Origin of the sequence: Roseitalea porphyridii (genome assembly GCF_004331955.1) — a bacterium.
GTDB classification, from domain to species: Bacteria; Pseudomonadota; Alphaproteobacteria; order Rhizobiales; family Rhizobiaceae; genus Roseitalea; species Roseitalea porphyridii.
In genome coordinates, this window is record NZ_CP036532.1 from 3,085,956 (window position 1) to 3,143,626 (window position 57,671).

General features: G+C 66.8%; 46 protein-coding genes and 1 tRNA gene (2 of these 47 cut by a window edge). 18 read left to right on the forward strand and 29 right to left on the reverse strand.

Annotated features, from left to right (window positions below; translation table 11 throughout):
• The 3 genes in view from E0E05_RS15090 to E0E05_RS15100 are tightly spaced (at most 9 nt apart) and all read left to right on the forward strand, a layout consistent with a single transcriptional unit that may run on beyond the window.
• Positions 1-1,372, forward strand: the 3' portion of a protein-coding gene (locus E0E05_RS15090; RefSeq protein WP_131617459.1) for an N-acetylglutaminylglutamine amidotransferase. Its footprint begins 404 nt before the window's first position; only the last 1,372 of its 1,776 coding nucleotides appear in the window; its start codon lies beyond the left edge, outside the window; it ends in the stop codon at positions 1,370-1,372.
• A 9-nt stretch (positions 1,373-1,381) separates the two neighbouring features.
• Entirely contained in the window at positions 1,382-3,211 is a 1,830-nt protein-coding gene (gene ngg, locus E0E05_RS15095; RefSeq protein WP_192900416.1) for an N-acetylglutaminylglutamine synthetase, read from the forward strand.
• Complete coding sequence (locus E0E05_RS15100; RefSeq protein ID WP_131617460.1) at positions 3,211-4,386, forward strand: osmoprotectant NAGGN system M42 family peptidase; 1,176 nt, start codon at positions 3,211-3,213, stop codon at positions 4,384-4,386. Before ngg ends, E0E05_RS15100 begins: the two co-directional genes overlap by 1 nt.
• 15 nt (positions 4,387-4,401) lie before the next feature.
• On the opposite strand, the gene E0E05_RS15105 is transcribed toward E0E05_RS15100, so the two are convergent.
• Positions 4,402-5,643: a Zn-dependent hydrolase gene (locus E0E05_RS15105; RefSeq protein WP_131617461.1), complete on the reverse strand. Its 1,242-nt coding sequence runs from the start codon at positions 5,641-5,643 to the stop codon at positions 4,402-4,404.
• 133 nt (positions 5,644-5,776) lie between these two features.
• On the opposite strand from E0E05_RS15105, the gene E0E05_RS15110 reads away from it, so the two are divergent.
• The 8 genes from E0E05_RS15110 (at position 5,777) to E0E05_RS15145 (ending at position 14,603) form a co-directional block, all read left to right on the forward strand.
• Entirely contained in the window at positions 5,777-7,336 is a 1,560-nt protein-coding gene (locus E0E05_RS15110; RefSeq protein ID WP_131617462.1) for an ABC transporter substrate-binding protein, read from the forward strand.
• Between the two features lie 138 nt (positions 7,337-7,474).
• Positions 7,475-8,419 (forward strand): ABC transporter permease, encoded by a 945-nt coding sequence (locus tag E0E05_RS15115; RefSeq protein WP_131617463.1) that lies wholly within the window; start codon positions 7,475-7,477, stop codon positions 8,417-8,419.
• Entirely contained in the window at positions 8,419-10,359 is a 1,941-nt protein-coding gene (locus E0E05_RS15120; RefSeq protein ID WP_131617464.1) for a dipeptide/oligopeptide/nickel ABC transporter permease/ATP-binding protein, read from the forward strand. The genes E0E05_RS15115 and E0E05_RS15120 overlap by 1 nt, the downstream gene beginning before the upstream one ends.
• Positions 10,352-11,341 (forward strand): ABC transporter ATP-binding protein, encoded by a 990-nt coding sequence (locus tag E0E05_RS15125; protein WP_131617465.1) that lies wholly within the window; start codon positions 10,352-10,354, stop codon positions 11,339-11,341. The genes E0E05_RS15120 and E0E05_RS15125 overlap by 8 nt, the downstream gene beginning before the upstream one ends.
• Positions 11,338-12,132, forward strand: a complete 795-nt coding sequence (locus E0E05_RS15130) for a FadR/GntR family transcriptional regulator (RefSeq protein ID WP_131617466.1) — start codon at positions 11,338-11,340, stop codon at positions 12,130-12,132. Before E0E05_RS15125 ends, E0E05_RS15130 begins: the two co-directional genes overlap by 4 nt.
• Positions 12,125-13,075 carry an acetamidase/formamidase family protein gene (locus E0E05_RS15135; RefSeq protein ID WP_131617467.1) on the forward strand — a complete coding sequence of 317 codons (951 nt, stop codon included), beginning with the start codon at positions 12,125-12,127 and terminating at the stop codon, positions 13,073-13,075. The genes E0E05_RS15130 and E0E05_RS15135 overlap by 8 nt, the downstream gene beginning before the upstream one ends.
• A gap of 161 nt (positions 13,076-13,236) precedes the next feature.
• Positions 13,237-13,902 carry a ribonuclease D gene (locus E0E05_RS15140; protein WP_131617468.1) on the forward strand — a complete coding sequence of 222 codons (666 nt, stop codon included), beginning with the start codon at positions 13,237-13,239 and terminating at the stop codon, positions 13,900-13,902.
• Positions 13,903-13,913: 11 nt separating this feature from the next.
• The gene (locus tag E0E05_RS15145; RefSeq protein ID WP_131617469.1) at positions 13,914-14,603 is read left to right on the forward strand and encodes an HAD family hydrolase; all 690 of its coding nucleotides are present in this window, start codon (positions 13,914-13,916) and stop codon (positions 14,601-14,603) included.
• Here E0E05_RS15145 and E0E05_RS15150 read toward each other — a convergent pair.
• The 4 genes from E0E05_RS15150 to E0E05_RS15165 form a co-directional block, all read right to left on the reverse strand.
• Positions 14,600-14,929: a DUF6665 family protein gene (locus tag E0E05_RS15150; RefSeq protein WP_131617470.1), complete on the reverse strand. Its 330-nt coding sequence runs from the start codon at positions 14,927-14,929 to the stop codon at positions 14,600-14,602. The two genes, E0E05_RS15145 and E0E05_RS15150, sit on opposite strands and share 4 nt — an antisense overlap.
• 122 nt (positions 14,930-15,051) lie before the next feature.
• The gene (rpsA, locus tag E0E05_RS15155) at positions 15,052-16,758 is read right to left on the reverse strand and encodes a 30S ribosomal protein S1 (RefSeq protein ID WP_131617471.1); all 1,707 of its coding nucleotides are present in this window, start codon (positions 16,756-16,758) and stop codon (positions 15,052-15,054) included.
• Between the two features lie 130 nt (positions 16,759-16,888).
• On the reverse strand, positions 16,889-17,524 hold the full coding sequence (cmk, locus tag E0E05_RS15160) for a (d)CMP kinase (RefSeq protein WP_131617472.1): 636 nt from the start codon (positions 17,522-17,524) through the stop codon (positions 16,889-16,891).
• On the reverse strand, positions 17,521-18,174 hold the full coding sequence (locus E0E05_RS15165) for a 3-phosphoshikimate 1-carboxyvinyltransferase (RefSeq protein WP_131617473.1): 654 nt from the start codon (positions 18,172-18,174) through the stop codon (positions 17,521-17,523). Before E0E05_RS15165 ends, cmk begins: the two co-directional genes overlap by 4 nt.
• Before the next feature lie 238 nt (positions 18,175-18,412).
• On the opposite strand from E0E05_RS15165, the gene E0E05_RS15170 reads away from it, so the two are divergent.
• Together E0E05_RS15170 and E0E05_RS15175 are read left to right on the forward strand one after the other, a co-directional pair.
• Positions 18,413-18,832, forward strand: a complete 420-nt coding sequence (locus E0E05_RS15170; RefSeq protein ID WP_131617474.1) for a TIGR02300 family protein — start codon at positions 18,413-18,415, stop codon at positions 18,830-18,832.
• A gap of 117 nt (positions 18,833-18,949) precedes the next feature.
• A tRNA-Ala gene (locus E0E05_RS15175) sits at positions 18,950-19,025 on the forward strand.
• Positions 19,026-19,161: 136 nt separating this feature from the next.
• Here the strand turns inward: E0E05_RS15175 and E0E05_RS15180 are convergent.
• The 6 genes from E0E05_RS15180 to argB form a co-directional block, all read right to left on the reverse strand.
• Entirely contained in the window at positions 19,162-20,799 is a 1,638-nt protein-coding gene (locus E0E05_RS15180) for a thiamine pyrophosphate-binding protein (protein WP_131617475.1), read from the reverse strand.
• A gap of 43 nt (positions 20,800-20,842) precedes the next feature.
• Positions 20,843-21,439, reverse strand: a complete 597-nt coding sequence (gene phnN, locus E0E05_RS15185; RefSeq protein ID WP_131617476.1) for a phosphonate metabolism protein/1,5-bisphosphokinase (PRPP-forming) PhnN — start codon at positions 21,437-21,439, stop codon at positions 20,843-20,845.
• Positions 21,439-22,578 (reverse strand): alpha-D-ribose 1-methylphosphonate 5-triphosphate diphosphatase, encoded by a 1,140-nt coding sequence (locus E0E05_RS15190; RefSeq protein ID WP_131617477.1) that lies wholly within the window; start codon positions 22,576-22,578, stop codon positions 21,439-21,441. The genes phnN and E0E05_RS15190 overlap by 1 nt, the downstream gene beginning before the upstream one ends.
• Positions 22,579-22,704: 126 nt before the next feature.
• Positions 22,705-24,123, reverse strand: a complete 1,419-nt coding sequence (locus E0E05_RS15195) for a coniferyl aldehyde dehydrogenase (RefSeq protein ID WP_131617478.1) — start codon at positions 24,121-24,123, stop codon at positions 22,705-22,707.
• 45 nt (positions 24,124-24,168) lie between these two features.
• Positions 24,169-25,827, reverse strand: a complete 1,659-nt coding sequence (locus E0E05_RS15200; RefSeq protein WP_131617479.1) for a mechanosensitive ion channel family protein — start codon at positions 25,825-25,827, stop codon at positions 24,169-24,171.
• A gap of 73 nt (positions 25,828-25,900) precedes the next feature.
• Positions 25,901-26,809: an acetylglutamate kinase gene (gene argB / locus E0E05_RS15205; RefSeq protein WP_131617480.1), complete on the reverse strand. Its 909-nt coding sequence runs from the start codon at positions 26,807-26,809 to the stop codon at positions 25,901-25,903.
• 176 nt (positions 26,810-26,985) lie between these two features.
• Here argB and msrB point away from each other — a divergent pair, with 176 nt between their 5' ends.
• On the forward strand, positions 26,986-27,504 hold the full coding sequence (gene msrB, locus E0E05_RS15210; protein ID WP_131617481.1) for a peptide-methionine (R)-S-oxide reductase MsrB: 519 nt from the start codon (positions 26,986-26,988) through the stop codon (positions 27,502-27,504).
• 469 nt (positions 27,505-27,973) lie between these two features.
• Here the strand turns inward: msrB and dnaK are convergent, their stop codons facing one another.
• The 4 genes from dnaK to E0E05_RS15230 form a co-directional block, all read right to left on the reverse strand.
• Positions 27,974-29,905, reverse strand: coding sequence for a molecular chaperone DnaK (gene dnaK / locus E0E05_RS15215; RefSeq protein WP_131617482.1), 1,932 nt, complete (start codon positions 29,903-29,905; stop codon positions 27,974-27,976).
• 186 nt (positions 29,906-30,091) lie between these two features.
• Positions 30,092-30,976, reverse strand: coding sequence for a DMT family transporter (locus tag E0E05_RS15220; protein WP_131617483.1), 885 nt, complete (start codon positions 30,974-30,976; stop codon positions 30,092-30,094).
• Between the two features lie 101 nt (positions 30,977-31,077).
• Positions 31,078-33,297, reverse strand: a complete 2,220-nt coding sequence (locus tag E0E05_RS15225; protein WP_131617484.1) for a transglycosylase domain-containing protein — start codon at positions 33,295-33,297, stop codon at positions 31,078-31,080.
• Positions 33,298-33,425: 128 nt separating this feature from the next.
• The gene (locus E0E05_RS15230; RefSeq protein ID WP_131617485.1) at positions 33,426-34,829 is read right to left on the reverse strand and encodes a M20/M25/M40 family metallo-hydrolase; all 1,404 of its coding nucleotides are present in this window, start codon (positions 34,827-34,829) and stop codon (positions 33,426-33,428) included.
• A gap of 488 nt (positions 34,830-35,317) precedes the next feature.
• Here E0E05_RS15230 and E0E05_RS15235 point away from each other — a divergent pair, with 488 nt between their 5' ends.
• A complete protein-coding gene (locus E0E05_RS15235; RefSeq protein WP_131617486.1) occupies positions 35,318-38,692 on the forward strand; it encodes an SIS domain-containing protein in 3,375 nt (1,124 codons plus the stop codon).
• Here E0E05_RS15235 and E0E05_RS15240 read toward each other — a convergent pair.
• From E0E05_RS15240 to E0E05_RS15285, 10 genes are all read right to left on the reverse strand, one after another.
• The gene (locus E0E05_RS15240) at positions 38,680-40,905 is read right to left on the reverse strand and encodes an AGE family epimerase/isomerase (RefSeq protein ID WP_131617487.1); all 2,226 of its coding nucleotides are present in this window, start codon (positions 40,903-40,905) and stop codon (positions 38,680-38,682) included. The two genes, E0E05_RS15235 and E0E05_RS15240, sit on opposite strands and share 13 nt — an antisense overlap.
• Positions 40,906-41,057: 152 nt before the next feature.
• On the reverse strand, positions 41,058-41,216 hold the full coding sequence (locus E0E05_RS15245; RefSeq protein WP_131615421.1) for a Flp family type IVb pilin: 159 nt from the start codon (positions 41,214-41,216) through the stop codon (positions 41,058-41,060).
• A gap of 561 nt (positions 41,217-41,777) precedes the next feature.
• Complete coding sequence (gene lra1, locus E0E05_RS15250; RefSeq protein ID WP_131617488.1) at positions 41,778-42,560, reverse strand: L-rhamnose 1-dehydrogenase Lra1; 783 nt, start codon at positions 42,558-42,560, stop codon at positions 41,778-41,780.
• Positions 42,550-43,581: an ABC transporter ATP-binding protein gene (locus tag E0E05_RS15255; protein ID WP_131617489.1), complete on the reverse strand. Its 1,032-nt coding sequence runs from the start codon at positions 43,579-43,581 to the stop codon at positions 42,550-42,552. Before E0E05_RS15255 ends, lra1 begins: the two co-directional genes overlap by 11 nt.
• Complete coding sequence (locus E0E05_RS15260) at positions 43,578-44,585, reverse strand: ABC transporter ATP-binding protein (protein ID WP_131617490.1); 1,008 nt, start codon at positions 44,583-44,585, stop codon at positions 43,578-43,580. The genes E0E05_RS15255 and E0E05_RS15260 overlap by 4 nt, the downstream gene beginning before the upstream one ends.
• Before the next feature lie 2 nt (positions 44,586-44,587).
• Positions 44,588-45,589 (reverse strand): ABC transporter permease, encoded by a 1,002-nt coding sequence (locus E0E05_RS15265; RefSeq protein ID WP_131617491.1) that lies wholly within the window; start codon positions 45,587-45,589, stop codon positions 44,588-44,590.
• Between the two features lie 2 nt (positions 45,590-45,591).
• The gene (locus E0E05_RS15270) at positions 45,592-46,434 is read right to left on the reverse strand and encodes an ABC transporter permease (protein ID WP_131617492.1); all 843 of its coding nucleotides are present in this window, start codon (positions 46,432-46,434) and stop codon (positions 45,592-45,594) included.
• 51 nt (positions 46,435-46,485) lie between these two features.
• Positions 46,486-48,207, reverse strand: coding sequence for a hydantoinase B/oxoprolinase family protein (locus tag E0E05_RS15275; RefSeq protein WP_131617493.1), 1,722 nt, complete (start codon positions 48,205-48,207; stop codon positions 46,486-46,488).
• Between the two features lie 4 nt (positions 48,208-48,211).
• Positions 48,212-50,230 carry a hydantoinase/oxoprolinase family protein gene (locus E0E05_RS15280; protein WP_131617494.1) on the reverse strand — a complete coding sequence of 673 codons (2,019 nt, stop codon included), beginning with the start codon at positions 50,228-50,230 and terminating at the stop codon, positions 48,212-48,214.
• Positions 50,231-50,339: 109 nt separating this feature from the next.
• Positions 50,340-51,935 (reverse strand): ABC transporter substrate-binding protein, encoded by a 1,596-nt coding sequence (locus E0E05_RS15285; RefSeq protein WP_244597767.1) that lies wholly within the window; start codon positions 51,933-51,935, stop codon positions 50,340-50,342.
• A 351-nt stretch (positions 51,936-52,286) separates the two neighbouring features.
• Here E0E05_RS15285 and E0E05_RS15290 point away from each other — a divergent pair, with 351 nt between their 5' ends.
• The 3 genes from E0E05_RS15290 to E0E05_RS15300 all read left to right on the forward strand — a co-directional run bounded on the left by E0E05_RS15290 (position 52,287) and on the right by E0E05_RS15300 (position 54,425).
• The gene (locus E0E05_RS15290; protein ID WP_244597768.1) at positions 52,287-53,339 is read left to right on the forward strand and encodes an Ldh family oxidoreductase; all 1,053 of its coding nucleotides are present in this window, start codon (positions 52,287-52,289) and stop codon (positions 53,337-53,339) included.
• A 144-nt stretch (positions 53,340-53,483) separates the two neighbouring features.
• A complete protein-coding gene (locus E0E05_RS15295) occupies positions 53,484-54,071 on the forward strand; it encodes a helix-turn-helix domain-containing protein (protein ID WP_244597770.1) in 588 nt (195 codons plus the stop codon).
• A gap of 48 nt (positions 54,072-54,119) precedes the next feature.
• Complete coding sequence (locus E0E05_RS15300) at positions 54,120-54,425, forward strand: REDY-like protein HapK (protein ID WP_158629388.1); 306 nt, start codon at positions 54,120-54,122, stop codon at positions 54,423-54,425.
• A gap of 40 nt (positions 54,426-54,465) precedes the next feature.
• Here the strand turns inward: E0E05_RS15300 and E0E05_RS15305 are convergent, their stop codons facing one another.
• The 4 genes in view from E0E05_RS15305 to E0E05_RS15320 are tightly spaced (at most 1 nt apart) and all read right to left on the reverse strand, a layout consistent with a single transcriptional unit that may run on beyond the window.
• Positions 54,466-55,716: an NAD(P)/FAD-dependent oxidoreductase gene (locus E0E05_RS15305; protein ID WP_244597772.1), complete on the reverse strand. Its 1,251-nt coding sequence runs from the start codon at positions 55,714-55,716 to the stop codon at positions 54,466-54,468.
• Positions 55,717-56,424 (reverse strand): SDR family NAD(P)-dependent oxidoreductase, encoded by a 708-nt coding sequence (locus tag E0E05_RS15310; RefSeq protein WP_158629389.1) that lies wholly within the window; start codon positions 56,422-56,424, stop codon positions 55,717-55,719.
• A gap of 1 nt (position 56,425) precedes the next feature.
• The gene (locus E0E05_RS15315) at positions 56,426-57,154 is read right to left on the reverse strand and encodes an SDR family NAD(P)-dependent oxidoreductase (RefSeq protein ID WP_131617498.1); all 729 of its coding nucleotides are present in this window, start codon (positions 57,152-57,154) and stop codon (positions 56,426-56,428) included.
• A 1-nt stretch (position 57,155) separates the two neighbouring features.
• A protein-coding gene (locus tag E0E05_RS15320) for an ABC transporter permease (protein ID WP_131617499.1) crosses the window boundary here: on the reverse strand, positions 57,156-57,671 show its end. Its footprint extends 540 nt past the window's final position; 516 of the gene's 1,056 nt are visible here — the last part of the coding sequence; its start codon lies off the right edge, out of view; the stop codon is at positions 57,156-57,158.

Consider the following 57,671-nt stretch of genomic DNA (forward strand, 5'->3'; position numbering starts at 1 on the left):
GATGCTGGCGCGCGACCGGTTCGGCATCAAGCCGCTCTACTATGCCGAGACCGGCAAGGCGCTGCGGTTCGCCTCGACCCTGCCCGCCCTGCTGAAGGCCGGCGACATCGACACCGAGATCGACCGCGAGGCGCTGCACACCTACATGACCTTTCACGCGGTCGTGCCGCCGCCGCGCACGATCATCAAGGGCATCCGCAAGCTGCCGCCGGCGACCACCCGGACCATCGAGGCCGACGGCTCCGTGCGCGACCGGCTCTACTGGTCCCCGCCCTATGAGCGCCGCGCCGAGGACAGCGGCCTGACGGCCGAGGACTGGCGGGACCGGGTGCTCGACGCGCTGCGCCTTGCCGTGCGCCGCCGCATGGTCGCCGACGTGCCGGTCGGCGTGCTGCTGTCGGGCGGCGTCGATTCCTCGATGATCGTCGGACTTCTGGCCGAACAGGGCCAGAAGGACCTGATGACCTTCTCGATCGGCTTCGAGGAGGCGCACGGCGAAAAGGGCGACGAGTTCGTCTATTCGGACCTGATCGCCGAGCGGTTCGGTACCGACCACCACAAGATCTTCGTGCCCGGCGCCGACATGATGACGCATCTGCCCGAGGCGATCGCGGCGATGTCCGAGCCGATGGTGTCCTACGACAATATCGGCTTCTTCCTGCTCAGCCGCGAAGTGTCCAGACACATCAAGGTCGTCCAGTCCGGCCAGGGCGCCGACGAGGTGTTCGGCGGCTACCACTGGTATCCGCCGCTCGCCAACTCCAACGACGTTGCAACTGACTATGCGAAGGTCTTCTTCGACCGCAGCCATGCCCGCCTTGCCGAGCACCTTGCGCCCGAATGGCTTGCCGACCGCGATGTCAGCTTCGAACTGGTCCGCGATCATCTGATGGCGCAGGGGGCGGCGACGCCGGTCGACCGCGCGCTCAGGCTCGACAGCCACGTGATGCTGGTCGACGATCCGGTCAAGCGCGTCGACAACATGACGATGGCCTGGGGTCTCGAGGCACGGGTGCCGTTCCTCGACCACGAGCTGGTCGAACTTGCCGCGGCGATCCCGCCCGAGCACAAGCTCGCCCATGGCGGCAAGGGCGTTCTGAAGGAAGCGGCGCGCAAGGTCGTGCCCGCCGACGTCATCGACCGGCCGAAAGGCTATTTCCCGGTGCCGCAGCTCAAATACATCCAGGGGCCGTTCCTCGACATGGTGCGCGACGCGCTCACCTCGCAGGCGGCCAGGGAACGCGGCCTGTTCCGCGACGATTATCTCGACGCGCTGTTCGAAAGCCCCGCCGACCACATCACGCCGCTGCGCGGGTCGGAACTGTGGCAGATCGCGCTTCTGGAAATGTGGCTGCAGACGCAGCGGATATGAGGTCCGGCCATGGGCAAGGACAAGGATACATCCCGCACCCATCCCAATCCCAGGGAGCGGCAGACCAGTGACGCCTACGCGCACCGGCTCAAGCGGATGCGCGAACGCGGGCTGAAGCCGCCGATCGCCCCGCACGGCGACGAGACCGACCAGATGAAGTCCGAGTACGCGCTCGACTGCGGCTGGGGCCGGCTCGTCTTCGCCCAGACCTTCGAGACCGCCCAGCCGCTGATCGCCGCCCTGCGCGGCGAACAGCCCGACCAGCGCGACATCGCCATCTATGTGCGCAACCCGCACGTGCTCCTGGCCAACGCCCCGCAGGAATTGTTCCTCGATCCCTCGCACACCTACCGGCTCGACCTGTCGCGTTACCGTCCGTCGCGTCGCGGGCCGACGGGCTATTTCATCCGGCGACTGACCTCGCAGGCGGACGCCGAGGCGATCAACCGCATCTATGCGGCCCGATCGATGGTGCCCGTACCGCCCGAATTCTTCTGGTCGCAGCGGGACGCGCGCGCGATCACCTATTTCGTCGCCGAGGACAATGAGACCGGCGAGGTGATCGGCACGGTCACCGGCGTCGACCACGGCCACGCGTTCGGCGATCCCGAAAACGGCTCGTCGCTGTGGTGCCTCGCCGTCGATCCGGCCGCGCGCCACCCGGGCATCGGCGAGACGCTGGTGCGCCGGCTGGCCGAATATTTCGCAACGCGCGGCGCCGCCTTTCTCGACCTTTCGGTGCTGCACGACAACGACCAGGCCATCGCGCTCTACGAGAAGCTCGGCTTCGAGCGCGTCGCCTTCTTTTCGGTCAAGCGCAAGAACCCGATCAACGAGACGCTGTTCACCGGTCCCGAGCCCGACGAGGCGCTCAACCCCTACGCGCGGATCATCACCCACGAGGCACGCCGCCGCGGCATCCATGTCGAGGTGGTCGACGCCGAGGGGGGCTTCTTCCGGCTGACCCATGGCGGCCGGTCGATCCTGTGCCGCGAAAGCCTGTCCGAACTGACGACGGCCGTGGCCATGTCGATCTGCGACGACAAGACGGTGACACGCCGGATCGTCAGCGCGGCGGGCGTGCGCGTGCCCGAACAGCTTTCCGCCGACGCCAGTCCCGACGAGATCGCCGAATTCGTCGCCCGCGCCGGGCGCGTCGTCGTCAAGCCGGCGCGCGGCGAACAGGGGCGCGGCATCTCGGTCGGGCTTTCGGCGAACGACGATGTCGATGCGGCGATAAAGGCGGCGCGAACCGTCTCCGACGTGGTGCTCTTGGAGGAGTATATCGAGGGCGAGGATTTGCGCCTGATCGTCATCAATTTCCGCGTCGTCGCCGCCGCCGTGCGCCGTCCGCCGGTGATCGTCGGCGACGGAACGCGCACGGTGCGCGAACTGATCGAGCGCCAGAGCCGGCGCCGGTCCGCCGCCACGGGCGGCGAGTCGCGCATTCCGCTCGACGCGGAGACCGAACGGACCCTCGCCGAGGCGGGCTACGGGCTCGACGACACGCCGCCCGCCGAGACCTCGATCGCCGTGCGCAAGACGGCCAACCTGCACACGGGTGGCACGATCCACGACGTCACCGACATCGTGAACCCGACCCTCGTCAACGCCGCCATCAAGGCCGCGCGCGCCATCGACATTCCGGTCACCGGGATCGACCTGATGGTGAAATCGCCGCAATCGGCCGACTATGCCTTCATCGAGGCCAACGAACGGCCGGGGCTCGCCAACCACGAACCCCAGCCAACGGCAGAACGCTTTGTTGACTTGCTCTTCCCCCTGTCGGTACCTCAGGCCGTACGCCAATCGGTAAGACAATCGGGGGAGAGAGGCTGATGACACGCCTGCATATCGATCACGACTACCTGCTCGAGATCCTCAGGGCGTTGCTCGCCATACCCAGTCCGACCGGCTACACCGACATGATCGTCCGCTACGTGTCGGGCGAACTTGGCAAGTTCGGCCTTGCGGTCGAACTGACGCGACGCGGCGCGATCCGCGCCATCCGGCCCGGTGTCGAGGAACGCGGCGCCCGTGCCATCGTCTCCCACCTCGATACGCTCGGCGCCCAGGTCAAGATGATCAAGGATGACGGCCGGCTCGAACTGGTCCCGATCGGCCACTGGTCGGCGCGCTTCGCCGAGGGCGCGCGGGCGACCGTCTTCGCCGGCGACGGCGCCTATCGCGGCACCATCCTGCCGCTCAAGGCCTCCGGCCACACGTTCAACGACGAGGTCGACAGCCTGCCGGTGGGCTGGCCCTATGTCGAGTTCCGTATCGACGCGCTCGCCCGCAATCGCGAGGACATCGAGCGGCTCGGCGTCGGCATCGGCGACATTGTCGCCATCGACCCGCAGCCCGAATTCCTCGACAACGGCTTCATCATCTCGCGTCACCTCGACAACAAGGCCGGCGTCGCCGTCATGCTCGCCGCGCTCAAGGCGATGCAGGACGAAGGCGTCGAGACGCCGGTGGACATCCACTGGCTGTTCACGATCGCAGAGGAGGTGGGCGTGGGCGCCTCGTCGATCCTGACGCACAATGTCGCCTCCATGGTCACCGTCGACAACGGCACCACGGCGCCGGGCCAGAACTCGGACGAGTTCGGCGTGACCGTCGGCATGGCCGACCAGACCGGTCCGTTCGACTTCCACCTGACCAAGAAGCTGGTCGACCTGTGCGGGGAAAACGACATCCGGTACCAGAAGGATGTCTTCCGCTACTACCGCTCGGACTCCGCCAGCGCGATAGAAGCCGGGCACGATGTGCGCACCGCGCTGATCACATTCGGCGTCGATGCCAGCCACGGCTATGAGCGCATCCACACCCATGCGTTGCGATCGCTGGCCGAACTGATCACCGCCTATGCGACCAGCCCGGTCAACATCAAACGCGACTTCGCCGAGAGCGGCGATGTCAAGGGCTTCACCCGCCAGCCGCTGGCCGAAGCCGCGCAGGACCTTTCGCCGGACATCGAGGATGACGAACTCGAGGAGCAGGAGCACCACTGAGCGGCGGCGAGGCCGTTAGCCGGCCAACCGCACCAGCGCCGCAAGCATCAGCGCCGCGCCCTTTTCGACGTCGGCCCACTCGGTCCATTCGTCCGGCGCGTGGCTGACCCCGCCCCGGCTCGGCACGAACACCAGCGCCGAAGGACACAGCGCCTGCATGGTCTGCGCGTCGTGACCCGCCCCTGAAGGCATTTCGAGCGCCGGCAGGCCGAGCGCTGCGGCCTGTTCGGCGAGAAGATCGCGCAGAGCCCCGTCAAGTTCGACCGGCGCCAGCCAGCTCTTCTCGTCACGAGCGAACGAAAGGCCGTGCCGGCCGGCCGCCTCGGCGACGATCGAAAGGAACCGGTCGCGCAGGGTGACCATCACCGTTTCGTCCGTGTCGCGGATGATCACCGAGAACACCGCCCGGCCGGCGACCGTGTGCGCATGGTTGGGCGAGAGTTCGACCTTGCCGATCGTCACGCGGCTCTGGTCGGTGCCGTGAGCGGCGATCAGGTCCGGCACGGCCGCGCCGACCTCGGCGAGCCCGGCGAACGCGTCAGCGCGCATGTCCATAGGCGTGGTGCCCGAATGGTTGGCCTGGCCCTCGAACGTGATCTCCAGATTGCACACGCCCGACACCGCCGAGGCGATGCCGACCGGCATGCCGGCGCCTTCCAGCACCGGACCCTGCTCGATGTGCAGTTCGACGAATGCCGCGACGGCGCCCGGTGGCCATGCCGCCTCGGCCACGCGCGCCGGATCGAGACCCTGCGCCGCCATCGCATCGACGAGCCGGATGCCGTCATTGTCGGTGGCAGTTTCCAGCCAGTCCGGATCGACGACGCCGGCGATCGCCTGCGAGCCGAGCATGCCGCCGAAGCGCCCCTCCTCCTCGGCCGTGGCGACCACTTCGATCGCCGTTCGCGGCGCCAATCCGGCATCCTTCATCGCCAGCACGCATTCCAGCGCCACCGCAACACCCAGCGCCCCGTCGAACGCGCCGCCGTCCGGCACGGTGTCGAGATGCGATCCGGCCATGACGCACGGCCCCTTTGACGGCCCGAATCGGCCGAACACGTTCCCGACCGCATCGGTGCGCACGTCGAGCCCGTGCCCGGTCATCGCCTCGGCGAACCAGCGCCGCACGGCCATGTCCGCGTCCGAATAGCCGATCCGGTTGAACCCGCCCGTCGCCGGATCGCGGCCGAAACCCTTTATCGCGTCGAGCAGGCGCGCAAGGCGCCCTTTGTCGATGGCCGGATGGCCGCCCGTCATCGGTGTGCCGTCGTCATTGCATGCATTGTCCCGTCTCCACCCCCATCAATGCACAAATATTTGTCATGATAAATCCTTGCCAACGGGCAAATTTTGCGGATTAATTGCGGGCAGTTCAGAAAGGGAGACCGTCATGAAGCATTTCCTGGCTGCGGCGCTCACCGCGGCGGCGCTGGCGATATCGGCGCCCGCCTTCGCCCAGACCCCGCCCAACGTCCTGGTGGTGGGCCAGATCGCCGAACCCAAGTCGCTGGACCCGCACGCGGTCACGGCGGTCAACGACTTCCGCATCCTGGTGAACCTCTATGACGGGCTGACGCGCTACAGGGACGGCACGCTGGAGCCCGAACCCTCGCTCGCCGAAAGCTGGGAAGTGTCCGACGACGGCACCGTCTACACCTTCTCCCTGCGCCAGGACGTGACCTTCCATGACGGCACGCCCTTCAACGCCGAGGCGGTCAAGTTCAACTTCGACCGCATGCTCGACGAGGACCATCCCTACCACGACACCGGACCGTTCCCGCTGGCCTTCTACTTCTCGGCCGTCGACGAGGTCACGGTGATCGACGAGTTCACCGTCGAGTTCCGGCTCGGCGAGCCCTATGCGCCGTTCCTGTCCAACCTCGCCTATCCGACCGGCCTGATCGTCTCGCCGGCGGCGGTGATGGAGCATGGCGCCGATTTCGGCCGCAACCCCTCCGGCACCGGCGCCTATTCCTTCGTCGAGTGGGAGCCCAACACCCAGGTCACGATCCAGCGCAACGCCGACTGGTGGGACGGTGCTCCCGATCTCGAAGGCATCGTCTACCGGCCGATCACCGACGCCAACACGCGCATCGCCGAGATGCTCTCGGGCGGCATCGACGTGATGGTCGAGGTGCCGCCGGACAGCCTCGCCCAGTTCCGCGACGGCGGCGACTTCAACGTCTACGAACAGGCCGGCCCGCACGTGTGGTTCCTGATCCTGAACATGAAGGAAGGCCCGTTCGCCGAAAAGGCCGTGCGCCAGGCCGCCAACTACGCCATCGACAAGACGGCGATCGTCGAGAACATCCTTCAGGGCACCGCCGAAGTGGCCGCCGGCCCGACCCCGCCGGCCTTCGCCTGGGCCTACAACGAGGAACTCGAACCCTACCCGCACGACCCCGACCGCGCCCGCGAACTGCTCGAAGAGGCCGGCTATGACGGCGAGACGGTGACCTTCTACGTCACCGAGGGCGGCTCGGGCATGCTCGATCCGGTCGCCATGGGCACCGCGATCCAGGCGGACCTCGAAGCGGTCGGCATGGATGTCGAGATCGAGACCTATGAGTGGAACACCTTCCTCGGTCGCGTGAACCCGGGACTCGAGGGCAAGGCCGACATGGCCGAGATGGCGTGGATGACCAACGATCCGGACACACTGCCCTTCCTGGCGCTGCGCACCGCAGCCTGGCCCGAGGAGGGCGGCTTCAACTCGGGCTACTATTCCAACCCCGAGGTGGACGACCTGCTCGAACAGGCGCGCCGCGCCACCAACCAGGACGAACGCGCCGAACTCTACAAGCAGATGCAGCAGATCGTGCAGGAGGACGCGCCCTGGGTGTTCGTCGCCAACTGGAAGCAGAACGCGGTGACCACGGCGGCGGTCGAAAACTTCAAGCTGCAGCCGTCCTTCTTCCTGATGCTGCAGGACGTCGCCAAGCCGCAATAGGCGCCGGGGACGCCTCATGCGGCGATATCCGCCCGACCGCGGACCTCGTTCCGGGGCTTGTCCCCGGAACTCAGTCAGGCCGCAACCAGCATGGATCCCGGGGACGAACCCCGGGATGACGGCGCGGGGTAAGCCAGCATGATCGCCTACATCGCCAAGCGTCTGCTCGCCGCCATTCCGGTCCTGTTCGGGCTGACCATCATCGTCTTCGCCATCATGGCGCTGATCCCCGGCGATCCGGCCCAGGCGATCCTGGGCAATTTCGCCACCCCCGAGAACGTCGAAAAGCTCAATCGCGACCTCGGCCTCGACAAGCCGCTGGTCCAGCAATACTTCATCTGGCTGGGCAACCTGTTCCAGGGCGATCTCGGCCGCTCCTACATGCAGAACCGGCCCGTGCTCGACATCGTGCTCGAGCGTTTCAACGCCACGCTGATCCTCGCCGGCACCGCGCTCGTCCTGTGCTCGGTACTCGGCCTGATAGCCGGCGTGATCTCCGCCGTGCGCCAGTATGGCTGGGCCGACAAGGCGATCACCTTCATCGTCCTGATCGGCATCTCGATCCCCTCCTTCTGGCTCGGCCTGCTACTGATCCTGGTCTTCGCCGTCAACCTGCGCTGGTTCCCCGCCTCGGGCATGTATTCGATCTTCGGCGGGGGCGATCTGCCCGACCTTCTGCATCATCTGTTCCTGCCAGCGCTGACGCTCGCCGTCGTCGCCACCGGCGTCATCGCGCGCCTGACGCGCACCGCCATGCTCGAAGTGCTGCGCCAGGATTTCATCCGCACCGCGCGCGCCAAGGGGCTGAGCGAGCGCACCGTCATCTACAAGCACGCCTTCAAGGCCGCGCTCGTCACGGTCATTCCGGTGATCGGCATCCAGGCCGGCTTCGTGCTCGGTGGGGCGGTCTATATCGAGACCGTCTTCCAGTGGCCCGGCATCGGTTCGATGCTGGTCACCGCCATCTCGACGCGCGATCTCCTGCTCGTGCAGGGCGGCGTGCTCGTCGTCGCCGCCGCCTACGTGCTGTTCAACCTGGCCGCCGATGTGGTCCAGACCATTCTCGATCCGAGGCTGCGCTGATGACCGCCGTCGAAAGCGCCCCGATCCAGCCCGCCAGAAAGCCCTCAGGCCGGCCAAGCGCAACCCGGCTGCTGCTCAACAACACGCTCGCCACCGCCGGGCTTGTGGTCCTTGCCGCGATCGTGCTGATCGCGCTCGCCGCGCCGATCCTGCCGCTCGCCGACCCCGATGCGACCGCGCCCGCCAACCGCCTGCTGCGGCCGCTTGCCGAAGGCCATCTGCTCGGCACCGATGCGCTCGGCCGCGACATCCTCTCCCGGCTGATCTGGGGCACCCGCGTCAGCCTCGCCGTCGGCATCTCGGCAACGCTGATCGCCGCCTTCTTCGGCTCGCTGATCGGCCTGGTCGCCGGCTATGCGGGCGGCCGCATCGACACGGTGCTGATGCGCGGCATCGACATGGTCATGGCCTTTCCCTACATCCTGCTTGCATTGGCGATCGTCGCCGTGCTCGGGCCGGGGCTTCTCAACGCGCTCTACGCCATCGCCGTCGTCAACATCCCCTTCTTCGCGCGCAACATTCGCGGCATCACGCTCGGCCTTGCCCGGCGCGAATTCGTCGACGCGGCGCGGCTTTCGGGCAAGAGCCACGCGCAGATCCTGTTCATCGAGGTGCTGCCGAACGTGCTGCCGGTGATCGTCATCACCATGTCGACCACGGTCGGCTGGATGATCCTGGAGACGGCCGGCCTGTCCTTCCTCGGCCTTGGCGCACAGCCGCCGCAAGCCGATCTCGGCTCGATGCTGGGCGACGGCCGCAAGATCCTTTTCACCGCCCCACACGTCTCGATCATTCCCGGCCTGATGATCTTCGTGCTCGTCATGAGCATCAACCTGCTCGGCGACGGCGTGCGCGACGTGCTCGACCCGCGCCTGAAATCCGGCGCGCTATCGCGGCCGGTCGCGCGCACGGCGGTGATGCGCGAGGGCCTCGTGCCCGATGTCGCGCCCGATCCCGACGCGGTGCTCGACGTGCGCGACCTGAATACCCAGTTCCGGCTCGGCGGCGATGTCTACAGGGCGGTCGGCGGCGTCGACATGCGCGTCGGCAAGGGCGAATGCCTGGGGATCGTCGGCGAGAGCGGCTCGGGCAAGTCGGTCTCGGCCATGTCGATCATGGGGCTGGTGCCGAGCCCGCCCGGCCGCATCACCGGTGGCGTGGCGCTGCTCGAGGGCGAGGACCTGTTTTCGGCGTCCGACGCGCGCATCCGGCAATTGCGCGGCTCGGCGGTCAGCCACGTCTTCCAGGACCCGCTGTCGACGCTGCATCCTTTGTTCACCGTGGGCGATCAGCTCGTCGAGGCGATCCGGGCGCACGATCCCCTTCCGAAGGCCGAGGCCGGCCGCAAGGCCGCCGAACTGCTCCGCATCGTGCGCATTCCGAACCCTTCCGAGCGCATGAAGGCCTATCCGCACGAATTGTCCGGCGGCATGCGCCAGCGCGTGTGCATCGCCATGGCGCTCGCCCATGACGCGCGCGTGATCATCGCCGACGAGCCGACCACCGCGCTCGACGTCACGGTGCAGGCGCAGGTGCTGTCGCTGCTCGACACGCTGCGCGCCGAACGCGACACGGGGATCCTGTTCATCACCCATGATTTCGGCGTGGTCTCGGCGATCTGCGACCGCGTCGCGGTCATGTATGCGGGCAGGTTCGTCGAGACCGGCACGACCGAGGAGATCCTTTCGGCCCCCGCCCATCCCTATACGGCCAAGCTGATCGACTGCGTGCCGGTGCTGGGCGAGCCCGACCGCCGGCTCGACGCGATCGAGGGCCGCCCGCCCATGGTCAACGATCTGCCCGAGGGCTGCGCCTTCGCGCCGCGCTGCCCGCGCGCGCAGGCCGACTGCCGCGCCGCGCCGATCGGCCTGACCGAACTGGGCGAAGGCCGCACCGTGCGCTGCATCCACCCGCTGACCGGGGACGACCGCGATGCCTGACGCCGCGCTTCTGACCATCGAGGGCGTCGACAAGACCTTCGGCGGCGGCCGCACGCTGCTCGGCGCAGACCGACCTGCCGTCCACGCCGTACAGGACGTCTCGCTCGACGTCCGCCCCGGCGAGACGCTCGGCGTCGTCGGCGAATCGGGCTGCGGCAAGTCCACCCTCGCCCGCATGATCGTCGGGCTCGACCGGCCGACCGGCGGCCGCATCACGTTCGATGGCCGCGATCTGGCCGCCGAGGCCGGCCGCGATCTCAGGCGCCTGTCGCGCGACGTGCAATATGTGTTTCAGGACCCGGTCGCCTCGCTCAATCCGCGCAAGACCATCCGCACCATCCTCGAAGCGCCGCTGAAACATCTGACCGATCTGGATGCGGCCGGCCGGCGCAAGCGGCTCGAGGAACTGATGAACGCGGTCAATCTGGCGCCGGGTTTCCTCGATCGCTATCCGCACGAATTCTCCGGCGGTCAGGCCCAGCGCATCGGCATCGCCCGGGCGCTCGCCGCCGATCCCAAGCTGATCGTGCTCGACGAACCGGTCTCGGCGCTCGACGTGTCGGTGCAGGCGCAGGTGCTCAACATTCTGGATGATCTGAAGGACCGGTTCGGGCTGACCTACGTCTTCATCAGCCATGACCTGTCGGTCGTCGAAAGCGTCTCCGACCGGGTCGCGGTGATGTATTTCGGCCGGATCGTCGAGGTCGGGCCGGCGCGCGCCGTGTTCGGCCGGCCGCGCCATCCCTATACGCACCTGCTGCTCAATTCGGCCCCCGCGCCCGGCCGCAAGTCGCTGATCCCCGAGGATGCCGAGACCGAACTGCCCGACCCCTACAACCCGCCACCGGGCTGTCCCTTCTTCGCGCGCTGTCCGCGCGGCACCGACATCTGCACCTCGGCCATGCCGCCGCTCGAGGCCGCACCCGACGACGCCCGCCACCGCGCCGCCTGCTATCACCCGCACGGCGAGGCGGCCCCATGACCGGCAACGCCACCGGGCCGGTCGACCTGCCGCCGCCGCCCGCGCCGGCGCGCCGGCGCAAGCGGCCCGACATGATCGCCGACGCCATCCGCGACAAGATCATGCAGTCGGACCTTCAGCCCGGCGAGCGCGTGCCGACCGAATGGCTCGCCGACGAGGCCCTGCGCGCCTCGCGCGGCACGCTGCGCGAGGCCATGAAGATCCTCGAATTCCAGGGGCTGATCGCCACCCGCACCGGCCCCGGCGGCGGCGCCTTCGTCAGCGCCGTCGAGGAGAACCATGCGCTCGGCATGCTCAACAATCTGTTCGTCTTCGATCCGCCCTCGATCGCCGACATCTATGCGGTGCGCAAGATGATCGAACCGGCGATCGCCGCCGAAGCCGCCCGGACCGGCATTGCCGAGACGGCCTTCGAGGCGCTGCAGGCCACCGTGCGGCTCTACGAGCGCGAACCGGCCTCGGCCGAGGAGGAATACGGCCAGCGGCTGGCCGAACTCGACTTCCACGCCGAGCTGGCGCGCACCTCGTCCAACCGGCTGTTCGGCCTGATCGCCTTTCTGATGCTCGGCCTTCTGCGCGACATGACCGTGTGCCGGCAGATCTACCAGCAGCCCAATCCCGGCCTGCGCGAGACCGGTCTGCACTATCAGGTGCGCCTTCTGCGCGCGATCCGGGCGCGCGACGTCGACGCCGCCCGCGCGATCATGCACGAGCACATGGTCGAGGCCGAACAGTACATGCTCGAACGGGCCGCGATGCGCGCGCGGCCGGGGCGCGGCGAGGATGGCTGAACGCGGCGGACCATGGCGCACCATCCACAGCGCCCACCACCATTGCGGCTGGGACAATGCGATCGAACCGGTCGCCCATGTCGCGCCGGGCGAAACGATCACGCTCGAATGCCTCGACGCGGCCAGCGGCCACTATACGCGGCACAGCACCAGCGCCGACATCGCGACGATGGACCCCGATGCCGTCAACCCGGTCACCGGCCCCATCCATGTCGACGGCGCCGAGCCGGGCGATGCGCTCAAGGTGACGATCGTCGATCTCGCCCCGTCGGGCTTTGGCTGGAGCGCGCTGATCCCCGGCTTCGGCCTACTCGCCGACCAGTTCCCCGACCCGCACCTGCAGCTCTGGGACTATGACCGCGCCGCCCGCGCGCCCGCCTTGCTGGGCGCCCATGCGCGCGTGCCGCTCAAGCCCTTTGTCGGCACGATCGGCGTCGCCCCCGGTGCCCCGGGCCGGCACGCCATCATCCCGCCGCGCCGCGTCGGCGGCAACATGGACGTGCGCGATCTGGCCGCCGGCACCGAGCTCATCCTTCCGGTCGAGGTGGCGGGCGCGCTGTTTTCGGCCGGCGACACCCACGCCGCGCAGGGCGATGGCGAGGTGTGCGGCACGGCGATTGAGAGCGCCATGGATCTGACGGTCAGGGTCGACCTGATCAAGGACGCCGCGCCGCGCTTTCCGCACTTTTCGACGCCGGGCCCGGTGACCCGCCATCTGGACGGTGCCGGCTACGAGGTGACCACCGGCATCGGCCCGGACCTGATGGCCGCCGCGCGCGATGCGGTATCCGGCATGATCGATCATCTCGGCGCCTGGCGGCAAATGCCGCCCGAGGACGCCTATGTCTTGTGCTCGGTGTGCGGTGACCTGCGCATCTCCGAGATCGTCGACGCGCCCAACTGGGTGGTCTCGTTCTACCTGCCCCGGATCGTCTTCGCGTAACCGGCGACTTCCATTCGCGCCGGATCGCTGATGCTTCGCCCCGCCCGCGCAGGAGGCCCTGAGGACTTGCGGCCGTCGGACACCCCTTTCCCGCGGCGATCGCGCCTTGAGCTTTGCGGCGGCGGCCCATACAAGCGGCGCACGCGAACAAGGGGACGGACATGGCAAGTGGTGGGGCAAGTGGTGGGGCTAGCGGCGGTGCAAGCGGCGCAATCAGGCTGCACAGGGGCGATCTGAGCGAGGACGCGGCCGCGCGCTACGGCGACCGCATCGCCATCGACACCGAAACGCTCGGGCTCAATCCGCACCGCGACCGTCTGTGCGTGGTCCAGCTTTCGCCCGGCGACGGCACCGCCGACGTGATCCAGATCGCCAGCGGCCAGAAGCGCGCTCCCAACCTCGTCCGGCTCCTGCGCGACCGCAAGAGGACCAAGATCTTCCATTTCGGCCGGTTCGACATCGCCGTGCTCGAAAAGGCCTTCGGCGTGTCGACCCAGCCGGTCTTCTGCACCAAGATCGCCTCCAAGCTGACCCGCACCTATACCGACCGGCACGGGCTCAAGGATCTGGTCCGCGAACTGCTCGATGTCGAGATATCCAAGCAGCAGCAATCGTCCGACTGGGCGGCCGAGACGCTCACCGACGCGCAACTCGCCTATGCGGCCAGCGATGTGCTGCACCTGCACGCGCTGATGGACGCGCTGGTGTTGCGGCTCGAACGCGAAGGACGCACCCGCGAGGCCGAGGCCTGCTTCCGCTTCCTGCCCACCCGCGCCCGGCTCGATCTGATGGGCTGGCCCGACGAGGACATCTTCGCGCACAGCTGAGGCGTTCTTCGATGGACAATCCGCTTATGATCTTCGACTGCGATGGCGTGCTCATCGACAGCGAGGCGGTCTACCTGCAGGTCGAACTGGGCTTTCTCGCCGCCAAGGGGGTCAGCGTCGACCGCGACTGGTATGTCGGCGCCTTCATGGCGCTGGCGGCCGACAAGTGGCGCCGGCAACTGTCGGACCTCTTGCTCGAAAGGACCGGCGCGCCGCTGACCGACGACGACTATGTTGCGCTCAAGAGCGAGTCGCGCCGCCGCGTGATCGAGGACGTGCGGCCGATCGCGGGGATCGACGCACTCCTTCGGCGCCTGACCGCGCCGCGCTGCGTCGCCTCGTCGACGCAGTTGCCGTTCCTGCCGCTCAAGCTCGAGCGCGCCGGGCTGGACCGCTTCTTCGGCGAAAACGTCTTCTCGGGCGACATGGTCGAAAACGGCAAGCCTTCGCCGGACCTTTTCGAACTGGCCGCCCGCAGGATGGGGTTTTCGCCGGGCGACTGCATCACGGTCGAGGACAGCGCCAACGGCGTGCGCGGGGCCAGGGCGGCCGGACAGTTCGTCATCGGCTTCACGGGCGGGGGCCACTGGTCCGACAAGTCGGGCGCGCAACTGCGCGATGCCGGCGCGGACATGGTCGTCGCCAGCCATGCCGAACTCGCCGACTGGCTTTCGGAAAACACGGGCGCGCTTGTCGCCTAATCCCGCCTTTTGACGATGCCGACGCGGCGCATCACCTCGTCGGGGATACGATAGGTCCGCGTCAGGTGATGGTCCGTCTTCAGGCCCAGAAAGTCGCGCTGGATGAACAGCGCCCAGGCGCAATCGGCCGCCTCCTGCACCAGCTCGGTCCGGTCGCGGTTGGCGCCGGGCGTGGCGTCGTGCCGCTCGAGCGCGGCGAGCGCGGCCTCCAGCTTCTTGCCGGCGCGGCCGAGCGCTGCGGCCGTCTCCTGGGCCGCCTCGTAGGCGAACGCGTCGATCGTCGCCTCGCCGTTGGCCAGCTTGCGCAGTTGCGGCGCCTTGAGCATGGCGCTCCCCGTTCGTTCCGACCCGTCGAGAAATAGCAGCCCGGCCGGCTCTGTCGAGGCCGAAAAAAGCCCGCCGGTCGGGCGACCGGCGGGCTCTGAGGATAGTGGTTGGACGGGGCGGCTTACTTGTCGCCTTCGTCCTGCTTCTTGAGCGCGGCGCCCAGAATGTCGCCGAGCGAGGCGCCGGAGTCGGTCGAGCCGAACTGCGCCACCGCTTCCTTCTCCTCGGCGATTTCCAGCGCCTTGATGGAGACCGAAACCCGGCGGTCCTTCTTGTTGAACTGGGTGACGCGGGCGTCCAGACGCTGGCCCACCGAGAAGCGCTCGGGGCGCTGCTCGTCGCGGTCGCGCGACAGGTCCGACCGGCGGATGAAGCTGTCCAGATCGTGATCGACCAGCTTGACCTCGATACCGCCATCGGTGATGCCGGTCACCTCGCAGGTGACGACGGCGCCCTTGCGCAGCGTGCCCGAAGCGGCCGCATCGGCGATCGCATCCTTGGTCAGCTGCTTGATGCCCAGCGAGATGCGCTCCTTGTCGACATCGACGTCGAGCACCACGGCCTTGACCGTGTCGCCCTTGTGATAGTCCTCGATGGCGTCCTCGCCGGAACGGTTCCAGTCGAGATCGGAAAGGTGGACCATGCCGTCGACATCGCCATCAAGGCCGATGAACAGGCCGAACTCTGTCTTGTTCTTGACCTCGCCCTCGACGACGTCGCCGACCGGATGGTTCTGCGCGAACTCTTCCCAGGGGTTGTTGAGCGTCTGCTTGAGGCCGAGCGAGATGCGGCGCTTGTCCGGATCGACCTCGAGCACGACCACCTCGACTTCCTGGCTCGTCGACAGGATCTTGCCCGGATGGACGTTCTTCTTGGTCCACGACATCTCGGAGACGTGGATCAGACCCTCGATGCCCGGCTCGACCTCGACGAACGCGCCATAGTCGGTGATGTTGGTGACCCGGCCGGTGATCTTGACGCCCATCGGGTACTTCGTGCCGATGCCTTCCCAGGGGTCGGCCTCGAGCTGCTTCATGCCGAGCGAGATGCGGTGCGTCTCCTGGTTGATGCGGATGATCTGCACCTTCACGGTCTGGCCGATCTGCAGGATCTCGGTCGGGTGGTTCACCCGGCGCCATGCCATGTCGGTAACGTGCAGCAGCCCGTCGATGCCGCCAAGGTCCACGAACGCGCCATAGTCGGTGATGTTCTTGACCACGCCCTCGACGACCTGGCCCTCTTCGAGGTTCTGGACGATCTCCGAGCGCTGTTCGGCGCGGCTTTCCTCGAGCACGGTGCGACGCGACACGACGATGTTGCCGCGGCGCTTGTCCATCTTCAGGATCTCGAACGGCTGCGGCGTGTGCATCAGCGGCGTGACGTCGCGGATCGGGCGGATGTCGACCTGCGAACGCGGCAGGAACGCCACGGCGCCGTCCAGATCGACGGTGAAGCCGCCCTTGACCTGGTTGAAGATGTGGCCTTCGACCCGTTCGCCATTGTTGAACTTGGCTTCGAGCTTGACCCAGGCTTCCTCGCGCCGGGCCTTGTCGCGCGACAGGACGGCTTCGCCCAGCGCGTTCTCGACGCGCTCGACATAGACCTCGACCGTGTCGCCGACATTGAGCGTGCCGTCCTTGGCTTTCGCTCCGAATTCCTTGAGTGCGATGCGCCCTTCGACCTTAAGGCCGACATCGACGATGGCCATGTCCTTCTCGATGGCCGTGATCGTGCCTTCGACGACACGTCCCTCGGCCGCATCCTGGCTGGCAAACGAGGATTCGAGGAGGCTGGCGAAGTCCTCCCGCGTGGGGTTCAGTTCTGACATTGATGCTCCTGGTGCGCGGGCGATGCTGCTTGGATCGCGTCACGCGCGGGCGCCGGGGTTCGGGTTTTCTCTGCCAACGGTCGATCCGGGCCCAAGCGGGCCGTCCGGCGCGGGATCGTCGCTGACGGGTTCAAATACGGTCCAGCGCCCGGTCTATGATCGCGCGGGCGGCCTGGAACGCCGCTTCTATAGTCATATCGGAGGTGTCAAGCAAGTGCGCGTCGTTCGCCGGCCGCAGCGGCGAGTCCGAGCGTCCCATGTCGCGCGCGTCGCGCCGCTCGATGTCGGCGAGGATCGCCGTCTCGTCCGCCTCACCGCCGCCTGCCAGGATCTCGTGATAGCGGCGTCTGGCCCGTTCGGGCGCCCCGGCGGTGACGTAGAGCTTCACCGGCGCGTCCGGGCAGACGACGGTGCCGATGTCGCGGCCGTCCAGCACCGCGCCCGGCGGTGTCGCGGCAAAGGCGCGCTGGCGGGCGACCAGCGCCCGCCGCACGCCGGGCATGACCGCGATGCGGGAAGCCGCCTCGCCGACGCCGTGATCGGCGAGGATCGTGCGATTCATCGCGGCAAGGTCGAGCGTTTCGGCGGCCTCGATCGCACGCGCCTCGTCGTCGAGCGGCGCATCGGCCGCCAGCAGCGCATGCGCGACCGCGCGATAGGTCAGCCCCGTATCGAGATGCCGCAACCCGTAATGGGCGGCGATCCGCCGGGCGAGCGTGCCCTTGCCCGAGGCGGCGGGACCGTCGATCGCGATCACCGGCATCATGAGGCGCTCTCCGCTTCGGCGGCACGCAGCACGCACTGGCCGGTGACGGCGAGCGACCAGCCGCCGTCGCGGTCGTCGATCCGGCATTGCGCGCCGAAGACACGGAGGCGTCGGGCGAGCCCGGTCGGCGCTGCGCCCTCGCCTTCGAGCCGCGTGATCCCCGGGGTGTTCAGCGCCGCAAGCGCGATTGCCCGCAGCACCGTCTCGCTCCAGCCCGCACAGGCATGGCGCGCCGGCACCGCCGAGGCCTGGCCGGCGAGCACGATGGTGTCGGCGTCCGGTGCGCTGGCCTGAATGCCCATCGCGGCGGTCGCGGCAAGAAACGCGTCCCTCTCACCGTCCGGCAGGGCCGACCGGCAGGCGATGCGCGCGGCCATGTCATAGGGCGCGACAAGGCCCGCCACCAGAAGCGCGGCATCGGCATCTTCAAGAGCAAGCGTCGCCGCCGGTTCGAGCAGGCAGCCATTGCCGGCGCCGGTCGCCGCAATACCCGCGTCCGTCCGTTCGATCCGGGCGCCGAGCGCCGCCATCGCGTCAAGGATCGGACGATCGCCGGACCGGGTCGACGGCAGCAGGGTGCGGCCGGCGGCGAGGCCGGCAAGGACGATATCGAGATGGTCGTCGGATGCGGTCATCTTGGGCTGGCGCATGGCGGTCGGCCGCGCATAGGCCAGCCGGGGCGGCGCGTCAAACCACGGGCCGCAAAAGCCCGGTGCGCGGGGGTTGAAGCCATGGCGAAATGGCCCCAACTGGCGTCACGAATTGGCTTTGACAGTGTGGTCGCTTGCCGTTATGCACCGGTCCACCCTGAAAGGCCTGACCATACAGGCGCGCATCGACTTCCTGCGCAATCCACGATTCTTGACGACGACTCGAAGGGGCCCGGCCGTGGCGAAACCAGAACTTGGAACCAAGCGCGTTTGCCCGGAAACGGGACGCAAATTCTACGATCTGAACAAGGACCCGATCGTCTCGCCCTATACGGGCAAGAGCTATCCGCTGTCCTTCTTCGAGGACCCCGGCTCGGACCCGATCGAGGAGAAGGCCGAAGAGACCGAAGCGGCGACGACCGAAAAGGAAACCGAGGACGACGCCGAAACCGAGGGCCCCGAAGTGCTGTCGCTCGAGGAAGCCGACGAGGAGACCGCGCCGGCCTCCGAGAAGCTGCCCGATCTCGACGAGAGCGAGGATGACGAGGTGCTCGACGAGGACGAGTCCGACGACGACACCTTCCTTCCCGACGATGACGACGATGATGACGACGACGTCAGCGGCATCGTCGACATCAACGACGATGACGACGATTGACGCTCGGGCCTGACCGCGGCCGGCCCCACCGCCGACCGCGATAAAGGCCTTGATTAGGGCGCCTCGAGATTGTATCGAGCGCCGGTCCGCGCCGCCCGGAAGCGGACCATCCCTCTAGGGGCCATAGCTCAGCTGGGAGAGCGCTTGCATGGCATGCAAGAGGTCAGGGGTTCGATTCCCCTTGGCTCCACCATTTCCGGACGCGCCGCCGCCAGCCAACCCGGCGCGCAGGCTACGGTTCGAGCTTTCTCCTCTCACCTCCACGGCCTTGATCTTCGCCGATCCGCGCGCTTCGCGCCGTGGCGCGTTCCTCCATCGGCGCTCGCGCTTCAGTCCATCACCCGTGTCGGGCTGAGCGCGCGCGGATCGGTGACGATCTCGATCAGCGTGGCCTTGTCGGCTGCAAGCGCGCGCTGCATGGCCGCGCCGAACTCGTCGGTCGCCTGCACGCGTTCGCCATCGAGCCCGTAGGCCCTTGCCAGCGCGATGAAATCCGGATTGACCAGCGACGTGCCGGAGACGCGCCCCGGATAGTGCATCTCCTGATGCATGCGGATGGTGCCGTACATGGAATTGTTGACCACCAGCACGATGATGGCGAGGCCCGCCTCGGCCAGCGTGCCCAGTTCCTGAACCGTCATCTGCAGGCAGCCATCGCCGGCAAGCGCGATGACCGTCCGGTCGGGCGCGGCCAGCTTGGCGGCGATCGCGGCCGGCAGGCCGTATCCCATCGAGCCAGAGGTGGGCGCGAGCTGCGTCCGGTAGGCCCGGTGCCGATAGAAGCGGTGCAGCCAGGCGGCATAGTTGCCCGCCCCGTTCGTCACGATCGCGTCGGCAGGCAGGTTCTCGCGCAGCCAGATCACCGCTTCGCCCCAGTTGACCGCGCCGGGCATCGGCGTTGCCGCGTCGCTCCAGGCGCGATAGGCGGCATTCGCTTGCTTCGTCCATTCCGACCAGACCGGATCGGCCGGCGCGTCGAGCGCCCCGGCCGCTTCGATGAACGCGGCGACGCTCGCGGCGATCGGCAGCGTCGGCCGATAGACATGGCCGAGTTCGTCCGGTTCGGGGTGGATGTGGACGAGCGGCTGCTTCGGCACGGGGCTGTCGAACAACGTGTAGCCCGAGGTCGTGCAATCGCCGAGCCGCGCGCCGAGCGCGATCACCAGATCGGATTGGCCGATCCGGTCGGCCAGGGCCGGATTGATGCCGAGGCCGGCGTCGCCTGCATAGTTCGGATGGGTGTTCGGAAACCGGTCCTGGGCGCGAAACGCGCAACAGACCGGCAGCGCCCAGCGCTCGGCGAAGGCGACGAATCGGTCGACGAGACCGGCATCCCAGCCCGGCCCGCCGGCGATGACCAGCGGCCGCTCGGCCGCCCGCAGCATGGCGCCGAACCGGTCCATCTCGGCGGGTGACGGATGCGCCTGGACGGGCGCGGAGGCCGGCGCGGCGACCGTCTCCGCCGTGCCGCTCAGCACATCTTCGGGCAGCGCCAGAACGACCGGGCCGGGGCGGCCGGACTGCGCCACCGAAAAGGCGCGCGCCAGATATTCGGGCAGGCGCCCGGTCTCGTTGACCTGCGCGGCCCATTTGACCTGGTCGCCGAACATCGCCTTGACGTCGATCTCCTGGAACGCCTCGCGATCCATGTCGCCGGTCGCGATCTGGCCGACCAGCACGATCATCGGCGTCGAATCCTGGGCGGCCACATGCACGCCGGCATAGGCGTTGGCCGCGCCCGGCCCGCGCGTTACAAGGCAGATGCCGGGTCGACCGGTCAGCTTGGCATGAGCGTCGGCCATCATCGCCGCGCCGCCTTCCTGACGGGCGACCGTCAGCCGGATCGAGGGCGTATCGTGCAGCGCATCGAGGATCGGAAGAAAGCTCTCGCCGGGCACGCAGAACGCCTGCGTGACCCCGTTGGCGACCAGCGCGTCGACCACCAATTGCCCGCCCGTCCGCGCCATCCCGCCTCTCCCTGTCGCTCGGCCCTGTCGGCGGTGTGTGCGCTCAGCCCGATTTCGTCAAGGCCGAAGGATGGCAGGCGAGCCGTTCGCGGATCAGCCGGACGAACGCATCGCCGGCCGCATCGAGCGCGCCGCTGTTGTCGATCGTCACGGCCCGTTCCGAACCGCGATAGGCCGCAACGGATCGCTTCAGCCGGGCGACGATCTCGTCGCCGCTCTCGCGGCCGCGCGCGGCCAGCCGGCCGGCGATGATCTCCGGGGCCGCGACCACCTCGACCACCTGAACGTCGGCATAGGTTTCGAAAATCGCATCGAGCGCCTGCCGCGAGCCGTTGGCGACGGCGATCCCGCCCGCCGCGACATGGCGCAGCGACGTTGCGGGCAGGCCGTAATGAAGCCCGTGCGCCTGCCACGTCACCGCGAGCGCGCCGGTCGCCGCACGGCGCTCGAACTCGGCAACCGACACCGGTTCATGATCCTCGCTCGCATCGTGGGCGGGCCGGCTGATCACGCGCCGGACGAACATCACCCGGGGATCGTCCGCCAGAAGGTGCCGGGCGAACCCGATCACGCTGTCCTTGCCGGCGCCGCTGGGGCCGACCACCGCGAAAAGAACGCCGGGCGCCCTGGCCGCCGGCATCAGGCGACCCGCTGGCCCTCGCGCCAGACCTGCCGGACGACCGGAATGCCGTCCTGCCGGCCGACGCGGACCATATCCGCCCGCAGGCCCGGCTTGAGCGCGCCGCGATCGGTCAGGCCCACCTGCCGGGCCGGGTTGGCGGTGACCATGGCGATCGCCTGCGGCAGGGAGATGTGGTCGATCTCGTCGGCGAGCACGAACGGCGCGTAGATCAGCGAGAACGGCACATAGTCCGACGAGAGCACGTCGAGCACGCCCTCCTGGGCCAGCGTGCGCGCGGCAATGTTGCCCGAATGCGATTTGCCGCGAACCACGTTGGGCGCGCCCATCAGAACGCCCATGCCGGCCTCGTGGCTGGCGCGCGCGGCCTCCATTGTGGTCGGAAACTCGGCGACCGAGACGTTGAACTGCTGCGCCTCGGCGACATGGTCGAGCGTGGCGTCGTCATGGCTGGCGATGGCGATGCCGCGAGCCGCGCAGATCGCCGCCAGCGCCTCGCGGTGCTTTTGCGCATAGATCGACGACTGCATCTGCCGACGCTCGACGAAGGCGCGGAACTCCTCGTCGGAGAGGCCGCGCTTGGTCTTGTAGTAGAGTTCGTACTGATCGAGCGTCTGGAACTGGCGCTGGCCCGGCGCGTGATCCATCAGCGAGATCAGGCCGACGCCGGGATCGTCCTCGAACGCGGAGAAATGGTCCATCACATCGGACGCGGACACCTCGCAGCGCAGGTGAATGCGATGCTCGGCGCGCAGCCGTCCCTCGGCCTGCGCCTCCTGGATGGCTTCGGACATGGCGCGCATCTCGCCCTTTTCGAAGCCGCCATCCTCGTCCGATCCGAGCCGGAGACAGTCGAACACCGTGGTGATGCCCGATGCCGCGATCTGCGAATCGTGCGCCTGGATCGCGGCGGTCAGCGGCCAGCGCACGCCCGGACGCGGCGCATAGTGCTGTTCGAGATGGTCGGTGTGCAGTTCGATCAGGCCGGGCACGATATAGTCGCCGCCCACATCCTCGCCCGCCGTGCTGATGCCCTCGCCGATCTCGGCGATGACGTCGTCCTCGATGACCAGCGTGCCGTGGACGATGTCGTCCTCCAGCACGATGTTGGCATTGGTCAGGACGGTCTGCGACGACATCGGTGGCGCTCTCGGAAACGGGAATGAGGAATCAGCGCCACGGCGCTGGCCGGTACATGCCTGCCATATGTGACGTTTGGATGGCTGTGTCCACCGATGCCGGTACGGCGCCCGCGCGAACCGGTTCTACCGGCCAATCATCCAGTCGGTGAGCCAGCGCATGCGCCGGCCATAGGGCGGCGTGATTACCTTGCGCAGCATCGGCCACTGGGGAAGCACCAGCACGGAGCGCTGGTGGGAGAACTCCTCAAAGCCCCGCCTGCCATGGTAGGCGCCATGGCCAGACGGGCCCACGCCGCCGAACGGGAGGTCATCGATGGCGAGGTGAACGATGGTGCCGTTGACCATCGCGCCGCCGGACGTCGTGCGCGCGACCATGCGCTCGGCGGCGCCGGCATCGCGCCCGAAGGCGTAGAGCGCCAGCGGATGATCGCGCGTCGTGATGAAGGACACCGCCTCGTCGACACCGTCATATTCGATCACGGGCAGGACCGGCCCGAAGATCTCCTCGCGCATCAATGCCCCGTCGAGGGGCGGATCGAGCACGATGGTGGGCGGCATCTTGCGGCTGTCCTCGGCGGGCGATTCCGTCTCCAGCACCGTCGCGCCGGCGTCGCGCGCCTCCTCGACCAATGCCGTCAGCCGCTCGAAATGGCCGTCCGAGGCGATCGACGTATAGGCCGGATTGGCCGCGTGGCTCGGATAGGACCGGCGCGCCTCGGCAAGGATCGCATCCGCGAATTCACGCGCCCGGCCTTTCGGGACGAGCAGATAGTCGGGCGCGATGCAGGTCTGTCCGGCGCTGTAGAACTTGCCGAACGCGACGAGCGGGGCATGCGCGGCCGGATCGGCGTCCGGCATCATCACGCAGGGGCTCTTGCCGCCAAGTTCCAGCGTCACCGGCGTCAGGTTCTTCGCCGCCTCGATCGCCACGAGCCGGCCCACGCGGGTCGACCCGGTGAAGAACAGATGATCGAACGGCAGTTGCGAGAACGCCTTGCCGATCTCCGCATCGCCGGTGACCACCGCGACCTCGTCCTCGCCATAGACGTCGGCGAACAGCTTGCTCAGCGACGCCGAGGTGTGCGGGCTCAGTTCGGACGGCTTGATCATCACGCGGTTGCCGGCGGCCAGCGCCTGGGCGGCCGGAAGCACGGCGAGATGGAACGGGTAGTTCCACGGCGCGACGATGCCGACGACGCCCTTGGGCTCATGACGGATATAGGTCCGGCCCGGAACCGGAAGGCCGGGATTGAAGATGCGCGTCGGCGACGCCCAGCGATCCAGATGCCGGCAGGTATGCTCGATGCTGCGGATGGCGACGGCGATCTCGGCCTGCAGCGTCTCGTCGGCCGAGCGGTTGCCGAAATCGGCGCTGACGGCCTTGACGATCTCGCCCCGGCGCGAGCGGATCGCGCGCACCAGATCGCGCAGTTTCATCCGGCGGGCGCTCACCCCCGGCGCGCTGTCGAACGAGAACGCGCCGCGCTGCATCCTGAACAGCGCCTTCATGCGGTCTTCGTCGGACTTGAACGGTGCATTCATGGCAGGATCCTACAATGGGCCGGACGGGCCCGCAAACCGCGCACGTCAGGCCGCTTCAGCCGGCTTGGCCTCGGGGAACAATTCCTCGCCGCGCGCCTCGATCTCCGCGGCTGCCGCCAGCAGCTTCTCGCGGACCTCGCATTCCAGAAGCCATGCCGCGTTCGGATCGTCGCAGGGAACAAGGAACATCACCGACTGGCCGAAAACGTCGTGGCCCGTCACGTATACCCCGCGATTGTCGAGATCACCCAGCCGGTCCGACATCGCGTCGAGAATGTCTTCATAGGCCTTCCGCAACGGATCGATCGGCGCATCGTGCGCCAGACGCAGATCGACGCGGCGGATGATCTCGGAATCGACCATGGTCCAGTTCTCGAAACTTTCCTCGACGAAGTCGGAGACCGGCACGACGATGCGCCGACCGCTCCAGTCGCGAAGCTGGACGAAGGTGAAATGGATGCGTTCGACGGTGCAGATATAGTCGCCCCACAGCAGCTTGTCGCCGATCTTGGCCGACTGGTTCAGCGCGATCTGCATCGACGACAGGATGTTGGCGAGAATGCTGCGCGCGGCGAAGGCGAGGATCAGCGTGAGCACCCCCGCCGATGCGAGCAGCGATATGCCGAGATTGTGCGCGAGGTTGGCTTCGCGCAGCAGAAGCCCCCCGCCCGCCACGACCAAAATGACGATCAGCAGGCGACGCGCGGCGGCGACCTTTGTGGCGAGCCCGCGCTTTCGCTCCTGCCCCTCGCCGACCGGGCTGAGCTGGCCCTGGTCGAAGTCGATCAGCCGGTTGAGGATCGTGTCGGCGACGTTGATGACGAGCCAGATCGCGACGATGAAATAGCCCACCGTGATCAGCGGCGAGACCAGCGCGTCGATGCGGCCCGAAAAGACGAACAGGCCGTGCGTGAACAGGTTCACCGTCGCCGTCATCGCCAGAAGGATGAGCGGGCCGCGCACGGCGAGCATGAAGGATTCGCCGCCCTCGTCGCGGCGCTTGCGGAACAGGCCCCTGGACATCAGCGCATAGGTGCCGAAGCCGAGCCCGAGGGCCAGCAGCACCGCCAGTGGCAAGGCGAACAGCTCCCACAGGCGCAGGTCGAACACGACCTCCCGGTGCAGTGGTTCGGGCAGCATCGCCTCGAACTGCGAACGGCCATAGCGGGCGGCGAGCGCGGGCAGGTTCTCGACCGAGGCTTCCGCGAACAGCCAGACCGGATCACCGCCGGCAGGGCGGACGCGGTTGAGACGGATCGACACGGGACGGTCGTCCAGTTCGACCATCCACAGAAGGATCGACCGCCTCGGCTCGCCCGCCATCGCCGCTTCCGACGGAGCCCGGGCGTTCAAACCGTCGGGCCTGTCGGGCAGATCGGTCCAGTCGATGACGACCTTGCGTTCGATGATGACGGCCAGTTGACGGGCGAGTTGGGGGCCGGCGCTGGGCTGTTCGGCGACGGGATAGCCGCTCAGGTCGAGCAGGTGGGCGGCGCCCTGCCAGTCCCCATCGGCGGCGCGGTCCAGAAAGGATTCGACCGTCGCCTGCGGCGTCTGCCGGTCGATCCCCGCCGGGACCGGGCCAAGCCCTTCGTTCAGTGCATCGGCTTCGAAGAAGCGCTGCGAACCGTCCTGCGCGGTCGCCGCGACCGCCAGGATCAGGATCAGAAGTGCGGCGCAAAGCGGTCGCGCCGCATGATGCATCCGTTTCGCAAGCACCCCCGATAACGCGTGAACGGCGCGTCCGTTCCACGCGCCGGCCTGAGCGGCGGCGGCCTCAGACCGGATCGTGGACGATCAACGTGCCGGCGCCATGCTCGGTGAAGATCTCCAGAAGGACCGCGTGCGGCACCTTGCCGTTGAGGATGACGACGCCTTTGACGCCGCGCGTCAACGCGGCGATGCAGGTCTCGACCTTGGGGATCATGCCGCCCGATATCGTGCCGTCGCCGATAAGCCCGCGCGCTTCCGAGACGGTAAGCTGCTTGATCAGCTCGCCGTTCGCGCCGAGCACGCCGGGCACGTCGGTGAGGAACAGGAGCCGTTGGGCGGAGACCGCACCGGCGATCGCGCCGGCGAACGTGTCGGCATTGATGTTGTAGGTGTGGCCGTCGCGGCCGGGCGCCACCGGCGCGATCACCGGGATCATCTCGGAGGTTGCGAGTTGGTCGAGCAGCGTGCGGTCGACCCGCGCCGGTTCGCCGACGAAACCGAGATCGACGATCCGCTCGATGTTGCTGTCCTCGTCGCGGATCGTGCGGCGGGCCTTTTCGGCGAAGACGAGGTTGCCGTCCTTGCCGCACAGTCCGATCGCCCAGGCGCCCTGAGCGTTGATCAGCGCGACGATCTGCTTGTTGATCGAGCCGGCGAGCACCATCTCGACGATCTCGACGGTCTTCTCGTCGGTCACGCGCAGGCCGCCCTCGAACGTGCTCTCGATGCCCATGCGGTCGAGCATGGCGCCGATCTGCGGGCCGCCGCCGTGAACGACCACAGGATTGACGCCGGACTGCTTCAGAAGGGCGATGTCCTGGGCGAAGGCGGTGCCGAGCTCGGTATCGCCCATGGCGTGACCGCCATATTTGACGACGACGGTCTTGCCCGCATAGCGCTGCATGTAGGGCAGCGCGGCGGCGAGGATGGCGGCTTCGGTCGCCGGTTGCGCGGTGGTGTCTGGGTGGGCCATTGGACTGGTTCCGGGCGGCAATCGGGCGCTGTCATAGGCAACCGGAGACCGAATGAAAAGGCGGATCGCGCCCCCGAAGGTGCGCGCGCCGCGCCGCGCTCACGCAATCGTTGACCAAGGTGAGATGAAAGCCCGGCCGTTTCGGCCTATGTTCGTGGCAACAAAGGAGAACGTCCATGCTGACCAAACGCACGGTTCTGGGCCTCGGCATTGGCGGCGCCGCCGCCGTGACCGTGGCCAAATGGTGGGGCACCGCCCCGGCAACGGCCTCGTCCGACGGCGCCTTCGAGATCGTCAAGACCGAGGAGGAATGGCGCGCGCAACTGACGCCGCAGCAATTCGCCGTCCTGCGCGAGGAAGCCACCGAACGTCCGTTCACGAGCCCGCTCAACGACGAAAAGCGCGCCGGCGTCTATCATTGCGCCGGCTGCGAGCAGGAGTTGTTCCTGTCGGAGACCAAGTACGACAGCGGCACGGGCTGGCCGAGCTTCTGGCAGGAAATCGAGGGCAAGGTCGGCTACAAGACCGACTACAAGCTGTTCGTTCCGCGCACCGAGGAGCATTGCTCGCGATGCGGCGGCCATCTGGGCCATGTGTTCGACGACGGTCCCGCGCCGACCGGCAAGCGCCATTGCATCAATGGCGTCGCCCTGAAGTTCGTCCCCGCCGACGGCGCCGAGCCGATTTATGGTTAGTCACATATATCTGCGGATGCTCTCAAACAGCTATCAACGCAAATATTCCGAAAGCAGTGCCAAAGAAAAGCCATGTATTTGATACAACAATCCCGATCGGCAGGCCAAATACACCGTTGAACGGCGCGTACTTCACTCCAAAACCGTGACTCTTCAAAGCGGAGTTAAAGACCGTTCTGAAAACGTCTTCAGATCGACGCAATCTAAGATATTCCGCCCTTGAGACCCAATATGACGCCCAACAAAGCACAATAGACGAGAGCGGGAAAATATACTTATAGATCGGCTCTACAAGCTCATTGGCTGAAAATAGTGGCACAGAAATGAGGGCAGCATATGCCGCAATAGACCAGTATATGGACTTCCAGTAAGCGGCATGTTTGTAATGGTAATCTTCCCAGGCGGCTGCAATTAGAGTCGCCTGGGAATTTCGCTCGGGTTCTGGGGCTTTTGCGTCCACTTGAACCAATTACGACGCCTTCTTCTGGTCCTGATCGTCGTCGTCGATCTCTTCGAAGTCGGCATCGACGACGTCGTCGCGGGCGGCGTCCGCTTCGGCATCGCCTTCGGCATTGGCCTGCTCCTCGGCTTGGCTGGCCTCGTAGATCGCCTGCCCGAGCTTCATCGAGGCTTCGGCCAGCGCCTGCGACTTGGCGTTGATCGCTTCGGCGTCGGGCGTTTCGGCCTCGATCTCCGACTTGAGCGCGGCGACCGCGTCCTCGATCGCCTTCTTGTCTTCCTCGGAGATCTTGTCGCCGTGCTCGCCGAGCGACTTCTCGGTCGAATCGATCAGCGACTCGGCCTGGTTGCGCGCTTCGACGGCTTCACGACGCTTCTTGTCGGCCTCGGCGTTGGCCTCGGCATCCTTGACCATCTTCTCGATCTCGTCGTCCGACAGACCGCCAGAAGCCTGGATGCGGATCTCGTGCTCCTTGCCGGTGCCCTTGTCCTGGGCGCGCACGTTGACGATGCCGTTGGCGTCGATGTCGAAGGTGACCTCGATCTGCGGCACGCCACGCGGCGCCGGCGGAATGCCGACCAGGTCGAACTGGCCGAGCAGCTTGTTGTCGGCGGCCATCTCGCGTTCACCCTGGAAGACCCGGATCGTCACCGCCGACTGGTTGTCCTCGGCGGTCGAAAAGACCTGGCCCTTCTTGGTCGGGATGGTCGTGTTGCGGTCGATCAGGCGGGTGAACACGCCACCGAGCGTCTCGATGCCGAGCGACAGCGGCGTAACGTCGAGCAGCAGCACGTCCTTGACGTCGCCCTGCAGAACGCCGGCCTGGATCGCAGCACCCATGGCGACGACCTCGTCCGGGTTGACGCCCTTGTGCGGTTCCTTGCCAAAGAAGTTCTTCACCGTCTCCTGGACCTTGGGCATGCGGGTCATGCCGCCGACCAAAACCACCTCGTCGATCTCGCCGGCCCTGATGCCGGCATCCTTGAGCGCGGCTTCCATCGGCTTGACGGTGCGCTTGACCAGGTCGTCGACCAAGCTCTCGAACTTCGAGCGGGTCAGCTTCATGGTCAGGTGCTTGGGACCGGACGCATCGGCCGTGATAAACGGCAGGTTGATCTCGGTCTGGGCCGAGGACGACAGCTCGATCTTGGCCTTCTCGGCGGCTTCCTTGAGCCGCTGCAGGGCGAGCTTATCGTTCTTCAGATCGATGCCCTGATCCTTCTTGAACTCGTCGGCGAGATAATCGACCAGACGCAGGTCGAAGTCCTCACCGCCCAGGAACGTGTCGCCGTTGGTCGACTTCACCTCGAACACGCCATCGCCGATTTCCAGGATGGAGACGTCGAAGGTGCCGCCGCCAAGGTCGTAGACGGCAATCGTGCGGCCGTCCTTCTTCTCGAGCCCGTAGGCGAGAGCGGCGGCCGTCGGCTCGTTGATGATACGCAGAACGTCGAGACCGGCGATCTTGCCGGCGTCCTTGGTCGCCTGGCGCTGGGCGTCGTTGAAGTAGGCCGGCACGGTGATGACCGCCTTTTCGACCTTCTCGCCCAGATAGCCTTCGGCAGTCTCCTTCATCTTCTGAAGGACCATGGCGGAAATCTCGGCCGGCGAACGCTTGTCGCCGCCCGCCTCGACCCATGCGTCGCCATTGTTGCCCTCGACGATCTTGTAGGGAACCATCGACTTGTCCTTGTCGACGGTCGGATCGGAGTAGCGGCGGCCGATCAGGCGCTTGACGGCGAACAGCGTGTTTTCGGGATTGGTGACGGCCTGGCGCTTTGCCGGCTGGCCGACGAGGCGCTCGCCATCGTCGGTGAAGGCGACCATGGACGGGGTCGTCCGCGCGCCTTCGGCGTTTTCGATGACCTTGGCATCCTTGCCGTCCATGACAGCGACGCACGAATTGGTCGTGCCCAGGTCGATACCGATTACTTTTGCCATGTCTTACCTCTTTTGTGCAGCAGACCGCGCGGACCCGTTATGGCGTTCGTGAGCGCGGCCCCTTTTCATTGGCAGAATTGGTTCATTTCCGGAGGCGCCTTGCCGCGCCGTCCGCGCTGGCGGGTATATAAGGAGGGCCCTTTTTGCCTGCAAGGCGCGGTATCGGGGAATGTATGCACACCGGGATCAGCGGCGCTCGCCGGCCCGCAGCAAAAGCAGACCCGCCGCGACGATTGCGGCGGCGCCCAGCCACACATTGAGCCCGGGCAGATCGCCGAAGACGAGATAGCCGATGATCACCGCGCCGATCAGTTCGACATAGACGATCGGCGACAGGGTGGAGGCTTCGGCAAAGCGGAAGGCGTTGATCGACAGCATGTGACTGACCGCCGAAAGGCCGCCGAGCAGCGCAAACAGGCCAAGGTCGGCCACATCCACCCATTTCCATGCATGGATCGCCTGCGGCGTCAGGATCAGCGCACCGACAACACACTGGAATATGAGCGTCTTCACCGGATCGCTGCGGCGCGCGGCCTGGCGTGTGGCGAGAAGGTAAAGGCCGAACAACACCCCGCTCGCGACCGCCAGCAAGAGGCCCGGCTCGATACCGCCGCCGGTGGGATCGACGATCACCAATGCGCCGGCGAAGCCGAGCACGACGCTGACCGCCTTTCGCGGCGAGAACCGCTCGCCGAGCAGCAGCACCGCAAGCGCGCTCGCGACGATCGGACCAACGAAGAACGCGCTGATCGCTGTCGCCAGCGGTACGGTGGCGATCGCGACGAAATAGAGCGTCATCGCGCCGACCAGGAACAGGGTTCTCAGCGTGTGCGCGCCGAGGTCACGACGCGGGAAGATGGCCGGGCCGAAGCGGGCAAGGCCCAGCGGAATGATCAGCGCACTGGCGACTGCGTATCGGGCCCAGCTTATGAAGAGCGGCGAATAGTCCGCGGCCAGATACTTCGCGGTGGCATCGACCACCGGAATGGCGAGCATGGCCGCCACCATGAGCCCGACCCCGAGGGCCGGCCGTTCCGTGCCGTCGATGTCGGCCGCGGCCCTGTCGCGCATGGCCCACCCCTTCTGTTCGCCATGCCCAAAAACGCTATCGGTGCGGCGTGACGCAGGCAAGGCGCGCAGAGGCCAAGAACGGCCTCGATCGTGACAAGACCCTACCGACCCAGGATCACGTCCAGAACCGAGCGGCCGCCGGCATCGTTCGATCCGCCGACGCTTGCCGGAGGGCGCGGGCCGCCGGTCGACGAGGTCATCGTGCGGTCCGGCGGCGGCGGCACGTAGCCGCCCGACCCGTTGCCCGACGCCATCGGCACGCCGGCTTGCGGCACCGGCGGGGCCGGGCCGCGCTCGGGGCGCGGGCCGGGGATGATGTTGAAGGGCATGTAGCCAGGCAGATCGGCGATCGGCAGGTTCTCGTGGGCCGGCTGCATCACCGCACGCCACGTCATCACGGGAAGCGTGCCGCCGGTGACGTCCTTCATCGGTGCGCCGTCGTCATTGCCGAACCAGACGCCGGTGACCAGATGCGCCGTGTAGCCGACGAACCAGGCATCGCGCGCGTTCTGCGTGGTGCCGGTCTTGCCGGCAGCGGGGTGGTTGAAGGCGGCCGCCCGGGCGGTGCCCGACCGGACCGTCTGGCTCATCATCCGGTTCATCATGCCGGCAAGGTCCGGCGCCAGAACGCGCGGGCGATCGGCCCTGCGCTCGTAGAGGACCTCGCCGTCGAGCGTCGTCACGCGGGCGATGACGTGCGGCTTGGCGCCATAGCCGCCCGTCGCAAACGGCAGATAGGCCGCGGTCAGTTCGAACAGCGTCACCTCGGACGTGCCCAGCGACAGCGACGCATTGGCGGTCAGTTCCGATTGGATCCCCATCCGGCGGGCGGTCCGCGCCGCATTGGCCGGTCCCGTCTCCATGATGAGTTGCGCGGCGACCGAGTTGAGCGACTTCGACAGCGCCGTCTCCAGCGTGACCGGCCCGTGATACCGGCCGCGATAGTTCTCCGGCGACCATTTGCCGATCCGGATCGGCGCGTCGTTGCGCACCGAGGTGGGGGTCAGCCCCTGCTCGAGCGCGGCCAGATAGACGAACGGCTTGAAGGCAGAACCGGGCTGGCGTCTGGCCTCGGTCGCGCGGTCGAACTGCGAGCGCTCATAGTCGGCGCCCCCGACCATCGCCCGCACGGCACCGGACATGTCGATGGAGACGAGCGCGCCCTGGCTGACGTTGCGCTCGGCGCCGTGTTCGGCGATCGTCGCCCGGACCGCCGCCTCGGCGGCCTTCTGCAGGTCGAGATCGATCGTCGTGTCGACGATCACGTCGCGCCGGACCTTGCCGATCAGCTCCGGCAGTTCCTCCATCACCGCATCGGCGACGTAATGGTGGGCGCCGGACCAGTAGCGGCTGGCACGCGTCTTGGGCTGCGCCAGCGCGGCCGTCATCTCGCTGTCGGAGACGAGCCCTTGGTCGCGCATGACCGAAAGGACCAGTTGCGCGCGGCCCTCGGCCGCTTCCGGGTCACGGTTCGGTGACAGCCGGGACGGGGCCTTCAGAAGACCGGCCAGCAGTGCCGCCTCGGGCAGCGAGACATCGCGCGCCGACTTGCCGAAATAGCGCCGTGCCGCCGATTCCACGCCATAGGCGCCGGCGCCGAAATAGACCCGGTTGAGGTACATTTCGAGGATCTGCTGCTTGGAATATTCGTGCTCCAGCCAGACGGCGAGCAGCACTTCCTGGACCTTGCGGCCGATCGTGCGCTCGGGCGTGAGGAACAGGTTCTTGGCAAGCTGCTGGGTCAGCGTCGATCCGCCCTGGACGAGGCCGCCGGCCATCACGTTGCGGGCCATCGCCCGCGCCAGTCCGATCGGATCGACCCCGAAATGCGAGAAGAAGCGCCGGTCCTCGATCGCCACGACGGCCTTGGGGATGTAGGGGCTGATCTCGTGCAGGCCGAGCGCCTGCCCGCCGGTCGCGCCCCGGTTGGTGATCAGGTCGCCACCGGCCGAAACGATCTTGACGTTCGGCGGGCGGTCCGGAACGGTCCAGGTGCTCGCCGAGGGCAGTTGCGCGCCATACCAGGCGATCACGCCGGCAAGGGCGATGCCGCCCCAGATGCATCCGATGAAGCCCCAGTAGACCAGCCCGCCGAACAGGCCGCGCGCGCGCGCCGCCACCTTGCGCGAAGTACGCTTGCCGCCGGCCCTCTTCTTCTGGGTGGCCTTGCGCCGCTTCGGCCCGGACTTCGCCGACCGGCGCGGCGGCGGGGCGGCGCGATCGTCGGCGGTCACGGCGAAGTCGGCCGCGCCCCTTCGCCCCTTGCCGTCTTCGAAACGGGGCTCGACGCGCCGCTTGCGCTTTTTTTTCGATGAGAACATGCGGGCCCGCACAACCGTGACTGCAAACAAACAAACGGTCGTCCAAGACCTAAAGCAGCCGGTTTAAGGGGCGGTTAATCGTCCGTGTCCGCCACGACCTCGATCATCGCGCCCGCGTTCATCAACCGTTAACCATCGTGCCGCGCCAGCGCATCGAGAATGCGGGCCCACGAGCGCTGACCCTTGGCAAACGACGTCAGCTCGTACTTCTCGTTCGGCGAGTGGATGCGGTCGTCCGACAGCGCGAAGCCGACCAGCAGAGAGTCCATGCCGAGCATCGTCTTGAAATCGCCGACGATCGGGATCGACCCGCCCATGCCGATCACCGCGGCCGGTTTGGGCCACTCGTCGGAAAGGGTCGTCTTGGCGGCGATAACGGCGGGCGAATCGGCGGCAAGGATGTTGGCCGGCGATGCGCCGTGATCGGCGAAATCGATACGACAGTCGGCCGGCACGCGTTCGCGCACGAAGGCGCGGAAATTGTCGCGGATCGCCTGCGGTTCCTGCCCGGCGACGAGCCGGAACGAGACCTTCGCGGACGCCTTGGCGGCAATGACGGTCTTGAAGCCGTCCCCGGTATAGCCGCCCGTGATGCCGTTCACCTCGGCGGTCGGCCGCGCCCAGGTCAGTTCGAGCACGCTGCGGCCCTTTTCCCCGGCCGGATGCTTGAGATCGATCTCGCCGAGAAATTGCTCGTCCGTCATGCCGAGCGCCTTCCAGCTTTCGAGCTGCTGGGCCGGCACCTCCTCGACGCCGTCATAGAAATGCGGGATCGTCACCCGTCCCGTCTCGTCGTGCATGTCGGCGAGAATGCGCGTCAGGATGTGGATCGGATTGGCCGCTGCGCCACCATAGTGGCCCGAGTGCAGGTCGCGGTCGGCGGCGCTGACGGTGATTTCCTCGCCGACAAGCCCGCGCAGACTGCCCGAGATGGCGGGCGTCTGCCGGTCCCACATCGAGGTGTCGCAGACCAGCGCGACCTCGGCCTTCAACTCCTCGGCGTTTGCCTCGAGGAACGGCTTGAGCGAGGGCGAGCCGCTTTCCTCCTCTCCCTCGAACAGGATCGTGACCCGGCATGGCAGGGCACCGTGAACGGCCTTGTAGGCGCGGCAGGCTTCCACGAAGGTCATCAGCTGACCTTTGTCGTCGGATGCGCCCCGGCCGGTGATCACGGTTGTGCCGTCGCGCTGCTTGAGAGCCGGCGCGAAGGGATCGTCTTCCCACAATTCGATCGGATCGACGGGCTGCACGTCGTAATGGCCGTAAAACAGCACGTGCGGCGCGCCCTCGGGCCCCTCGTGATGGGCGACCACCATCGGATGCCCTTGCGTGTCGCGCACCGAGGCGTCGAACCCGATCGACGTCAGATCGTCGACGAGCCATTGCGCGGCGGAACGACACTCCTCCCTGTAGGCCGGGTCTGTCGAGATCGACCGGATCCGCAGCAGCGCGAACAGGCGCTCGACGCTGTCGTCGACGGACGTATCGAGGCGCTCGAGAACCGGTTGCAGATCAAGGTCGGTCGCGGTCATCGTCATGCTCCATCGTCAGGGGTCAGCGGGCGCCGATTGATGGGCATGGCCGACGCGCTTGTCAAAACGAAAGGATGCGCGGCACAAAAAAAGCCATCATGCGGAGGTCACGCATGATGGCTTCAAGAGCGAAGTGGCAGCCCGGAGAGGGGGATTAGGCTGCCACTGGTCCGGATCGGCGGGGGACGGGCCTAAGCCGGACAACGGCGTTTTGCCGTTAATCGTAAATTAAGATGTCGTTTGCGGCGAAATATTGGCAGCCTGTTGCAAAAATCACGCAATCACACAAATGTCATAGTCCGTGTGCGGGCCCTGCCGACCGGCCTACGCGTGCTTTGCCATGCAGGTCATGGCCCTGCGCGGACATTACATGCTGACGCGCGAATTGACCTTTGCATGACGATTCGCTGTTGCGTCCGGGGCGGTCCGGGTCTCAAAGCGTTTCGGACGATTGTGCCGCCGGGGCGGCGGCCGAAGGGGGATCAACAATGTGCGGCATCGCCGGTTACATCACGGGCGCGTTCTCCACGGGGGCCGTGGACGCGCGGTTTCATACCGCGCTTGCCGAAGAACTGACCGCACTGGAGCCCGGCGAAGCGGCGATCGACGCTCTGGCGTCGGCCGTCGACGCGCTTGGCGAGCGATTCGACGCCATGATGGCGATCGGCTTCGTGCGCGCTGTCGCGCTCGACGAAACCCTCCGATCGACGCTGGCGACGATTGCCGACCAGCTTGACCGGCACGAGGCGGTGCTGACCGACCTGTCGCGGCGCGGACGCACCGACCTCGACCCGCTGATCGAGGCGTTGCGCGACATGGCATGGCAGGTGCGCGCCGAACTAATCGCCCACGCCGAAGCGGCACGGTCGCTCGTCGGCGAAGGGGCCGATCCGCGCGAGACGCACGCGCTGCACGTGGCGGTCGCGGCCGAATATGTGCTCAGGGCGATCGACCGGCTCGAGGTGCGCGGACGTGATTCGGCGGGCATCGCCATCCAGATCGACCTTCCGGCAGGTGCGGTCGACGACCTGCCGAGCGCGCTTGTGGACCAGCTTGCCGATCGATCGGCCGATCCGCATGCAGGGCATCGGGCGGTCTACATCACGCCCCGTGGCGCGGCGGGCACCACGGCAACCTTCAGCTACAAGACGGCCAATCTGGTCGGCCGGCTCGGCGACAACGGCGCCGCGCTCCGCCGCAGCATTCGCGATGACGATCTGCTCTGGGCCCTTGGCGGACGCGCCCGGCGCGCCTCGATCCTGTCACACACGCGCTGGGCGTCGCACGGGGTCATCTCGGTCGCCAACTGCCATCCGCACAACCCCTCGCTGACCGGCGACAACGCCGATGACACGGCCGCAAGCCTTGGCGCGATGTATGCGCTCAACGGCGACGTCGACAACCACGTCGAACTGATGACCGAACTGGTCACGAACCGGCAGAGCGCGGTCGATGCGGCGATCACCACCGACGCCAAGGTGATCCCGCTCGCCGACCGGCTCGGCGACGCGTCAGGCGGCGATCGTCTCGAACGGTTTCGCGGCGCGATCCGCCGGCTCGATGGATCGGTGGCGATCGGCTGCATCGATCCGGCGATGCCGGGCGAGGCGCTGCTCGCCCAGAAGGGCTCGGGCCAGGGGCTCTACGCCGCCAGGCTCGCCGACGGGTTCATGTTCGCCTCCGAAGTCTACGGGCTGTGCAACGCGGCGCGCGCGGCGGCCAACCTCGCCCGTTCCGTCGCCGGCGGCTCGGTCATCCATCTCGATGCCAATGCCGGCGCGGCGACGATGCGCACGGTCAATGACGGCACGGAGGCAAAGCTTCGGTTCGATCCGATCCAGATCTGGGCGCGGGACATCTATCGCGGCGAGTTCGACACCTATCTGGAAAAGGAAATCCATGACGGGCCGGCGAGCGTCGCCAAGACGCTGCGCGGCCGCTTCCGCCGGCAGAAGGGCCTTGTCGCTTTCGACGAACTGCCCAACGACATCTGGGCCAATCTGCGCGAGGCGCTGCGCGGGGGCCTGTCGCGGGTCTACGTGATCGGCCAGGGCACGGCCGGCGTTGCCGCGGTCGGCATCGGCCACCTCGTCGAGCGGGCCCTGTCGCGCGATGCGCGGCTGCGCATCCCCGTCGAGGCCGTGCGCTCGTCGGAACTGTCGGCCGACATCGACGCCTACGATTTCAACCATGCGCTCGTCATCGCGGTCTCGCAATCGGGCACAACCACCGACACCAACCGGGCCGTCGACCTCGCCCGCGAGCGCGGCGCGTTCGTGCACGCGATCGTCAATCGGCGCAGTTCCGATCTCGTCCGCAAGGCGCAATCCGTGCTCTATACGTCCGACGGGCGGGACGTGGAGATGTCGGTCGCCTCGACCAAGGCGTTCTACTCGCAGATCGCCGCCGGCAAGCTGACCGCGCTCTATCTGGCCGCGCAGCTGGGCGCGATGACCGATGTCGAGCTGGCCTACGAAATGGGCGAACTGGAAAAGCTGCCAGACCTGATCGCCGAGGTTCTGGCCGACGAGGCGCACATCGCCGCCTGCGCGCGCGACCTTGCCCCCTATTCGCGCTACTGGGCGGTGACAGGCTCGGGCGTCAACCACGTCGCCGCGCTCGAGATCCGCATCAAGCTGTCCGAACTGTGCTACAAGTCGATCCCGGTCGATTACACCGAAGACAAGAAGCACATCGACCTTTCGACCGAGCCGCTGACGCTGGTCGTCGCCAACGACCTGCCCGGCGACCTGGTCGGCGACGTCGTCAAGGAAGCGGCGATCTTCAAGGCGCACAATGGCCGACCCGTGGTGTTCGCGACGCGCGGCGCCGATGCCGACGCGTTTGCCGGCTATGCCGAACGAGTCATCGCCCTGCCCGCGGTCGGGGCCGACATCGCCTTCGTTCTGGCGACGGTGGCCGGCCATCTGTTCGGCTTCCACGCGGCGCGCGCCATCGACGAGGGCGCCCAGAAGCTCAAGCCGATCCTCGCCGATCTCGGCCTTGTCGCGCAGGGCGATCCGGCGGCCGATCCCGACGCCGTGGCGCAAGCGCTCGACCGGTTCGTCGACGAGGCGGCGCTGGGCGCGTTCAATTCCGGCCTTGGCGCGAGCCATCTGGCGCAGATCGCGCTTCTGGCCCGCAAGATCGGCGCGGGCAGCGACGCGCGCGCCATCGCCGAGACCGCGATCCCGATCCTTCAGGCGGCGTTTGAGGAAACCTCGCGCCCGGTCGACACGATCCGCCACCAGGCCAAGACCGTCACCGTGGGCACCAGCCGGCCCGAGGACGCGCTTTCCTCGACCATTCGCGACGCGCTCGCAAGTCTGGGCCTCGCCGACAGCCGCATGTCGTTCGACAACCGAAAGACGCTCGCGGCGGTCTCTCGCCTGATCGACTCCATCCGCTGGTCGGTCCTGCTCGACATGGACGAGGGCGAAGACGGCGTCACCGTGCGGCTTGCTGCCGGCGCGCAAACGCCCGATGCGCTGGCAGACTATGCCGCGCCGCGGCCGGCGATCGGCGTGATCGGCGCGGCGCTCGATGCGAACGCGCCCTCGTGCGGCTTCATCGGGCGCGAGGCGGTGATCGCCGTGCCGGTGACCGGCGCCTCCTTTGCGGCCGTCGAACAGGTCCTGTGCCTGTCGGTGTCGATGCTGGCGCACGCCTCACGGGAGCAGAAGACGGCGGTGATGAATGCGCTCGGCACCTATCGGGCGACGCTTCGCGACTGGGAACAGACGCTCGGCGCCGAAGCCGAGGCCGCCCTGCAACGCCGGATCGCCAGCGAGACGCCGCTGACGGTCGCGTTCCGTCCCGCCGCGCTGATCCCCGGCGAGAGCGAAGGCCGTCAGTCCGCCTGAAGCAGTTCGCCGAGCGCGCAGACGACATGGTAGAGCGTGCTGGCCGGCATGTCGGCGGCGCGCGGCGCACCGTCCGCGTCGATCTCGTCCATCCAGCCGCCCGCCACGGGCCTTGCCAGATAGTGATCGAACAGCACGTCGATCATCTGCGCGCGCAGCCCGGCGGCGCCGGCGACGCCACACTGCTCGAGCGCGATGGCGGCCTTGAGGGCCTCGGTCTGGGGCCAGCACCGCGCGCCCTCCGAAAGGCCCGTTCCGTCCGGCCGCATCGTGTTGGCGACCGCGCCGGTCGCCGGATGGTGGCCGAAGGCGCGCGCCGTTGCAAAAAGCGTGCGCGCCTGCGCCTCGAGATCCGCCCGCGGCCGCAGCCTTGCAAAGCGGATCAGCAGCCAGGCCCATTCGTAGAGATGGCCGGGTTCGACGAGGTCGTCTGCGTCCGCCCCGGTCAGCGGTGACCAGTCGTCCGCGAACGTCTCGCGCACCGTGCCGGTCGACGCGTCGAAAAAGTGGTTCTGGAACAGGTCGACGACCGCCTCGGCCCGATCGAGGAACGCGGTCTCGCCGGTCGCCTCGTGCCAGGCGAGCATCGCCTCGAGGAAATGCATGTGCGGATTGGCGCGCCGCGGCCGCGACCCGCGCGTGTCCTCGACAAACCCGCCATGGACGGGATCGGCGAGCGCGGCGTCCATGAAGGCGAGCGTCCGGTCGGCCCAGGCGCGGGCCCCGGAAAACCGGCCCGTCCGGTGCAGGAAGGCGAGCGCCAGCAGCACGAAGGCCTGATCGTAGGCGTCGCGCCGGTCGTCCCGGATCGTGCCGTCGGGATTGAAGCGGTGGATCCAGCCGCCTTCGGAATGCCAGCCGGACCGTGTCAGCGTGTCGAACAGCCCTTCGAGCAGCCCTTCGGGCGCACCGGTCCAGCCAAGCTCCATCGCCCTGGCGAAGCTGTAGATCTGACGCGGCAGCACGCGCAGCCGCCTGAAAGCGTAATCCCCGACCGTGCCATCGAGGGCTAGCAGCTCGTGCACGCCGCCGCACTCGGGGTCGAGACCGGTCGTGCTCCAGAGCGGCAGGCAGACCTCGAAAAGCCAGGCGGCGATCGCCTTTTTCGAACGGCCCTGCGGCGCGGTGGCGGCAAGGCCCGTCTTCCACTCGGTCGTCACCTGCTTGACGAGGTGCGTCGCATCGCGCCGCGTCACCAGCACCTTGCCGTCTTCGGCGACGACGACCAGATCGTCGACACCGGCGACGGCGACCACCGCGTCGGTTGCCCGCACCAGATTGCCATGCGCCTCGACCGCGATGGCCGGTCCGGTGACCGCGTTGCCGGCCTCGTCCTTGTCCGCATGGGCGTAGAGCTGCGCCCACGAGCCCAGATCGTCCCAGCCGAACGGCGCCGGCACCACGCCGATATTGTCGGCCTTCTCCATGATCGCGTAGTCGATGGAGACCTTGTCGGCTGCCGCGAAGCTTTCCGGGTCGAGCCACAGCCTGTTGCCCTCGACGCGCGCGCCGGAGGCGGCAAGCGAAGCCTGCCGCCATATCTGCGGTTGTCGTGCGCGGAACTCGCCGGCCATGCGCCCGGCGCGAAACAGGAACATGCCCGCGTTCCAGAGGAAGTCGCCGCTTTGAAGATAGGCCCGCGCGGTGTCCGCGTCGGGCTTTTCGCGGAACCGGCGGACGGCGAACCCCTCCCCCGCCGGCGCGCCCTTTTCGATGTAGCCGTACTGCGTTTCGGGCCGGTCGGGCGCGATGCCGATCGTCACGATCGCATCGCTGCCCGCGGCCATGCGCGCGGCACGCGCGACGGTGCCCCGGAATGCCTCATCATCATCGATCAATGCGTCGGACGGAACGACCAGGAGCAAAGGCTCAGGCATCTGATCGGCATGCAGGGCGGTGACGGCGGCGATGGCGGCGGCGGTGTCGCGAATGGCCGGTTCGAGCACCAGCCGATAGCGCGAGACCGCGCCGAGATGACGTTCGAGCAGTTCGACCTGGGCCGCACTGCCGATGACGACCGGCGGGTCGAGCACGATGTCTTCGAGGCGCCCCTCGGGCAGGCGTGCGAGCGTGCCGGCGAGAAGGCTCCGGCTGCCGGTCAGGGCGTGAAACTGCTTTGGCCTGTCGTCCCGCGACATCGGCCACAGCCGCGAGCCGGCCCCGCCGCACAGGATGACGGGCACGACATGAAGCGCGTCGTCGCTCTGTCCCATGTCGCCTCCCTGACTGTCGGCCGCACGCGCCATTGCGGTACCCGCGCGCCGGCGTGCTGGCAAGACGGCGATGCGGACCCTCGTCCGGCCGCCAAAGAAAACGGCCCGTCCGTTGCCGGGCGGGCCGTGATCGGATTTTGGCGAGCGACGCCTTAGCCGGAGATCTCGTCGGAGATTTCCTGGAACTGGGTGTTCAGCGTCTCGCCCAGCGTGGTGGCGCCGGCGATGATGGCGACGGCGATGAGCGCGGCGATCAGGCCATATTCGATGGCGGTGGCGCCCGACTCGTCTTTCAGAAAACGTGCAAACATTGGTGAGCTCCTTACTCGATATCAAACAGCACTGCTGTCGGGATTCTTCGCGTGCCCCGATCAGTGACGCCAAACTACAGGCCGCCCATTGCCAGCCGCTTAAGGATTACGGTTTCACAATCGTAAACCCGATCATGGTGAAGGAGCGGTTCACGGGACGCGGAAGGAGATGGGCAAGGCATATCACCCGCTGACGGCGATTGCGCCGCTTGGCCACTCGAGCGCGGCGCAGCAAAGACATATCCCAGAGCCCCTGAACGCAAAGAACTGCCGTCGCGGGACAGTTCAGGAAAAATGCACCGGAGATGCCCACATCGTTGCTTCCCGGGCGCCTGCAGCCACCGAAAGCCACAGTTGCTGTCGATTGCTGTTTGATCCTGCCTCCGCTTCATCTTCTGGCCGAAGGGGCCGGTCGGGTTCGTGTTCTGATGAAAGGGCACTCCCACCGTTGGCCCAAGACGGCCTTCGAGTCACGCGCCGGCAAGGCGTGGCACGACTGGTGGTCAACGCCACAGGTGGCAATGTCCGGTTACGTGATCTGCCTTTCCGATTTGACGCGGACTACTGAAGATTGACGTACATCCCGCCATCGACGATCACGCTGGCGCCGGTGACGTACCGGGCCATGTCGGAAGCAAGGAACGCGACCACATCGCCGACGTCCTCGGGCTCGCCATAGCGCCCAAGGGGGATGCGCTTGCGGAAGTAGGCATCCTTGTCCGGATCGGACAGGCTTTCGCGGTTCATGTCGGTGAGGATCGCGCCCGGCATCACCGAGTTGCAACGTATACCGTGCGGTCCCAGCGCGATCGCAACCGACTGCATCAGCGAATGCACACCGGCCTTCGTCGGCGTGTAGTGCGACTGGAACTCGCCGCCGACCAGTGCCGAGATCGACGAGGTCGCGACGATCGCGCCACCATGGCCCTGCTCGACCATCCGGTTGGCAACGGCCTGGCTGACCAGGAAGGCGCCTTCCATGTTGACGCCGAATACCTTGCGCATGAGATCGACCGGCATGTCGAGAAAGCCGTGGAACGGGCAGATGCCCGCATTGGCGGCAAGGATGTCGACCTTGCCGAAACGCTCGACCGCCGCATCGACCAGAGCCGGGCCGGTCGCCGGATCGGCCACATCCCCTTCAAGAGCGATCGCCGAGCGGCCCAGACGCTCGATCTCGGCGACAACCGCCTGCGCCGCGCCGTCCCTTCCATAGCCGGTGTCTGTTTTGCCCCAATAGTTGATCACCACATCGGCGCCCTGACGGGCCAGCGAGACCGCGATGCCGGCCCCGATGCCGCGCGACCCGCCCGTGACGATGGCGCATTTGTTCTCAAGAAGCATTCTTCTCACCTCCGTTTATGGTTCGATCGGGCAGGATGTCGTCGCGGATGCAGGCCTTGTAATGACCCGGGCCGACTTCCCGGAGCGCCGGCACGGTTCGGGCGCACTCGGGCAGCGCATACCGGCAGCGCGTGCGCAGCACGCAGCCGCTCGGCGGATCGATCGGGCTCGGTACGTCGCCCTCGAGCACGATGCGGTCACGTTTCGCGTCGGGGTCGGGAACGGGTGCGGCGGACAAAAGCGCCTCGGTATAGGGATGCTGCGGCGACGAATAGAGGCGCCGCCGCGGCGCGATTTCCATGATCCGGCCCAGATACATGACGATCACGCGGTCGCAGAAATGTTCAACGACGGCCAGATCGTGCGCGATGAACAGGATCGTCAGGCCAAGCCGTTCCTTCAGGTCCTGAAGCAGGTTCAGCACCTGGGCCTGAACGGACACGTCCAGCGCGGAGACCGGTTCGTCGGCGACGATCAAGGACGGCGAGACCGCGAGCGCTCTGGCGATGCCGACCCGCTGGCGCTGACCGCCGGAGAATTCGTGCGGATAGCGCCCCGCCGCATCGGACGGCAGACCGACCAGATCGAGCAGTTCGGCGACCCGTTCGGCGCGTTCGCGGGCAGTGCCGATACGATGGATCTCCATGCCTTCGGCGATCAGCGCGCCGATCCTGGCGCGTGGGTTGAGGCTGGCGAACGGGTCCTGAAAGACCATCTGGATGCGGCGCCTGAACGCCAGCATCTCGCGCGCGCCCTTGTGGGCGATGTCGGTTCCGTCGAACAGGATCTGCCCTTCGGTCGGCTCGGTCAGGCGCATGATGGTGCGACCGACGGTCGTCTTGCCCGAACCGGACTCGCCCACCAGGCCGACGACCTCCCCCGGAGCGATCGAAAAGCTGACCTTCTCGACGGCGTGCACCTGCCGGACCGGTCGGCCGAAACCGGACTTGACCGGGAAGCGCTTGGTCAGCTCACGCACCTCCAGCAGCGGCTTGGCGGTATCGCCCTGCGACTTGCTCATTGCGCGCGCACCTCCCGCCAGCGAAGGCATCGGGCGCGGTGAGATTCGCCCACCTCGGCCAATGCGACCGTTTCCTCGCGGCACGCAGGCTGAACCAGAGGACAGCGCGGCGCGAAACGGCATCCGGCCGGCACCGAAAGAGGATCGGGGGGCGCGCCGCCGATCGTCTTGAGCCGGCCGTTCGCGGCGCCGCTGACGGGCGAGCCGGGGATCGATTGCTGAAGCCCCAGCGTGTAGGGATGGGCCGGCCGCGCGAATATCTCGCGCACCGGCGCTTCCTCGACGATCTGCCCGGCATACATCACCGCCACGCGGTCGGCGATTTCCGCGACGACGCCCAGATCGTGCGTGATGAACAGAACCGACATGCCGATCTCGTCCTGCAGCGACTTGATAAGCTCGAGGATCTGCGCCTGCACGGTCACATCGAGCGCCGTTGTCGGCTCGTCGGCGATCAGCAATGCCGGCTTGCATGACAGGGCGATGGCGATCATTACGCGCTGGCGCATGCCGCCCGACATCTGGTGCGGATAGTCGTCTGCTCGGGATTGCGGATCGGGAATCCCGACAAGACGCAGCATCTCGATCGCCCGGGCACGCGCCTGACGACGCGTCAGGCCCTGATGAAGACGCACCGCCTCGCCGATCTGGTCGCCGACGGTCCAGACCGGATCGAGGCTGGTCATCGGCTCCTGAAACACCATTGCGATGTCGTTGCCCCGAATGGCGCGCATGCGCCGGTCGCTGAGCGACTGCAGTTCGACCCGGCTTCCGTCCCCGCGTCGCAGGCGGATCGTGCCGCCGTCGATCTGCCCGCCGCCGCGTTCGACCAGACGCATGATCGACAGGCTGGTCACCGACTTGCCCGAACCGGATTCGCCGACGACGCCGAGGGTCTCGCCCGGTGCGAGCGTGAAGGAGACGTCGTCGACGCTTCGTACGCGGCCGCGCGGCGTCGAAAAGGAGGTCCTGAGGCCGGCGACCTCGAGCAGCGGTCCGTTCATGGTCAACTCCGCCGCACGCGCGGATCGACATAGCCGTAGGCGATGTCGACCAAAAGGTTGACGCCGATATAGATGAAGGCGCTGAGCATGATGAAGGCCTGAACCACCGCATAGTCCTGGCGAAGGATCCCGTCGATCACGAGCGTTCCGACGCCGGGCCAGACGAAGATGCGTTCGACCAGCACGCTGCCGCCCAGAAGCTGGGCGAGGATCAACCCACCGGCGGTCAATGTGGGCAGGAACGCGTTGGGCAGAATGTGCCGGAAGTGGACCGAAAGGGGCGCGACACCCTTGCTGTGCAGAACCGTCACGAAAGGCTCGTGCGTCACATCGAGCAGATTGGCGCGCAACAGCCTGATCAGAAATCCCATCGGCGCGAGCGCAAGAGCGAAGGCAGGAAGCGCCAGGTGACGCAGCGCCGTCCAGAAGCCGCCCACGTCGCCGGCAAGCAGATAGTCGAGCGTGTAGAACCCGGTGACAGCCTCCAGTGGCGCAGGGCCCCGCCCGACCGGGCCCGGAAACCAGCCGAGCTGCTCGAAAAAAAGCATCAGGAACAACAGCGATACCCAGAATGGCGGAATGCCGATGTTCACAAACGCGAAGATGCGCAGGAACCGGTCGAGCCAGCGCGAGCGCGTGAAGCTGACCAGAACCGTCATCAGCACGGCCCCGACGAACGCGAACAGGAAGGCGTACAGGGCCAGTTCGGCGCTGGCCGGAAAGCGCTCGGCGATGAGTGAGTAGACCGGCTGGCCGGTGCTGTAGGAAAAGCCCCAGTCGCCGGAAAGAAATCCGACGAGGTAGTCGGCATATTGGGCATAGATCGGCTTGTCGAGGCCGAGCGCACGTTCGACCTCGGCGATCACATCGTCGGATGCGAAGGGCCCCGCGATCAGTCGCGCGGGATTGGTCGGCACGGCGCGCAGGATGATGAAGGCGACGAGCGAAGCGCCCACGACGGTCAGCGCGGCCGAAGCGATGCGTTCTGAAAGAAAACGAACCATGCTCAGCCCGCCCCGACCGTCGACTTGGGGTCATAGATGTCGCGCAGCCGGTCGGCGATGAGATTGGCCGACACGGCGAGAAGGAAGATGCCAAGACCGGGGAAGAAGCCAAGCCACCATTGACCGGTGAGCGCGAAGGCAAGGCCTTCGGTGATCATCGTGCCCCATTCGGGCACGGGCGGTTGGACGCCCAGCCCCACAAATCCCAGCGCGGCCAGCGTCAGGATCGAAAAGCTGAACACGGACGATGCCTGGATCAGGATCGTCGAGGTCGTCTGGGGCAGGATGTGCCGGCGGATCAGACGGAAGCTGGAAGCACCCAGCGCGCGCGCGGAATCGACATACATCAGCGTGCGGATGCGCAGCACCTCGCTGCGCAGCAGTCGGAAATACCAGGGGATCGAGGCCAGCACCACGCCGATCACGGCCGAGGTGATCCCCGGGCCCAGGCCGATCGCCACGGCCATGGCGAAGATCAGCGGCGGAAAGGCAAGGATCGCATCCATGATCCGCGAGACGAGCATGTCGAAGAGCCCGCCCCAAAGCCCTGCAAGAAGCCCCAGAAAGCCGCCGATGAGCGTTCCGAGAACGGTCACGGCCAACGCGACCAGCATGGAAACCTGCGCGCCGCGGATGAAGCGGGCGAGCACGTCGCGGCCGACATCGTCGGTCCCCATGGGATGGTCAAGGCTGGGCGGTGCGAGCGAATCGAGCACATCGACCTGCAAGGGGTCGACCGGCCAGAGCAGCCAGCCGAACGCCGCCATGGCGGCGATCAGCGTGAACACCCCCACGCCGACGAACAGTTCGGTGTCCCGGGAAATGATCGTAAGCGCCTGTCTCACGGCGTCCGGCCTGTCGGGTGGATGCGATCTGTCATCGAGAACAAGCGCGGGTCAGTCGAATGCATGGGGATAGTGGGTGCGGGCGAACACGTCGGAAATGTAGCCATCGTCAAGATCGGTGCGAACGCGCTCGGCGGGGCGTTCGGACGGGGCGCCGTAGCCACCGCCACCGCCGGTCATCAACCTGACGACGCCATCCTTTGGCACCAGGAACCGTGTTGCCTTGGCGACGCGATGTTCGGTTCCGTCCGGCATGACGACGATGGCATTGTTGGGACGCCCTTCCCGGCCACCCTCGAGCCCCCAGGGTGCGTTCTTGCTGCGCTCGAATATCGAGGTGATGTATGTATCTTCGAGCATTCGGAACTCGAAATCGATCCCGGCACCGCCACGATGCCGTCCCGCGCCGCCCGAATCGGTGGCAAGGGCCATGCGCTCGACGAGCCAGGGGTTACGCTGTTCCCAGACCTCGACGGGCGTGAACCGCGTGGCCGACTCCGAGATGTGCAGCATGGTGCCGCCGTCGCCGTCGTGCCAGGCCCCCTGCCCCATCGGGTGCGGCGCGCCATCGGCCCACGCTTCGCCGGTTGCCGCGCGCGTGCCCCACCAGACGACCGAGCCGATACAGCCGCCGCTTTGTGCGGGCACTGCTTCGGGCAGCGCCTTGGCGATCGCGTTGTAGATCACCTCGATCGCCTGCAGCGCCGGCCAGGCGTAAAGGAAGCTCGGCGCCGGCGGCAGCGGGTCGAACATCGACCCGGGCCGCGTGACGACCTCGATGGGACGGAAATGGCCTTCATGGGGCGCTTCGCCGTAACCGGCCAGCATGGTGATCGCCACGCGGCTCGCCGAGATCGTCGAGGGCAATGGCGAGTTGACCGGCCCCTCGCGCGCCTCGGGCGCGGCCGAAAAGTCGATCCGGACATCGGACCCGGAGATTTCGAGCGCGACCTCGAACGGAATCGACGCATCGGAAATGCCGTCATCATCCATCTCTCCATGGCCGACATAACGGCCGTCGGGAATCTTGTCGAAATAGCTGCGCACGATGGCTTCGCCGTGGTCGAACATGTTCTCGACCGCGGCGCGACAGGTCTCGAGACCGAACCGCTCGACCACCTCTTTGAAACCGCGCGCGCCGACGCGGCAGCCAGTCACCTGCGCGTCGAGATCTCCGCGCACCATGTCGGGCACGCGCGAATTGGCGAGCACCATGCGGAAGATGTCATCGTTGAGTTCGCCGCGCTTGTAGATCTTCACGCCCGGAAAGATCGTGCCTTCCTGGAAGACGTCGGTCGTGTCGGTGCAGTAGGGGTCCTTGGCCGCGATATCCAGCCAATGGCCCTTGATCGCGGTATAGCCGATCAGTTCGTCATCATCATGGAAGACGGGCATGATGATCGCGACATCCTGCGGATGCGACCCCGTCCCGAACGGCCAGTTGTAGATGAGCGCATCGCCCGGTTCGAGCGCCTCCGGCCCACCGGCGTTGCGGACCGCTTCGGCAATGCAGAAATTGAGCGTTCCCATGAACAAGGGCAGGCTCGGCGCCTGGGCCAGCAGCCGCACCTTGTCGTCATAGATGGCGACCGCGAAGTCGAGCACCTCGTAGATGATCGGCGAGAACGCGGTACGCACCAGCGCCCGCTTCATCTGGTTGGCGGCCGAATTGAGCGCGTGTCGCACGACTTCGGTCGTGATCGGGTCAACATCGCCGACAGCGCCCTTGTCGAAGCGGCCTGCCTTGTGAACGACGGGTTCCTTAAGGGTCATGAGCTCAATCCCGTTCGAGAATCATTTCGCCGATGGCGCCGATGCGGGCGGTCCAGTCAGCGTCCAGATAGGTCGTCGTCGTCGCCTCTATGATGATCGCCGGCCCCGCGACCGGTTCGACGATGGCCTCGCGCTCGACGATACGGAACGGAACGCGTCGTTGACGGGCGAACGAATAGGCCGACAGGGGTTCGCGTTCGGTGCCGGGCATCGCGTCCGGCTTTTCGCCGATGTCGCGTCGCGGCAATGGCAGCGTCTTGCTGGCGCGCACCGAGACAAGTTCGACGGTCTCGTTCATGGTCTTGCCGAAGGTCTGGATATAGTCGTCGATGAACCGGTCGCGGATGGCCTCGACCGGTTCGGCGATCGCCGTTCCGGCGATCCCCACCTCGACGGTCAGCCAGTGCTCCTGTCCCTTGTAGCGCAGATCGAGGCGCACCGACCGAACCGCATCAGCCGCCTGGCCGGCGCCGCGGGCCTCGATCGTTTCGAACAGCTCGCCGATGACCGCGTCGATTGCCGGCAGGCTGGCCGGCACGAAATCCATGATCCGCGTCAGCGCGGCTGATTGCACCATGTCCGCGCCCAGCAGGCCCCAAGCGGAGAAATTGCCAGCGAACGGCGGCACCACGATACGACGCATGGCCAGTTCGTCGGCCAGAAGGCACGCCATGAGCGGACCCGCTCCGCCGAAGGGCAGCAGGGTCATGCCGCGCGGGTCGAGGCCCTGATCGACCGAGATCTCGCGGATGGCGTTGGCCATGGCCGCGCTCGATATGCGCATGATGCCCGATGCGGTATGCTCGACATCCTTGCCGATCGCCTCGGCGACGGGCGCAATCGCCGCTTCCGCCTTGCCCAGATCGAGATGGATGCCCGACGCCAGATCGCCGGGTCCGAGCATGCCCAGATATGCGGCCGCGTCCGTCGTGGTCGGTTCGACGCCACCCTTGCCATAGGCCGCCGGTCCGGGACTTGCGCCCGCGCTTTTCGGACCGACCCGCATCAGCTTGCCGGCATCGACATGGGCAATCGAGCCACCGCCCGAGCCGATGGACCGCACGTCGACCCAGGACGTCTGTATCGGCATGTTGTCGATTATGCCTTCATAGAGCACCTGCGGCTGGCCGTGGAGGATCAGCGCGGTGTCGAAGCTCGTGCCGCCCACATCGGCGGTAATCAACGTGTCGATATCGAGCGCCTTGGCGATCTCGCCGGCGCCCTGGGCTCCGCCCACCGGGCCGGACATGATCGTCTCGAAGGGTCGGTCCTCGGCTTCCGCAAAGCTCATCGAGCCGCTTCCCGACCGGGTGATCAGGCACGTCCCGGCAAAGCCGAGCGCCTGCAGCCGGCCTTCGAGGCGACGCAGATAGCTCGACATGCGGGCTCGGACGAACGCATCGATGGCCGTGGTGCTGGTTCGCTCATATTCGCGGTATTCCCGCGAGATCCGGTGCGACAGCGAGATGCCGCCCGCAAAGCCGGCCCCGCGCATCAGGCGCTCGACTTCCAGTTCGTGGGCAGGATTGGCGTAGGCGTTGATCAGACTGACCGCCACGCTGTCGACGCCCTCATTCATGAACGTCCGTGCGGCGGCCTCGACCGAGCGGGGATCGACAGGCGTCCGCTCGCTGCCATCGGCCATGATCCGGCCGCCAACCTCGAGCCGAAGCCGGCGCGGCACGAGCGGTTGTGTCTGGCGCCAGAACAGATTGTACATCTCGGCCCGGTCGCCGCGCCGGATCTCCAGGACATCTCGGAAGCCCTCTGTCGCGATCAGCCCGATCTTGGCGCCGCGCCGCTCCAGCAGGGCATTGAGCCCGACCGTGGTCCCGTGCAGGAAGAAGCGCGCATCAGCGATCACCGACCGGGGCACATGCCGCGTGATCGCATCGATGACGCCTTCTTCGGGCGCATGCGGCACGGTGGGCACCTTTCCGACGAAGGATCGACCCTGCGCTTCATCGAAATAGACAAGATCGGTGAAGGTACCGCCGATATCGACCCCGATGCGGGTTGCCATGGTCTGCCTTTCGCTTGGTCTTGTTCGTGGCTTGCCGGGCGCGCGACGCCGCCCGGCGGGAGGGAAGGCGCGGACGGCAGGGAGGAGCCGCCCGCGCCGACGTCGGGCCTCAGTTGGCGGCCCAGTCGCGGAACTCGGGGATGGGCCCGTAGGTGTAGGAGGTCACGGCGTCGCTCAGCACGATCACCGGCTGGTCCTCGAAGAAGAGGATCTTCGGATAGGCCGCGCGCCAGAGCTGGACCGCCTCGTCCATGATGCGCTGGCGTTCATCGGGATCGGTGGTGCGTCGCAGTTCGGCCGTCAGCTCGTCGACTTCGGGGATGCACACCTCGGTCAGATTGTGCACGACGTCGCACAGAACGTCATAGCCCCACAGATAACCCACCTCGAACACGCCGGGGCCGTTCAGGCGCATCAGCGACTGCACCTTGTGGCCCTGCGAGAGCTCTTGGAATTCAGCTGCGGGAGCGACCTTGATGGACAGGTTGATGCCGATCTCGCGCCAGGTGCTCTGCAGGATCGTCGCAAGCTGCTGCTGGGTCGGGTCACCTTCCTGGATCATAACCTCGACATCGACGGGAAGGTCCAGGCCGCTTTCCTCCATCAGCGCCTTGGCGCGCTCGAGGTCGAACGGCACGGGCTGGCTGATCTCGGCGTTGAAGCCGGGCAGGCTCGGCATGATCGGGCCGTAGTAGAGGGTGCCATAGCCGAACGCCACGCGATCGAGGATGTCCTGATAGGGCACGGCGTGATGCACCGCTTCGCGGACCTTGACGTTGGTCCAGGGCTCCTTGGAGTTGGGCAGGATCATCTGCTGCGCGAAGGGCGCACTGAAGGGCAGGACGCGAATGCCTTCGCTGTCTTCGAGCGTCCGCGCCGCGCGCTTTGAAAGGCCCATCGTGATGTCGGCCTGCGCGGTCCGCGCCTGGAGCAGAAGCGTTGGCGCCGCGCTGATCCAGTTGACGCGAATTCGGTCCGAGGCAGGCGCCTCGCCGCCATAGGCCTCGTTCACCACAAGATCGGCGCTCTGGTTGGGCGTATAGGCTTCCAGCTTGAACGGACCCGAGGCCGTAACGTTGGAAGACATGAACTCGTTGGGCTGGCCGGCCGCGACCCCGCCATTGGCCTCGACGACGGCCGGATCGACGATCGAACTGGCCGGGGTCGCCCAGACGATCGGCATGCTGGCGTTGGGTTTGTTCAGCGTGATGACGACCGTGTAGTCGTCCGGCGTCTCGATGGACTCGATGATGACGGGATCGAGGAAGCCGTCCGTGATGAAGTAGGCGCCGCAACCGCCCATCGTCAGGACGCGCTCGAAGGAGTACTTGAAGGCGGCCGCGTCGACCGGCGCGCCGCTTTCGAATTCAAAGCCTTCCTTGAGCGCGAGCGTGTAGACCAGCCCGTCCTCGCTCACCTCGTACGTGTCGACCAGATAGGGCTCCACGGTGCCGTAGTCGATCTCGTTGACGCCGTGGCGCCCTTCGCTGACGGCATAACGGAACGGTCGAACATAGAAGTTCTGGATGTAGGCGATCTCCTCGATGCCGCATGCCCACGCGGGATCGAGCGTGCTGGGCGCAACGGCAGCATTGACCAGCAGGGCATCGTCCTGGGCGAGCGCCCCCGGAACCGAACCAGCAAACATGCAAGCGGCGAGCAACCCTCCGACAAACGGGTGCCGGCTCATTTCAAGCGATCTCATGGGATCCTCCTCCTTCAATCGACGCCTCGGCGCTGGCTGCGCCACGGTGGTGCAACCGACCGATCTCCCTCCCCGTACCACTGCAAACATGGACGAGAGGAAATTTATTTTCTTATAGTGCATGGTCTTAGCGGACTGTCAATCCCGCAAAGCCGACGTTTCGATGGAAAACGAACATGCCCCGCTAATGCTCGGCAAAAGGCCTTTCCAACCGATTGTATCTTCGGCATTTCCTCGGCAAAGCGGCGATACTGATTTGTGCGCGAACGTAGGCGACAGTCGTATCCCGGGTTGACAATTGTTTCGTATAGGAATTTATCTCGCTCCATAAGAAAGAGGCGCGCAGGGCCCATGGAAGACGGGATCGAGATGCAGCAAGCGCACACCGGTGCACGAACCGGCGACCGGATCGCGTTCGACCCGCTGGTCGAACTTCTCACTGCGATCCTCGTCAGGCACGGCGCCAACCGTCATGTTGCGGGGATCATCGCGCGCAACTGCGCGATGTGCGAGCGCGACGGATGTACAAGTCACGGCATCTTCCGGATGGCCGGGTACGTGTCCTCGCTCGATTGCGGATGGGTGGACGGCACCGCCGTCCCCGTCATCGAGGACGCGGCGCCGGCCTACTGCCGCGTCGATGCAAAAAACGGCTTCGCGCAGCCGGCGCTGGAACTGGCCCGTAAAACCGCCGTCGAAAAGGCGCGCCATACCGGCCTCGCCGCCATCGCCATCCGCGGCTCGCACCATCTCAGCGCCCTGTGGCCCGATGTCGAACCGTTCGCAGGGGACGGGCTTATCGCGTTCAGCGTCGTCAACAGCTTTCGCTGCACGGTGCCGCACGGTGGCGACAGCCCGCTGTTCGGCACCAACCCGGTCGCCTTCGCCGTGCCCCGTCAGGGCGAAGAGCCGTTGGTCTTCGACATGGCGACGAGCGCGATCCCCAATGGCGACGTCCAGATTGCCGCAAGAGCCGGTCAGCAACTGCCGGGCGGCGTCGCTGTCGATGCGAACGGCGCGCCGACCACGGACCCCGACGCGGTGCTGAACGGCGGCGCCCTGCTCACGTTTGGCGGACACAAGGGCTCGGCCCTGTCGATGATGGTCGAACTGCTCGCGGCCGGCCTGACCGGCGGGCACTTCTCTCACGAATTCGACTGGTCCGGCCATGACGGCGCGCAGACGCCGCACACCGGCCAGTTCGTGCTCCTGATAGACCCGCAGCATGCAGGCGGGCGGCCGTTCGGCGACAGGGTCGAGACGTTGATCAAGGATATGCGGTTCGCAGGCGTGCAGCGGCTTCCGGCCGATCGGCGCTACCGCAATCGGCGACGCGCCGAGCAGCAAGGCATACACATCGGCGTGGAAGAACGCGCCAGACTCGACGCGCTTCTGGAAGGCTGAAGACGAGATGAAAACCACAGCGCCCCTGCATCGAAACAGGATTCGACTTCCATGACAGAGCAAAGCCGGGCACGTTCGATCGAACAGACCAGCGACGAGAAGCACCCGCTGCGAAACCTCGTCGATCGACACAATGGAGACACAGTGCCCGTCAATCGCTCCCTCACGCTCTCGACGACGGTGCGCCAGTTGCGTCTGGCCGCGGGACTGACACTGAATCAGCTCGCCAAGCGCAGCGCGTTGGCGCCCTCGACCCTGTCGAAGATCGAGAACGGTCAGATGTCGCCGACCTACGATTCGATCGTCAGCCTTGCCTCCGGCCTCGGCGTCGATGTCGGCGAGTTGTTCGAGGGCAAGTCCGTGCCGGCGATCAGCGGCAGGCGGGCGATCACGCGGCGCGGCGAAGGCATCAAGCACAGCACCGGCCACTACGATTACGAGATGCTGTGTACGGACCTTGCAAACAAGAAATTTGTCCCGTTGCTCAGCGAGATCAAGGCGAATTCCACTCAATCGTTCAGCGCGATGATCAGCCACGCGGGCGAGGAGTTCTTCTACGTTCTGTCCGGCGAGGTGACGCTGCATACCGAGCATTATGCCCCTGCTCGCCTGGGCCCTGGCGACAGTTGCTATTTCGACAGCACGATGGGTCACGCGCTGGTGTCGACCGGCGATGAACCCGCGACGGTCCTGTGGATCTGCTCGCAGGTTTCCGGCGCGCTGGCCGAGTGAGACCCGACCCGGACCGAACTGATGTCCCCAACACGAACGGAGGCCACCATGAGGCGCATGCTCGTATTCTTCTCGCTCAAGCCGGAAACAGATCCGAAAGCCTACGAGGAATGGGCGCGCACGGTCGACATTCCCGAGGTCAATGCCTTCGACAGCGTGGCCTCGTTCACGGTCCACCGCTGTGCATCCACCGTCGGCGACAAGCCGTCCCCGCATGATTATGTCGAGATCCTGGACGTCTCCGACCCCCAGGCATTCGACGAGGATCTTGTCAGCGACACGATGAAGGCGCTCGCAAGGGACTTCGCGCAATATGCAGAGCCGCCGGCGTTTGTCTGGACCGAACCGCTCTGAACGGCGGATATGCGCGTATCCTTGCTGCGGCGGGAAAGGCTCATCGGCGCAAAAAAGATTTCAGGCTGATCGCCGGATCCGCCAGTTGCGCAGGATCGATCCTGATGTCGTGCTCGATCAGCCGTTCGCCCAGCTTGACGTCCCGCGCGACCGAGTTTCCTTCGCCGACGCCGCTGACAGATATCAGCGCTCCATGCTCATCGTACTGGAACAGCAGCACACCACTCGCCCCTGTCGGACGGCGCGTGTACGGCAGGTTCGTCCGGCACAGACCTGCCACCTGAAGTCCGAGTTCATACTGGTCCGACCAGAACCAGGGAACACTATCGTATGGGCGGAGATCGCCGAGCATGGCGCGCGCCGCCTGCGTTCCCTGGTTCTGCGCCGCCCGCCAGCTTTCAAGCCGCACCATTGCCCCACGCCATGGAAAGACGCAGCAATCGCCGGCGGCAAAGACATTCCGGACAGACGTCCTGAAGTGCGCGTCGACGACGATGCCGTTGCCGACATCGAGCCCGGCCGCTTCGGCCAGATCGGTGATCGGCACGGCACCGATGGCGCAGACGACCATGTCAAAGGTCTGGACCGCGCCATCACCGGTTCGGATTTCCTGCACCGATGCGCCGGTCACATCAGCGTTCTTGACGATCTTCACGCCCGCCTCGATGTGGCGCGCTTCCAACAGGGCGGCGATCGGCTCCGGCACCGCCCGACCCATCAGCACAGCGCCGGCCTCGTAGACCGTCACCTCGGCGCCAAGGCCTCTCGCCGTGGCGGCCAGCTCCATCCCCAGAACGCCGCCACCGACGATGCCCAGGCGCGCGCCCGGCACGATCGCATTGGCGATCCTGCTTGCATCGTCGAGGGTCCGCAGCGTCAGGGCGCTTTCGAAACCAGGCGGAGTTCGCGCCCGTGCGCCGATCGCAAGCAGCAACCGATCGTACCGCACCACGTTGGCATCATCGAAGCGCACCAGCTTTTCCGTCGGATCGAACGCGACGGCTCGCGCCCCGAGCATCAGCTCGATACCGGCGTCGGAAAACGTTTCGGGCGGGGTGATCGGCTTGTGCTCGGGCGGAAACGTCTTGGACAGGGGCGGCCGTTCGTATGGCGCGTGCCGCTCCTCACCGAACAGGCGAATCCGCCCCGCAAAACTGGTCTCGCGCAGCGCCAAGGCGGCGCGCACCCCGCACTCGCCCGCGCCAATGATGACGAAGGTTTGCATTTCAGTCGGCGCGGTTGGCTTTGATGGCGTCACTCTCTGCTTCCGGGCTACGACGATCGCGTCCAACTACCGCTTGCGCAGGAAGCCGCCATCGACGATCAGTTCCGTGCCCGTGACGAAGCTTGCGTCGTGCGACAAAAGGAACATGATCGCTTCGGCGATTTCAGCGGGACGCGCCATGCGGCCGAGCAGGTGCGCCTTTCCGGCCGACGCGCGAATCGCTTCGCCGTCGGGCAGTTCGGCCAGGGCGCGGTCGGTGAACGCCGTGTCGACCCAGCCCGGACTGACCGCGTTGACGCGCACGCCCCGTTCGGCGAATTCACCGCTTGCGGCCCGCATCAGCCCAAGAACAGCGCCCTTGGAAGTGTGGTAGGCGACATAACCATCAGTGCCCACATGGGCGGAAACCGACCCGGTCAGAACGATCGCCCCGCCTTCGACGAGGTGCGGCGAAGCATGCTTCATCGAAAGCATCGTGCCGCGCACATTGACGGCCATGACCCGTCGCCAGGTCTCCCACGCCAGGTCCTCGACGCGGCCGCGTGCGTTCATGCCGGCAATGCAGACCAGCCCGGTAAGCGGGCCGATGGCCTCGAAGGCGCGCGCGATCGCTCCCTCGTCTGACAGGTCAAGCGCGTGGCTGAAATCGGCTTCCGCAACCGGGTTCAGATCGAGCGCGGCGGCGCGCAGGCCCGCCGCCTGAACGCACCGAACGGTGGCAAGGCCAATGCCGCCCGCCGCCCCGGTAATCGCGATGGTGCCCTTGTCGGCCATGTCAGTGCTTCCGCATGAAACCGCCATCGACGAACAGCGTCTGGCCGGTGACGAACGAGGCCTTGTCTGAAGCGAGCCAGCGAACCGCCCGCGCCACTTCATCCGGCTCGGCCATACGGCCAAGAAGGTGGGCGGTACGGGCCGCGGCATGAAGCGCGTCCGGATCGTCGGTCTCGGCGAGCGCCTTGTCGGTGAAGCCGGCATTGACCCAGCCGGGTGCGACGGCGTTGACCCTGATTCCCCGTCTCGCGACCTCCTGGGCGAGCGCGACGGTGAAGCTCTCCACTGCCGCCTTGGTCGTCACATACGCCGGGTAGTCGACCGTGGCGACATGTCCGGAAACCGAGGCCATGTTGATGATCGCCTTGCCTGTTCCCTGCTCAAGCAAGGGCAGGCCGAATTTGGCGGTCAGGAACATGCTGCCAACATTGACTTCCATCATGCGATCCCAGTCGGCGGCCGCCATCTCGGCGATTGGCGATTGGTGGTTTATGCCGGCGATGTTGATCAGCGCATCGATGACGCCGAAACGGTCGACGATCGCCGCAAAGGCCGTCTCGACCGAACCGGGATCGGCGAGATCACAGGCAAGCCCCATACCCGCTGCGCCGGCCGGTGGCTGCGCCCCGCCGCGATCGATCAGCGCCAGTTCGAACCCGGCTTCGGCCATAATGCGCGCCGTTGCCGTGCCGATTCCGCCGGCCGCCCCGGTGATGACGGCGACCGGCACGTCAGCGCACCCTTGCGCCCGAGAATCTGTGCGCGACCATGGTCAGGATGATCACGAGGCCGAACAGGAAATCCGTCCAAAAGCCGGCAAAGCCGGCGCCGACCGCGCCCGAGGGGATCAGCGTCACGGTGAGCGCGCCGAAGAAGGCGCCGAAGATCGTGCCGACACCGCCCCATGTCGGCGTGCCGCCAACGAACAGCGCCGCAAGGGCGATCAGCAGATAGGCTTTGCCCGATGTCGGAAACCAGACCATGTTGGCCATCTGCACGAGCACCGCGCCGGTGATCGCCGCTGCGATCCCGGAGAAGATGAAAACGCCGACACGGATCCGTTCGACGTTGATGCCCATCTGACGGGCACTTTCGGAATTGTCGCCGACGAGCTGCACCCGCACCCCGAACCGGTGATATTTGAACAGGACGTAGCAGAAGACCGTCCAGACCAGCGCCCATACGAAGTGGTTGGGAATCTGCAGACCGGTGCCGAACAGTTCCCATTTGCCGACCAGCAACTGGTT

Bases quoted from the DNA above. Each gene is read 5' to 3' on its own strand.
- E0E05_RS15145 (WP_131617469.1), top strand. From the start codon at position 13,914: ATGGACAATCCGCTTATGATCTTCGACTGCGATGGCGTGCTCATCGAC.
- E0E05_RS15285 (WP_244597767.1), bottom strand. From the start codon at position 51,935: ATGAGATCGCTTGAAATGAGCCGGCACCCGTTTGTCGGAGGGTTGCTC.
- E0E05_RS15105 (WP_131617461.1), bottom strand. From the start codon at position 5,643: ATGACGGGCGGCCATCCGGCCATCGACAAAGGGCGCCTTGCGCGCCTG.
- E0E05_RS15235 (WP_131617486.1), top strand. From the start codon at position 35,318: ATGTGCGGCATCGCCGGTTACATCACGGGCGCGTTCTCCACGGGGGCC.
- E0E05_RS15225 (WP_131617484.1), bottom strand. From the start codon at position 33,297: ATGTTCTCATCGAAAAAAAAGCGCAAGCGGCGCGTCGAGCCCCGTTTC.
- ngg (WP_192900416.1), top strand. From the start codon at position 1,382: ATGGGCAAGGACAAGGATACATCCCGCACCCATCCCAATCCCAGGGAG.
- E0E05_RS15130 (WP_131617466.1), top strand. From the start codon at position 11,338: ATGACCGGCAACGCCACCGGGCCGGTCGACCTGCCGCCGCCGCCCGCG.
- phnN (WP_131617476.1), bottom strand. From the start codon at position 21,439: ATGCCGGCGGCCAGGGCGCCCGGCGTTCTTTTCGCGGTGGTCGGCCCC.
- E0E05_RS15150 (WP_131617470.1), bottom strand. From the start codon at position 14,929: ATGCTCAAGGCGCCGCAACTGCGCAAGCTGGCCAACGGCGAGGCGACG.
- E0E05_RS15100 (WP_131617460.1), top strand. From the start codon at position 3,211: ATGACACGCCTGCATATCGATCACGACTACCTGCTCGAGATCCTCAGG.
- E0E05_RS15275 (WP_131617493.1), bottom strand. From the start codon at position 48,207: ATGACCCTTAAGGAACCCGTCGTTCACAAGGCAGGCCGCTTCGACAAG.
- E0E05_RS15265 (WP_131617491.1), bottom strand. From the start codon at position 45,589: ATGGTTCGTTTTCTTTCAGAACGCATCGCTTCGGCCGCGCTGACCGTC.
- E0E05_RS15140 (WP_131617468.1), top strand. From the start codon at position 13,237: ATGGCAAGTGGTGGGGCAAGTGGTGGGGCTAGCGGCGGTGCAAGCGGC.
- cmk (WP_131617472.1), bottom strand. From the start codon at position 17,524: ATGATGCCGGTGATCGCGATCGACGGTCCCGCCGCCTCGGGCAAGGGC.
- msrB (WP_131617481.1), top strand. From the start codon at position 26,986: ATGCTGACCAAACGCACGGTTCTGGGCCTCGGCATTGGCGGCGCCGCC.
- E0E05_RS15310 (WP_158629389.1), bottom strand. From the start codon at position 56,424: ATGGCCGACAAGGGCACCATCGCGATTACCGGGGCGGCGGGCGGCATT.
- E0E05_RS15180 (WP_131617475.1), bottom strand. From the start codon at position 20,799: ATGGCGCGGACGGGCGGGCAATTGGTGGTCGACGCGCTGGTCGCCAAC.
- E0E05_RS15220 (WP_131617483.1), bottom strand. From the start codon at position 30,976: ATGCGCGACAGGGCCGCGGCCGACATCGACGGCACGGAACGGCCGGCC.
- rpsA (WP_131617471.1), bottom strand. From the start codon at position 16,758: ATGTCAGAACTGAACCCCACGCGGGAGGACTTCGCCAGCCTCCTCGAA.
- E0E05_RS15125 (WP_131617465.1), top strand. From the start codon at position 10,352: ATGCCTGACGCCGCGCTTCTGACCATCGAGGGCGTCGACAAGACCTTC.
- E0E05_RS15240 (WP_131617487.1), bottom strand. From the start codon at position 40,905: ATGGGACAGAGCGACGACGCGCTTCATGTCGTGCCCGTCATCCTGTGC.
- E0E05_RS15110 (WP_131617462.1), top strand. From the start codon at position 5,777: ATGAAGCATTTCCTGGCTGCGGCGCTCACCGCGGCGGCGCTGGCGATA.
- E0E05_RS15280 (WP_131617494.1), bottom strand. From the start codon at position 50,230: ATGGCAACCCGCATCGGGGTCGATATCGGCGGTACCTTCACCGATCTT.
- E0E05_RS15190 (WP_131617477.1), bottom strand. From the start codon at position 22,578: ATGTCGTCGCAGACCGTCCTGACCAATGCCAACATCGTGCTGGAGGAC.
- E0E05_RS15120 (WP_131617464.1), top strand. From the start codon at position 8,419: ATGACCGCCGTCGAAAGCGCCCCGATCCAGCCCGCCAGAAAGCCCTCA.
- E0E05_RS15200 (WP_131617479.1), bottom strand. From the start codon at position 25,827: ATGCATCATGCGGCGCGACCGCTTTGCGCCGCACTTCTGATCCTGATC.
- E0E05_RS15290 (WP_244597768.1), top strand. From the start codon at position 52,287: ATGGAAGACGGGATCGAGATGCAGCAAGCGCACACCGGTGCACGAACC.
- dnaK (WP_131617482.1), bottom strand. From the start codon at position 29,905: ATGGCAAAAGTAATCGGTATCGACCTGGGCACGACCAATTCGTGCGTC.
- E0E05_RS15195 (WP_131617478.1), bottom strand. From the start codon at position 24,123: ATGAATGCACCGTTCAAGTCCGACGAAGACCGCATGAAGGCGCTGTTC.
- E0E05_RS15255 (WP_131617489.1), bottom strand. From the start codon at position 43,581: ATGAGCAAGTCGCAGGGCGATACCGCCAAGCCGCTGCTGGAGGTGCGT.
- E0E05_RS15135 (WP_131617467.1), top strand. From the start codon at position 12,125: ATGGCTGAACGCGGCGGACCATGGCGCACCATCCACAGCGCCCACCAC.
- E0E05_RS15260 (WP_131617490.1), bottom strand. From the start codon at position 44,585: ATGAACGGACCGCTGCTCGAGGTCGCCGGCCTCAGGACCTCCTTTTCG.
- E0E05_RS15245 (WP_131615421.1), bottom strand. From the start codon at position 41,216: ATGTTTGCACGTTTTCTGAAAGACGAGTCGGGCGCCACCGCCATCGAA.
- lra1 (WP_131617488.1), bottom strand. From the start codon at position 42,560: ATGCTTCTTGAGAACAAATGCGCCATCGTCACGGGCGGGTCGCGCGGC.
- E0E05_RS15115 (WP_131617463.1), top strand. From the start codon at position 7,475: ATGATCGCCTACATCGCCAAGCGTCTGCTCGCCGCCATTCCGGTCCTG.
- E0E05_RS15300 (WP_158629388.1), top strand. From the start codon at position 54,120: ATGAGGCGCATGCTCGTATTCTTCTCGCTCAAGCCGGAAACAGATCCG.
- E0E05_RS15165 (WP_131617473.1), bottom strand. From the start codon at position 18,174: ATGCGCCAGCCCAAGATGACCGCATCCGACGACCATCTCGATATCGTC.
- argB (WP_131617480.1), bottom strand. From the start codon at position 26,809: ATGGCCCACCCAGACACCACCGCGCAACCGGCGACCGAAGCCGCCATC.
- E0E05_RS15230 (WP_131617485.1), bottom strand. From the start codon at position 34,829: ATGACCGCGACCGACCTTGATCTGCAACCGGTTCTCGAGCGCCTCGAT.